This window comes from Helicobacter pametensis ATCC 51478, assembly GCF_000518225.1.
GTDB classification, from domain to species: domain Bacteria; phylum Campylobacterota; class Campylobacteria; order Campylobacterales; family Helicobacteraceae; genus Helicobacter_G; species Helicobacter_G pametensis.
Genome location: NZ_JADE01000011.1, coordinates 1 through 57671, shown reverse-complemented (window position 1 = coordinate 57671; position 57671 = coordinate 1). Strand labels below are relative to the sequence as shown.

Below are 57671 nucleotides of genomic sequence, written 5' to 3'. Positions count from 1 at the left end.
GATGAATCACCACTAGCAGTGATAGAGCTATCTTTAAGCACGATTCCATCCATCAGCTGAGAGTTGGCATCATAGAAGCTGATCCCTCCATGATCTAGGGTGAAGTCATTTTGCAAAGTCTGCCCCTCTTTAGTCTGGAGGTTGAATCTCAACTCTCCTCCTTTGCTTGAGATCATATAGTTTTTCACTTCAGCATCATTTGGCTTTTGAGTGGAGATGATTTGATTGACTTTAATTGATGAGTCTCCTTCACTTGTGAGATTGCCTTGGAGTTTGAGATCGTGATAGGTTTTGGACTCAGTTTTTTGTGCTGGTTGAGCACCTGTTTTTTCAAAGACAAAATCGCCCTTATTTAGCGTGATGTCTCCGATCTGATTTTGAGTGTTCTCTTCTTTGAGGGTAAATGTGCCTTGCTTGACTTCTAGTGAGAAGCGATCTGTAGAATTTTCACCCACATAGAGTGATTTGACTTTAAGACTTGAATCACCCGTAGCTTTGATAAAAGAACCAGCATTGAGCTTGATGCTGGCAGTTGAGGCATCATTGCTATTGCTTGTGGGTGTTTTTTGTGTGCCTGTCTTTCTTTTGAACTCCAAATCTGCATGATCGAGTGTGATAGAGGCGATGGTCCCTTCCATTTGGTTTTTGACTTCACGGGTTTGAGGAGCCTGTGGTGTAGAGGGATCTAGATCAATGAGAGCGATTGTGTTGTCTGTCAATGTAAGTGATCTAGCCTCAGTCCCAGTTCCTTTGGCTGTGATATTGGAATCCACAAATGCTAAACCAGCATTTGTGATGCTTCCCTTACCTTCTGATTGGATGTCATGGAGTTTGAGTTTGACTGGTGATGTGCTCGAAGTAGATGAGGTGCCTATAGAGCTTCCAGATTGTGCCCCATTTGTTTTGACCACTTCGATTTTGGCTTCAGCTGTATTGGTCCCTTTGAGGACCGTTGTCCCCTTGATCTCAAGCTCGCTATCCTCTTTTGTATTGAGTTTAAGAGTGCCGTTGATAGAGGCGAGGTTGGAGGTCGCACCAAACTTGAAACTCTTGGCTTTGATTTCTGTAGTTGTAGTAGTTGTTCCACCTGTTTTGGATTTACCACCATCATGTCCAATGGCTGTGATCCCCCCATCGATCACTAATTTCAGTGTTTGATCACTGAGTTTATTCACTCCTGATGTGGTATTTGCTTCAGCGCTATATCCACCACCGCCCCCTCCGCCACCACTACTAGAGGCTTGACCAAGCTCGACATCAAAGGAACTTTGAGAATTTTGTCTGACTAGATCACTTGTTTGTGTTGCTTGCGAGTTATCGATGACTAGATTCCCACCGATGACAAATTCATCTGACTTTTGATCACTTTTGATCGTGAGATTTCCGATTTTGGAGCTATTGCCCACATGAAGATCCATCCCGATCCCCTGCACTCTTGCGCTCACCTCTTTGCCTTTCTCATCCTTTTGAGCGCGTGTGGTATAGACACCATCTGCCTCGATCGTCACTTTTCCTAGAGCTGTGAGCTTCCCACTGCTCGCAGAGAGATCTAAGGAGTTTTTTTGATTTTCTGTCCGAGATGCTCCATTAGTAGGTTTTGGAATCTTTAATGCTTGGAGAGTGATATTGTCCAAAGTCAGATCATTGGCAAGCAAGACTACTCCACCCTCTATATTTTGCTCTCCGACCTTTCCACCTGAGCCACCATAGAGCTTGAGTGTGGCTTGTGTCGTGCCGCCGCTTGTGCTACTCTCGGTAGTAGAATTGACCGAACTTGGAGCAAAGGTAGTATTGACAAAGGCGAAAGTCCCTGCTCCCTTGACTTCACCGTTAGGATCAATCTCACCAGTTCCATAGGCATAGAGACTAAGAGTTGGACTTGAGCCTGCACCCGATGACTCTGCATGAACTCCATTTTTGTTAAGCTCCACTTTTTGATTTTGCATGGTGATGCTAGAGGCCTTAAGTGTTGTATCTCCAAAAAATTTAAGTGTGGATTGTTGATTGTTTTTTTCTCTTTGATCTTGGGCAAATTGCGTGCTGAAGGTCAGCTCTTTGTAGATCGTTTTCCCATTGTGCTCACGCCCTGTGGTGATCGTCGTGCCATTTTTAAAGCTAATCTCTCCCCCCTGTGTCCCATAGAAAGTCGCTCCACTATCATTGCCTGCAACGATCTGTAGTTTGTTGAGTTCAACCTTATTACCAAAATTGATATGCGAAGTTTTGAAGTCGATGACATTTTTCGAGACTTCATTTTTGCCCTCGATCTTGAATGGAGAATCACCACTACTTTCAAGCGTCACACTTCCCTCCATTGCCTCCAAGGTTAGCGTGGTTTTATCGTTTGTCACTCCTGCTGTCATCACCCCTGCTAGACCTGTTGTTCCATTTTCTAGTGAGATATTTTGATCTGTGATAGAGATATTTTTACCTCGTAAGGTGACATTGCCCCCCTTGGTAATCTTGATCGTCCCAGTTGCACCATTTGCTCCTGCTGCTTCGCTTACTCCACTTGTGCCATTTTTGGTGATTTTTAGATCGATGAGCTGATCATCACGATTGACTGCTTCAAGGATGGATTGACCGCTTAGCTCTAAGGTTTTGTTTTGAAGAGTGGATTCCTTCTCTCCAAGAAATTGGAGGTGAAGATCTGAGACTTTGAGATTTTGACTGATGATCGCACTACTTGCTCCAAGTGCTAGGATCGAGTTATCCTTGCCTTCAAGAGTCAAAACTCCATTGCTTGCTGCGCCACCTGCTGTGATCGTGATGTCATTTACTCCAGTATTATCACTTCCCAGTGTGATGCTCTTTGCCAAGATATCCAGTGATCCACCACCTTGGAAAGAATGGGTGCCCTGAATCTTGAGATCTTGATCTCCAGCTGAGATGAGATTATTGCGTCCTTTGAGCTCAAACACTGAAAGGCTTGAACCAGATCGTGAGCCATCACTAGATATGATCTTCACTCCTGTGTCATTTTGGGGAGTAGTTTCACTTTTTTTGTCAAGCAAGATATAGGTATTGCTCAAAGATAGATGTGAGTTTTTGATCTCCTTGATGGAATCACTTCTAAAGATCACACCACTCAGAGAGAGATTTTTACTCTCAAGGGTGCTAAATCCTTCGATCTTGACTTCATTTCCAGATCCTACGAAAGAAGTTTGAGCTTTATCACTATCTCCAAGGCTTAGAGTTGTGGGACCATTGCGAACCTCAGATTGTCCATTTGTGCTCGTGGTGTTGGTGATGGTGAGTGTCTTGCCACTCCAGAGATAGAAATTTTGCCCCTTGATTGTGCTTGAAGCTGTAGCTGCTTGGTTTGCAGCTAGTGAGCCTCCATTGGCTGCAAACTCGATGCGTGCATTGCCTTGGATATCAAACTTGGAATGCCCTGCATTACCATTACTCTCGATACTTTTTACTTGGATGTAGCTTCCATCACTCATCACAAGTGTGCCTTGATTATCTAGCTCTCCAGCTTGAAGGCTTGCTTGTCTCTCCAAGACCAAGCCTCCTGAGTTAATCATCTTTCCTGAGCCATTATTACTAGACTTCACGGAGAGATTTGAGTTTTCACCGATCCAGAGATTCCCCTGCACTTTGACTTCTTTGAAACCATCAAGTGTGACATTGAGATTTTTGCCGATCGCCACTCTTTTGTCATATCCTCCATTCTCTCCAAAGATAAGAGATAGATTTTCATTTTTGCCAGTTGCAGGCTCATTTTTGATGGTGATATTGGCTTTGTTTTGAGTATTAAGATTATTGCTAAAGATAAAGCCATCTTTGAAGAGAAGAGAAGTTGCCGAGCTATTTTTAAAGGTGAAAGTGAGACCATCTGTCTTCACATAGAGTCCAGAACTTGAACCTGTCCAGTCTGTCCCATAGCTTGCACTCCCACTACCATTCTTTGTAGCCGAATCGTATGTCCCCCCTTCTGTTTTTCCAGAGCTCGGTTTCTCTCCAAAGTTGGCAATGATCTGATTATTGGAAGAAGTCTCTGCGCACACTCCCATCAACACCCCACTCAAAACCAATGAAATACAACTTTTCCTCATCTCTCTTCCCTTAGAATTTATATCTTAGGCCGACATTCCAGCTTGTGATCACATCTGTGTTTTTCACACCCATCTTGACCCCCATACTTCCTGAGACAGCGAGATTTTCTGCCACACTCCCCTGACCTCCGGCATACAATCCGACATTGATATCTTTTTGGGTGTCAAACTCATAGGGCAAGGCAGTAGAGCCTACAAATCCTGCGTGGATGGTGTTGCCTAGATTGAGCATCCCAGCTTGCACCATAGGAAGTACAAAGACATAGCTCTGAGGGTTGAAATACTTCCTAAACTCCAATCCTGCCATCAAATCAAATCTAAGATTCTCTCCCTTTGAGACTTGCATCGCACCGATTGCATTGGTCTGTGCTTGATCTCTGAGAAGCAAGGTCGTATCGATCCCAAACAAAGGCTTGAGATAATAAGGACTCTCCTCATCCCCCAAAGCAAAGGCATATCCATAGCGTGCTTGGAAATTGGTTGCATAGACATTGAATCCAAACTCACCATTGAGCATATGAGGAATCATCCCATATCCCATCATCAGCGTCGCAGTATTCATCCCTATCATCTGAGAGAGACTGAAATCAATCTCATTTCCCCCATAATAAAGTCTTGAATACAGTCCTAAATGGATATTGTGTGAGGAGTTTTGGACATGCTCTCCATTATAAGATCCATATAGATAGCTGATGAACCCTCCAAGCAATGCCTGATCAGCGATCACCCCATCATATCCAGCACTCAATCCATTGACACTTGAGCTGACATTTTTACCACTTCGCATCGCACCATCATAAGATGCCCAAATCCCCCCCTTAGGAGCATCACTCACTGCATCCAAAAGTATCCCATCATCTTGGGCAGCATAGCGATACTGGGAAGCTGATCTAATCAAAGAAGCGATACTTGCTTGAGCTGCGTGTGGATTATTAACTCTAGCCATACGGTTTTGCAGTGATCCAAAGGAGAGCGATGCGACCTGATCATAGACCTTGTAGCTTGTATGGACTAGATCTGCTAATGCGCTCAGTCCATCATCCATATAATAAAGTGCCTCTGAGATAAGCTTGGTATTGCCTTGAGCGATGTTTTCAGAAATCCCGATCTTGAAAGGATTGTCAGAACTATGGAGGATAGAATCTGCGATCTCTTCAAGTCTTCCTTGACCCAAGACTGCTTCCATCTCTTTGCGTTTATCGGGATCTTGGATACTTTCGATGAGTTCAGAGATACTATTTTGCTGGACTTGGACACCCAAGACTAGGGATAAAACCTTGTCTTTCTTCTCATCTTCGATAAGTTTTGGTGTGAGTTTAAGGGACTTGTAACCTCCATAATCGATTGAGATATCTGAGAGAGTGATCTTGGATCCAGAGCCATTTTCTTCTTTTGCATATGGACCTGCCTTTTTGATGATCCCTTCACTTGTGCGGATCAAAGACTGATCTCCCTCTCTGAGAGAGAAAAGCTCCTCTCCACTTGCTAGCTTTTCAGGCTTGATCTCAAGCTGGATGAGTTTCTGAGATGTTGTGCTATCGTCCTCAAAGATCAGACTTTTGGCTTGGATCTCTCCAAATCCTCCTCCACCCAATGGATTATTGGGAGCGACAAATGGTGAGCTTGAGATCATTCTGACCCTCTTATTTTCTCCAAGCCTAATGATCGCTTGCTCTTCTTCTTTTGTGCCTCCTTTGAGTGCGCTTAGCCCTCCATTGTGCAAGACTAGATCTCCAAAGATTGATCCATCCTTTAGTCCAATCAATCGGAGTGTCCCTCCTGTGGAATACACATCAACTCCTCGGATGGTGAGACCACCCTCACTTGCTTTGATCGATGAGTTACCGCTTGATCTCACGATGGGTGAGTGAAATCCTCTAGGATCGATCCTGGGACCAAGGAAAAGTTTGCCAAGCTCTAACTCTCCGCTCTTTTCTGCTGATGTCACTGCTTTGGTTTGATAATAGCCAAGGATTCCATTCTTTAGGACAATCTCCCCTGTGTGAATCATCAAACCATCAGTGTTTCTCGTGACAGAATCTTTGGCGATAAGTTTAAGTTCTCCACCGATGCTAGAGATCAATGGTGCATCTTGAGCAACGCTCTCTGAGACTTTGAAAGAGCTAGCCGTGAGAGTTGACTCTCCATAAGAAGTCAGAGGTCCTTGGAGAGTGAGGGAGTTGTATTGTGGCTGAATATTTTGCTGGTGGGTTTGCTGACCACTTTGGTTAGTAGCCTCACTTTTTAGCAAGACGAGATTCCCTCCAGTGCGTGTGATCTTGCCAGCACTATCTTTGCTCTCATGGCCTAGATTGATCGCACCAAAGGATCCATTTCCTCCACTTCCTCCATTTCTACTTTTTTCAAGAAGGGTAAGGGTGCCATCAAGGACATTGAGCGTGAGGAGTGAGTTGGTTTTGCCTTGAGAATCGACTGAGATCTTGGAGGCTTGGATCTTAGAATCTCCACTTGAAGTGATGCTTCCTCCTCCATTGAGTTTGAGTTCTGCACCATTACTTGAATTTTTAACATCCATCACAGCACTTTTAAGTGTGATTGAATCAATATTATTCACTGCACCATTAGTAGATTGAATAGTAAAAGTTCTATTGGTGCCATCACTTTGGACTGAAATATTGGACTTCTCAAACTTATAACCACTCTTAAGCTCCGCACTTCCCCTCACCTCAACATCATGAAGTGTGAGCATGGGAGATGTAGATTGATTTTGAATTGTGTTATTTTGTTTATTGGCTTCAATGCTTGCTTTGGCTACCTCTGTCCCCTCAAGGATAGTGAGACCTTTGGCATCAATCACTCCATCACTTGAAGTGAGAATAAGCTTCCCATTTTTACTATGGAGTTTAGAGCTCGCATCAAAGATAAAGTTCTTGGCTTTGATCTCTGTGCTTTGATCCGCTATGTTGTCATGCAAGACACTGATCCCCCCACTCACATTCAGCGTGATTTTAAACTCACTGAGTTTATCGCTCCCCATTTGGATATCAAATGTGCTGCGTCCATCTGCTCTTTTATTGGTGGTATTGATTGAGGAGTTATCTAGGGTCAGCACCCCTCCTAGCACAAATGCTTGATCTCCTGTTTGCTTGCCCGCACCATTGCCCTGTGTGCTTTGAAGCACAAGATGTCCAGCACTGCTTTTGTCTCCCACAAAGAGATCCATCCCCACTCCTTGGGCACTCTTCCCATCTTGCTGATATTTGAAATCATGAGCCTTGATCTGCACATCTCCTAGTACTGTCAGATTACTTGCGGTGTCTGAAAGGTCTAGGGAGGCTTGCGCATCTCCATTAGTCAATGTAGATTGGTCATTGATTTTGAGGCTTTCTAGATTGACATCTTTGAGCACCAAGCCACTGGATAAGACTTTGGCTCCATTTTCTCCAGAGTAGAGTTTGAGCGTCGTGGCACCCTGAGACTTCTCCCTAGCTCCACTTGAATTTGCCCCGCTTTCAAAACGCGTATCATAGAAAGCAAAGGTGCCAGTTTTTTCAGGCTTCCCTTGTGTTTTGGAATCTTTTGGGAGATTCGTCACACCATAAGAATAGAGATTCAAGCTTTTGCCTTGATCGATGGAGACATTTTGATCTTTGAAGATAAATTGGGAAGCTTTGAGGCTAATGTCATTTTTAGTTTCAATCTTAGAGCGCTTGCCTGCTTCTTCTGAAGCGAAAATCAAGCCTTGATATTTCCCCTCTCCTTTATCATTGAGCATCCCAGCCCTTAGATCGATGCCCTCAAGACTTAGAGTGCTTGTCTCACCCTTACCCATAAAGACTAGGCTGTCATTTTTGCTTCTTGTTTGGATGGAGAGATTTTTGAGCGTGACGCTTCCATCGAAATTGATCTTATTGGCAGCAAGCTGGAGGGATTGCTTGGAGCCATTACCATTTTTCCCCTCAATTAGCACATCACCATCTTTATTGGGCTGTTTTTCTTGCTTAGAATCAGTGTTTGGCTTCCCTAGTGTGATCTCCCCTGCATTTTCATCAGTCTTGAGTTCAAGGATATAGGCTGTTTTATTTGTCTTATTGACTTGCGCCTGGTTTTCACCAATACTGATCTCTTGTCCATAGATCTTGATCCCTGCTCCACTAAAAGTCGTTTTGCTTGCAGCTGGAGCACTTTCACCATATTCTTGCTTATGGGTGATAGTGATTTTTCCTTGCGTGCTTTTACTTGAATTGGCATTTTCGATCACAAGCACTTGGCTTGCTCCACTACTATCTCTTCCCTCCAAGATCGCATCTTTGAATGTCGTCTGGATATTTCCAAGGACTGCTCCATCTCCATCTTTGATGATCTGAAGTGTGATATCACTTGCCTCGACATTATGAAAAGTCACGCCGATATCTTTTTGACTTCCATAGAATCCAACTGAGGTTTTTTTGTCTTTTTCTTTTGAATTAGAACCAGTGAAGGTCACTTTCGCACCTTGAGACACGGGTTGCGATACGGCTTGCAATGCATCTGCACCCACAGTGATACTATTACTACCACTAAAAATCAGTTTCCCTCCACCTTTGAAGTCATAAGTCCCCTCTTGGATCTTTATATCTGTGCCACTGATATAATTCTGACCTGCTAGTGTGAAAGACGCAAGCTTTGTCAATCCTGTCCCTAAAGACTGAGAGCCAGATAGGATCGATGTTTGGCTTTGTGCGCTTAGGGTGAGAGCTGAGGTTGTATTGAGAGTGAAATTGGAGAGATTTAGATTTGTCACAGAGATTGATTTAAGTTTGCTACTTGTAATTTCAATATTTTTCAAACTCGCATCCACCACATTGAGCGCATCTGCATCCAACGCTAAGACTGCGTGAGACTTACTTGAAATGGTGGTTTGTTGATTTTGAGCTCCAAGTGTCAAAGATTTTGTTTGAATCTCAAACTTCACACCATTGGCAAGTTCGATATCCTGATTTGTAATCGATAGATTACCTTTGGAAGCATCAATAGATGCATCAGAACCCCAAACCTTGATCTTTCCTCTTGCAGAGTTGCCAGTAATCTGATAACCAATCTCACTATTTAAAGAAGTTTGGTTCTTGAAAATTAAACTAGATGAGTTTTCAAAGATCAATGTCCCTTCATTTGTAAGGCTATTTGAAGTTACATTTAATGAACCATATGAGCTAATCGTGCAAGTCTCACCTTTGGCTATCTCAGATTTATCTTTTTTGGTAGAGCACTCATTGGCCAAAGCCTGAACACAAAGCACAGATAAAGCTAGGGAAATATATCGTTTCATCATCACTCGCTCCAAAATTTTACAAACCTAGATTCTATCTCAAAGTAAATTAACCTCTTGTAACCCCCTCACAGAATTCAGGCAAAAAACCCTCTCTGCCCTCTTCAGATCTTCAACCCTCAAAACTCTCTCTTGGACTATCCCTCTTCTGAGCATCTCTTCCCTACAAGTTCCCCTCAAAAAATTATGCTCAAACTCAGGAGTCACCAGCACTCCATCTAGCTCCAACACAAGATTGCTGCGACTTCCCTCAAGCAAGATTCCATCATGATGATAAATCACATCAAACAAATTTTGCTCTCGCACTTCAATAGGGATGCGATGAAGCGAGGTTTTGAAAAGATCCAGATCACAAAGCTTAGGCTTTTCTTGCAAACGCACATCACAAGAGGTGATCTCTTGAAAAGGTAGGATTTCTATAGAGGTTTGACCATCGCGTGCAAGCAGCAATCGTATGATCTTTTTCTCTTGAAATCTTAGATCTTGCAACTCTTCTATCAAAGTATCCAAAAAGCAAAATCCTAAAGATTTAGCCGAATCTCTTAGGCGCTTTAGATGCAAAGGAAGCCAAACAAGTCCTTTGGGCAAGGTCAAAAACTCTTGAGTGATCTCCTCTGGAGTATAAAGCATCGTCTCTAGAAGTGCAAATTCAGCTCCAGCATACAAAAAACTCATCTTCGTCTGTAGCTCTCTATACTCATCCCTAGGCACACTATCCCAGACAATCCCACTTCCCACCCCATAAAAGCAGTGTCGATCTTGTTTGTAAATCGTGCGGATAGGGATGGAGAAAGTCATCTGATCTTGAGAGAGCATCCCAATCGCACCACAATACACGCCCCGCTCACTCTCTTCAAGGGATTGGAGAATCTCTGTGGTGATCTTCTTAGGTGCTCCTGTAATCGAACCACAAGGAAAGAGAGCTTTGAATATCTCAAAAAGACTGCAATGTGGCTTGAGATCTCCACTGATTGTCGAGGTCATTTGAAACAATGTCGGATAAGTCTCCACCTCAAACAAGCGCTCAACTTTTAGGCTTCCATTTCGCACAATCTTGCTTAGATCATTCCTCAATAAATCCACGATCATCACATTTTCACTGCGATTTTTGATGTCACTGGCTAAGAAATTTTTATTTGCCTCATCTTCTTGAACATTCTTACCTCTTGGCATCGTGCCTTTCATGGGCTTGGTTGTGATCTGATTGTGTTTGATATCAAAAAATAGCTCTGGTGAAAAACTCAAAATATCTCCATAGGGTGTGGGCAAAAAAGCCTTATAGTCTGTGTTTTGCTGATGGAGGAGTTGGCAGAAAAGCTCAAATGATGGCACAATCGTCTCAAACTCCAAAAATGTCGTGAAATTACCCTGATAAGTGTTGCCAAGGGCGATATGAGATTTGAGAGCTTCAATCTTGTGGATATAGGATGCTTCATCGATAAATTTCAAATCAAATGGGCAGAATCCTTGCCTATATACAGGAGGCTCAAACCGCTCTCTTTCTTCAAAAAGAGCAAAATAAAGCAAGGGTTTAGAAGAGCGGTAGGCAGGATCTTCAAAGGCTTTGTAAGCCTCATAGCTCACATAGCCAATGCAATAAAAGTCATCTTTGTAAGACTCAAGCTGATCAAATGCCTCTTGGAGCTCACTAGCAGCAAAGGCGATCAACTCTCTATGGGCATTTTTGTAAAGAAAATCACCAAAGAGACTAAACTTCATATTTCTCCAAAAGATGGATGGGCTGATAGCTCAACTTGGCTTTGCGTAATCCCTCAATCCCCAGATCTTCCTCGCGATTGGCCCACAAAAAATCACCCCAAAGATTTGCTAGACATTGCTGGTTAATTGCCTGAAATGCGCCTGCATAAGCGATATTGGCTTTTTCAATATGCACGACGATGCTTTGAGAAGAAATCGCCTCAGAAAATGAAAATGCCACGATCTCCCCATCTATGCGCAAAAGCCCGCCTCTTAGTCCAAACAACCCCCTATCTGTCGCCCTAGAAAGAGAGACAAAATCCTCCAAAATCGATTCGATCCCCCTTTTTTCAGCATCCAATGCCTCATCTTTGGCTAGATTGGCTTCATACCATCGCTGATATACTTCTCTCACCTCTTCTAAATGACTTGACTCAATCTCTTCAAAGATGAAATGAGGATAGGAGTTGAAGAATTTGTTGAGATGATTCTTTTTCTTGTGATATTTGCGGCCATTGAGAGCGATTAGCTCGGGGATACTATAGACATAATCAAAGCGATCACGATTGGGCAGGGGAGTGAGAGTGGTGTGATCTTGGATGAATTGTGCTTGAGATGGGCTAAGAGAGCGGAATCTAGCCAAAGGATTGGCTGCCAAAAAGGCTAGAAATGCTTCAGAAGCATTGGATCCCATAGGAAAGAAATAGTAGGGCTCTTGATTAGGATAAGTGGTGCGAATCATCAAGCATCCCTCAATCTCAGCGATCGCAATCTCTCTGGCAAATCTCCAAATCCACAAATTAGTGAAATTAAAATCAGATAGAGGTATTTTGGAGCGATCTTGAACACTTAAAATATATTCTCTATCACTAAGCCTAATTGGACGAAACTGCATCATCCCTCCTCCTGAATCTCTTTGGTAAGCAAAAAAATCTGTCGATAAAGCATCTCAATCTGATCTCTACGCAAAATCCCTTTTTGGCTTAAGCGCTCAAGGATTTCTTCCTCTCTAGCATCATCAAGAATCTGGCGCTGAATCTGGGCTTTGATCACGCCGATTTTGGATGCAAGCTCTAAGCGATGTGCCAAAAGCTCAACAATCTCATCATCAATGGCATCAATTTGCGATCTAAGATCTGAGATCAAAGAAGACACTTCAATTCCTTCTCAATCAGCTCTTCAAATTCTTCTCGCTCACGAATGAGCTTATGCTCTCCTGCACTGATTGCGACCTCAGCGACCCTTGGACGCGAATTATACTGACTTGACATACTAAATCCATAAGCACCTGCATTGGCAAAGGTGATCAAATCCCCTTGAGCACATGGAGGGAGTAAGACATTTTTGGCAAGATAATCTCCACTCTCACAAATTGGCCCCACGATGTCACACACACTCTCTTCTCCCCTCTTCTCTCCCCAAAAAGTTGCCTGATGGATAGCTTGATAGAGTGAGGGACGCATCAGATCATTCATTGCCCCATCAACAATCACAAAACGCTTCTGACCATTGCTCTTCTCACCAATCACACGCACAAGAAAGACTCCACACTCGCCCACAATCCTTCTCCCAGCCTCACAAATGATCGTAGGCTCATATCCTCCAAGACTAGCTAGAATCCCTTGTGCATAATCATAAAGTGGGATTGTGGATTGACCCTCATAAGAGATTCCAAGACCACCACCCACATCAAAAAACTTAATCTCTAATCCAAGGGCTAGTAGAGAAGAGTAGAGTTTGGCAATCTTCTGGGAAGCTTGCAAAATAGGATCAAGCTCACAAAGCTGAGAGCCAATATGAAAGTGAATCCCTACAGCCTCCAAATGTGGAGAGCTTTTGATGTAGAGATACATTGCTTTGGCTTCTTCAATCTCAACTCCAAATTTATTTTCATGTAAACCAGTGGAAATATAGGGATGTGTTTTGGCATCGATATTGGGATTCACTCGCACAGAAACTCTTGCCTTGATTTGAAGAGATTGTGCGATCTTTTCTACACGATGCATTTCTTGAGATGATTCTAGATTGATAAACAAAATACCCTTCTGCAAAGCTTCCAAAATCTCCTCATCTCTTTTACCAACACCACTAAAGATGATTTTATAAGGAGCAATACCAGCCAAAAGTGCGCGTCGCACCTCACCAATACTCACACAATCTGCTCCAGCTCCAAGGGATGCTAAAAACTTCAAAAGCGAGAGGTTGGAGTTTGCCTTGAGGGCATAGCAGATCAATGCCTTGCGTCCAGCAAATGCATTCTTAAAAGCCAAAAAATTCTCCCTCAACACATCAAAATCATAAATATAAAGAGGTGTTCCATAAATCTTGGAGAGGGCTGTGAAGTCCATTTGCATCCTTATAGTATGTGGTTTTTGATCAAAGCTTCAATCTGCATCTCAAAATCATAATCTTGCATAAAAGGCAAACTGATCTTTCTAAAGATGTCATCTTGTCTTACATTGACAAAAAAGATAGAGTGCAATTTTAGAGAATCTAAAATAAACTTAGCACTCAAAAAACGATTGATCATCCCTAGATGGTCATCACAAACAAGCAAAGTCCTAGCATCAAAATACTCTTGAAGTTTGGAAGCAAAAGAATACATAAAGAAATCTTTCTTGATTGGCACAAACAAACCTCCAGCCCCCTCCACAAAGAGCACATCAACCATTCCTCTCAAATCAGCAATCTTACGGATAATCAGGTCGATATCGATTTGATTTTTGCAATCTGCGACATAAGGGGCACAAGGTGGGGCAAAAGAAAAGAAATTCACACAAGAGAGATCAAAATCAGCAAAAAGATTGCGTGCATCTTCTAGATGTATCCTGCTATCTGCTCCCCCATTTTCTTCCACTCCAGTCTCAATGGGTTTAAGCGCAATTGAACGCACACCCTTGGCTTGAAGTGCTTGAACTAAGCGATGTGTGACAAAAGTCTTCCCCACATTCGTATCAACCCCACTCACAAAAAAAACTTGCATCTCTAATCTTGCAAAAATTTTTGAGCCACTCTAATCTGCTGCATTGCAATACGCACTTTTTCTTTTTCTTGTTTGAGCAAAGCAGTGGTTTGAGAGATCAACTCTCGTGCTTGAAGCATCTCTTCAAGATCTCCAAAGCCTTCTTCTGGTAGATTTGTACTGATCTCAAATGCTCTCTGAGCATCTTCTTGGAGTAATGCGATCTTTAAACTATCAAGCCAATTCATGCTGATTGATTTCTCTCCAAGCCTCAAGTAATCCTCGTGCGACATGCATCACTGTATCAATCTTTTCTCCATCATTGCGGATATTGGCTTGAGCTAGAAGCTTGATTTGATAAGTATAGAGCCCAGATAAATAGTAAGCAACCTCTCCTCCGCGATCATAATCCAAAATATTCAAAAGCTCGCTAAAGATATCTGTGGTTTTGTTGATATAGTAGATTTTCTTCTCAATATCTTCTTGCTCGATATAGCGCTTGGCTTGAGCTGAGAATCTCAAAATCCCCTCATAAAGCATCTCAATGAGTTTGGCTGGAGATTCGATAGATACCGCATTTTGCTGATATAAGTGATAGGCATTTCCTCTCATTTTTACTTCCTTGCTTGGTCGATCATCATCTGCACACTATTAAAAGACCCATTGGTTTTGGCAATCTGACTATCATAGGCAGCAAAGCGCTCCGCCATCGAGTTATATCTCGCATCCAATCTCTCTAGAGTTTTTTTGCGATCCTCTTTGTAGCGCTTATCATCTCGTGTCAAGCTTTGCTCATAGAGTTTGAGCGAGGAGTTTGATCCCTCAATCATTGAATCAATCCTCTCACTCAATTCCCTAAAGACACCGCCAACGCGCACATCTTTGCCTAAAGTCACCTTATCAATCCCAACAAAAAAGTCTCTCACTCCATCAGGATCAGAGCTTAGTGCTGCTCTAAGTTTTGATTCATCAAAACTGATTTTGTTACTATCGTCCAAACTCAATCCATATTTAACCAAACTCTTCAATTCACTTCCAGTTCCTGAAATGGATGAAAAAATTTGATTGATCGATGATCGAATCATGCGGATAAAACTCACCCCATTGAAAATCCCAGCAACTCCAGTATCTGGATCATATCGTGTCACTTCAGCAAGTTTTGGCAGTAGTTCATTGTATTTTTCTGTAAAAGTCTTAATATTTTCGACAATATTTTCATTATCTGCTGTGATGCTCACAACAGCTGGTTTTCCTTCTGGAGTAGGACTTACAAGTTCAAGCTTCACACCCCCCACCACATCATCAATCGTATTTTTAGGACGCACAACACTCACTCCATTGTATATAAGCTCCGCATCCTGTCCAGCTTGAATATTTTTGAGTTTGAAGATCCCCTCTTGAGTTTTACTATATTCGGCAAAAGTCCCCTCTTTTAGACCAAGTTGGGCTAAGGCCTTTTTACCTGCTTCATCTTCGGCCCTGATCACCACATCACCCTGATTGGCATTGACCACAAGTCGCCCTCGATCATCCACATGGATAAAAAGCCCTCCGATATTGTTGAAAGCATCAGCAATCGCTTGAGCATTTTGAGCTCCTGTATTCCCCCTGCTTGTCAATTCAGAGAGATCAAGTGGGACTGAGCCGATATTGATCTTTCCTGTGAGTTTTCCACCTTCTACAGGCTTATCCCCCAAGACCAAAGGATCAAGATCTGTTTCTGTTTTTTTAAATCCAATTGCATTGGCTTGACTCCCAAGGACTTGGACTTGATAACCCCGTCTATCATTGATCACAAGAGAATCTCCACCCACACCCACACCAATATTGATATCTGATCCAAGCAAAGTGCTCAAATCAGGGTTTTGCTCAATCGCCTCTTTGATTGCTTTTTTGAGTTCTTGAGCATTGTCACTTGCTTTGCTTAGCTCAGGCGTTGTGGGAAGTGAAATCATTAGAGAATGATCCAATCCTTGGCTATCTTTAAGAATGATTTCCAAATCTCCTTCTCCCAATGTCAATGGTCCGCTTTTGATTTTTTCAGATATCAAAGTCGAACCAAAGTAGATCCGATTTTCTTCTCCAGTTTCTTTGGAATTGATCATCAGCTGATAGGGATTGGCTCCTCCAGTTTTCATCACAACCCCTATGGCATTGCCCCCTGATTTATCTGTCACAAGCTGTGCAACATCTTGGAGTGTCGCTCCAGCAGGAATCTTGATCTTGTAGTGATGACCTCTTGCTGTAAAAGTAAGAACAGTATCATCCTTTGTAAATACTGATTCTCTAGTTTCAAACTTAGTCCCCACTTCATTGATATCATTTTTGGCAACTTGTTTGATCTCAACACTAATATCTTGGATGGGAACACCCGGGCTTGCACTCGCTCTCAACCCCTCACCGATCACTTCTGTTTTGCGCTTGATAAAAGAAGAATAATCTGATAAAACCTTGGCTTCCCCATTGATACCCTCAAGCATCGACATGATAGAAACAAGCTCGGCCTGCTTCTCGATATTTTCTTTCATTTTCTTATCGATTGGCTCAACCATTGCCTTTTCATCAGCTTTTCTAAGCTTTTCAATCACATCATAATTCAAAACATTGCTCCCCACCCCAAGAGAGCTAAGTTTCCCCATCGCCATAAATAATCCTTCTAAAGAGCTTGAGTTATTTAACCGCGCTTATCAAAAATCGCACCGACTAAATCATGCATCTTTTTCATAAGTTCGATGGCTTCTTTGGATGGGATCTCACGAATCACGCGTTCATTTTGTGCATCTTTGACGACGACTAAGAGTCCCTCGATAGTATCATCATAATTAAAACTCACATTTGTCCCAAGTCGCCTCATCTCTGCATTGAATTGCTCAGAAAGATGCCTGAGCTCCTCTCTTAATTTCTGCTCTTCTTGGGCATCTTTGCTCTTCTCGATCAAATGTTTTGGGGCGATTTTCTCCTCTCCATATTGTTTGGCCAAATCCAAAATTTTCTCTTGTGCCAAAGACATATTGTGCTTCATTTCAACCATCGCTGACCTCCTTAAATTATCATATGTGGAACTCTGAAGTCCAAGATCGTCAGTTTTTAAATTTTTTAAACTTTATTTTAATCTATCGCTGGATAAGCTCCAAGGGATCGATATGCTTATCTTTTTGAGTCACCTCAAATCCTAAGCGCTCACTGACTTTCCCAATGATATAGCCTCGCTTAATCCTCAAACCCGGTCTAATTGTAGGAGCAATTTTGTCCAAATATGCATAAATTGTATGCATTTGATTGGCATGCTCAATGATGACAACTTTTTTGAGCACAGGCGTTTCCTTAGCAAACACAACTTTTCCATCTAGCACATTTCTGACATTTGAGTTTGCACGCTTTGGAGTGAGTATCACAGATTCGTTGAATACTTTGATTTTATACACAGGATCAAAATAAGTTCCAAATTTTTGATCTAAAGTATATGCATCCAAAGGAGCAATTGTCTTTTTACCTCGATAACGAGTGGTTGAAACTTGACGATAAGAACTCCCCATCCTCCTCACATCCATGGGTGCTTCTCGATCTTTTCTAGCAATTTGTGTTTTGGATTTTTGCTGCTTTGTTGCTACTTTCTTTTGCTCTTTTTGTTTGCGAATATTGAGCTTTTCAAGAATCTCATCAAGGTTTCGCCTCTCCTGAGCAATCTTGCTCATCCTTGTATCATAGAGTTTGAGATCTTTTTCAAGTTTTGCAATAAGCACATTTTGTTTTTGTACCTTATCTTGTAGCTTGATACGCCTTTGATTCTGAGTTTTAATCGCAAGCTGAAGAGATTGCAGCTTTTTAGTAATTCCCTTAAGCTCTTCACCCACTTCTTTCTTCTGATCACTAAGTAAAGCAAGACTTGTTTTGACATTGTGACTGAGGGTTTTAAATAATTCATCAAGCACAATATCTTCTGATGAAGCTGGTTGCTTATTACTGACAATAACCCTAAAGGCAAGCTCTTGAGCAATAAGCTTTGTGATCTGAGATTGAATGCTTAGATTACGCTCTTGAAGCTCGTCACTTTTGGCTTTTACAACCTTATATTCTTGTTCCTTTTCTAAAAATCGCCCTTGATTATCTTCGATCTCTTTCTCCAAGATAAGCACTTCATCGACCAATTGTTTGAGTTCATTATTTTGAAGTGCGATCTGCTTGCCTAGCTCTTTGATTTTGGCTCCAAGGATACCCTGCTCTTGAATCTTTTCTTGTCTCTTGGCTTGATTCTTTTTGATCGCTGTATCAATATTTTGAGACAAAAGACAAGATGCACAAAACAATATCCAACACAAAAAACGCACGATTTAATAATCCTTTTGTCTAAGAATCACAGCTGCTGCTGAAAGTGTTGAAATACACACAGAAATCAAAAGCAAAGTCAAAAAATCACCCAAGGGTGCAAATACCACATTGCTAATCTCTAGTGAGGCAAGGAGTGCTTGAAATTCCTCGCCATTGAGCACATAAAACACACCAGCAATCACAAGCACAGAAGAAATCACAGAATCAATCAATGCAAGTTTAAATAAAACCTTATTTTTCATCCAACTAGGCGCACCAAGATAACTCATAATCTCCATTCTCTTGGAATGCTGAAGTAACCAAACTTCAACCTGTTTGACCATAAGCAAAATACTCAAGATGCCAAGAAGAGATCCAAAGAAAACAATACTTTTTTTCAAAAGCAACAAGAGACGATAGACCTTAGAATGCGTTTTGGCAAAAAGCTCAACTTTTTGAACTCCATTGATAGAGAGCAAGATCGAGCTAATCTGTTTGAGCTGAGATTGATTGGGGAAAATATCAAGAGTGATCGAATAAAAAAGAGGAAGTTCTGATTTGAGAAAAGCCAGATTCTCTGGAGAAATCGTGTGCTCTAAGCTTTTGAGAATAATTTGAGGATCGATAGGTTGAATTGATTGAAGATGCTTGATCCTGCGTTGCAAAGCCTCTTGGACTAGCTCTTCTTTGGATGCAATCACGATAGAGTAATCTTGAGAGAGTTTTTTTTCATGTTCTTCTACAGCTCTTTGGATCAACAGCACGCTTTCAACACTAAAGAGCAACATCAGCAAGGGGTAAATCAATGAGAGATGTCTTTTAATGAAATTCATAAACCATTCCATCCTCTATATGAAGTTTTTTACTTGCGATATCAAGCATTGTAGGGATTTGATGTGTTACGACCACAACCGTGATACCAAGCTGCTCATTGGCTCCTTTAAGAAGATTCCATACCAAACTTGAAGAATACTCATCTAGATTCCCAGTAGGTTCATCTGCCAAGATCAAAAAAGGATTGTGAGCCAAGGCTCTTGCCATTGCAACTCTCTGCTGCTCTCCGCCACTTAGTTCAAGAGGGTATTTAGATGCCTTATGACTCATTTTTGTATGAGCTAGAAGTTTTTGAGTTTTTTGCACACAGAGCTCTTTGGAATACCCATTGATTTGCATTGGGAGCATGACATTTTTTTCGATACTCCACTCCTCAATCAATTTATAATCCTGAAAGACGATACCAATATTTTTGCGCAACTTCAAAATATCTGCCTTAGATGGACGCTTCATATCAATCCCCCCCACACTCAAACTACCCCCACGGATCCCTAAGGCTCCATAAAGTGACTTAAGCAAAGTGCTTTTTCCACTCCCACTTTCTCCCACGACAAATACAAAATCTCTCTTATAGATTCTGAAATCTGCCTCTTTGATCACAGGTTCATTTTTTTTGTAAAACAATTCAAGCTTCTTGGCTTCGATCACAACGCTCAATGCTCTCCTCCTTGTGCAATAATCTTTAGCAATTCTTGATGAGCAAAATAGGCTGCTTGTGTTGGAAGAGGATCACCTCCCAAATATCGAGCTTTCCCATCACCAGAAATCAACAAAAACTTACTTTGAGGCTGACCAAAATCTCCAAAACTCAACATCAACACAGACAAATCATCAGAAGTATAAAAACTATCGATATGCAAGAACCAACTAGGGCCGACGATTTTTCGCTGGATTGTATCAAAAGTTGAAAGCGAAAGCTTACTTGGGAATCCAAAATCATATCTCTCTTTAGGTCTTTGATCCTCATTGAGTGCATAAACTTGTAGATCATAGATATCTTTTTGCTGTTTTAGCCAACGATCCTCATATTTGCTCACAATCTCCTTTTGGAGATTTTTGTTGATTTTGCAACTAAGATGCTGAGCTTGCAATGCTGTATTAAGTGCATAGAGAAAATAATCCTCATCATCACTCCTTAACTCAAGCATCCCTCCGCGCCTAAGAATACGCATAGATTCATCTATAAATCTTTTGCTCCATACGCGCCTATGCGGTTTTTTACCCCAAGGAACAGGGAAATGAAGATAGATAGCCTCACAAAGTGAAGAAGGAAGGAGCTCCATAAACACACGCGCATCAAAATTGATAATCCAAAGATTTTCCAATCCCCTAAGTTCGATCTGACGCAAAACCTGCTCGATTGATGGGGTGTGAATCTCAATCCCAACAAATTGCATCTCTGGATATTTTTGTGCGCGATTGAGCAAGTGGCGACCTGAGCCAAATCCAATCTCAAGCTCAAAGGGTCTAGCAAAATCTACAAAATCCTGAATCTGCTTCAAAAAAGGAGAGAGAAGATTTTGTTTTGGAGAATCATTAAGAAGATTGTGTGTGATGAGATGACTACTATTGAGATTTGCAATGATTCTCAATGCACCCTTGATCACCCCTGTAGGGATATTTCTAGAGATTTTTTCACATTTCACAATAAAATCACCACGATCTTTGCGGAATCTTTTGCGCAAGAAAAATTCACAATCTCCAAAATGCACCAAAATCAGACTTTGAGAAAGATTGCCATATTGATGTGCTTCAAATAAAAATCGATATCCATTTTCTTCAAATGGAAAACTAGGAAATTCAATCACTTTGGCTAAACAATGAGGCATTAGTTTTTCTTTAGCTTAAATTCTTGGCTAGGTGTGCTTGGGATTTGATTGACATCCACAAATTCTACCCAATACACATACTCCACCCCATTTTCCATTTCTTTATCTACAAATTTGCGTGCTTTAGCATCTAGTTTAAACTTCAATGGAGTTCCAAATGTCCCCTGTTTTCGATAGACATTGATCTCCATCACACGCTCACTTGGTTTCTCCCAGCCAATCACAGCCTCACCCTTCTGCACGCTTGCTCCTTGGATTACTGGAGGTTTTGGAGGGATCAGAGATATGCCTCGCACAGGGATTTGTTGCAAAGATCCCTGAATCCCATCTCTATCAATGGCAACGACTTTGAAAAACCATTGCATTCCATTCTCTTCTGTGCGAAATTCATAATAAGGCTTAAAACTTTCAGCAACTTTTTTGAAATCACCTTTTTCTTTCTGTGAGGCATAAATGATATAGCCTGCTAGATCTTTGATCTCTGAATCCTTCCATTTCAAAACAATGAGTTTTGGAACATCTTGAGAGGCTGTGATATTTTTGAGTGGAGGGGGTGGAAACTTGGTCGTGGCTTTGGCGATAGGAGAATATCGTGATTTGTCTCCTTGGAAGCTCACCCCAGCGACTCGATACTCATAAGTTGTCCCATCCAAAAGATTGCGATCAAAATACTCCACACCCAAACGATGATCCACTTCCCCAATCTCTACCCATTGATTTTTGATCTTTTTTTCGATGATATATTCTTTAATACTTGGATTTGGATGAGGATTCCACAATAGCTTGACAAGTCTTGGTTCATCACTACTTGCATAAAGTGTCTCAAGAGGATCGATGAAGGAAGTTTTGACCTTGAGTATCTTGCTTCTTTGCGAGATTCTGTTATTTTTCCCCAAAACAGCAAACTGATATGCATAAACACTCTCAGGTTTCAAACCCTCATCATAAAAATGTGTAGCCAAAGGATTGCGGATGATGGCAATACGCTCAAATTCACCTCCCTTGCTTTTGCGATACACCACAAATCCCTCAATACTCGCATCATTCACACGCTTCCATTCAAAGGCTACAGAACTCACATCAGGCAGAACTTGCACAGAATCCAAAGTCGAGAGAGAAAGATCAAGATTGGGATTGAAAAATAAATTAGCACAACCGCTAAAAATGATCCCCAAAAGACTGCAATATAGTCCCCTCATCCAAGACTTCATCCACTGCCTCCATGCTAAATTTTTCTTCTAAGAATCCTAACATATCTTTAAAAAGTGGAGCACAAACAAGATGCGTTTTTTGCGTGCGAGGATGGATAAAATACAGCAAATAGGCATGAAGCATCAAGCGCTGATTGAGCGAATCTTTTTTGCCATAGAGTTCATCTCCTATGATATGCCTTGAGAGTGTTTCAAGATGAAGTCTGATCTGATGCGTTCTACCTGTATGAAGCTTGGCGCCTACTAGAGCAAAATCTTGGCCACTCAATAGGGGCACAAAAGAAGTCTTAGAATACCTTCCTTCTTTGAGCTTTGCCATCTTAAGACGATTACTAGGGTGTCGCCCCATCAAGCACTCGACATCGATGCGATCTTTGAGTGCCAAATCAAGCACAGCCAAGTAATACCTCCCCATTTCCCGAGTTTTGAGCTGATTGGAGAGTGCGATATGTGCTTCATTAGTTTTAGCAATCGCAATCGCTCCACTTGTTGGCTTATCTAGTCTATGCACGATCCCATAGCGCTCTTCTCCACTTAAGTTTGACAAAGCATAATTATGACTTTTGAGATAATCCACCAAAGTAGCATCTTTAACACTTGGAGCATCATGGACTACAAGATGAGGAGGCTTATTGAGCACAAGCACATCTTCATCCTCAAACAATACTTCAATCTCTCCTTGAAAGATTGGTTTGGATAGATGGGGTGGATTCTCTAATTTTAGAGCTTGGAAAACAACCTGATCTCCTATCTTTAGCATCTCTCCCCCCTTGGTGCAAATTTTGTCATTGCAAGAGATAAGACCTTTTTTGATTGCTTGGGTGACTTGACTTTTGCTCACTTGTAATTTTTGAGTCAAGACTGTATCAATCCTCTTGCCCAAACTAAGATCAGAATCAGTTATGATAAACTTCACTTTTGCATCCATATCTATTGAATTATCTATAATTGCGAGGTTTGTATTGATTTTTGATCGTAGGATTTTAGCACACTTTGATTTTTTAATCCCCTTGCTGATCCTACCCATCGTAGGACTCTCGCTCTTTTTGATCCACGAACTTGGAAGTAAGCTCATCTACAAACAACTCATCTACATCAGTGCATCACTTGCAATCGCATATATTGTATTTTTCATCCCTTTTCGCAAACTCTTTAAAACCATTTATTTTTTCTATTGGACATCGATCATTATGCTTCTTTTGGTGGAGTGGATTGGCACCAAAAAACTAGGAGCGCAACGCTGGATTGAGATCCCTTTCACTCCTTTTTCAATCCAACCTAGTGAAATCCTCAAAATCTCTCTTATGCTGATGCTAGCACTTGTCATCAGACAAAATCCTCCCCCCAAAGATGGCTATGATTGGCAGGAATTTGGGAGGATTAGCCTACTGATTCTAGGGCCATTTTTTATTATTTTGCAACAACCTGATCTTGGAACTGCTCTTACAGTGCTTTTTATGGGATATGGGATGCTCTTCCTAATCGGTGTCAATAAAAAAATCTGGATTACCCTATTTTGTGTTTTCACAATCTCCTCTCCTTTGATCTATGAGTATGGAATCCGCGATTACCAAAAAAAGCGCATCCATGATTTTCTCTCTGAAAAACCCTCACATCAAGTCACTCAATCCATCATCGCAATCGGAGCTGGAGGACTGAGAGGAAAGCAAAAAGATGAAGCTACGCAATCCCAACTCAAGTTTCTACCCATTGCAACAAGTGATTTTATCTTTGCTTACTATATGGAAAGATTTGGCTTTGTGGGAGGACTTTTGTTGATTGTGCTCTATATGTTTCTTATCTTTCACATCTTGTCATATTCACTCAAAACCAAAGATTATTTTTTGCGTGTGATTGCCTCATGTGTTGCGATTTTGTTTTTTGTCTATATGAGTGTTAATATCGCGATGACCATTGGGTTTGCCCCTGTTGTTGGGCTTCCTTTACCTCTTTTTAGCTATGGTGGAACAAGTTTTTTGACCTTTATGATTATGCTAGCAATTTTGGAGAACCTTCTTGCTTTTAGATTCGATCTTAAGTATAATCTCCCCTCTTCAAAGGGACCTTTAGCTCAGCTGGTCAGAGCACTCGGCTCATAACCGATTGGTCGTAGGTTCGAACCCTACAAGGTCCACCACTAAATTCTTCTATAGCCAATCGCTTCGATCAAATGAGATTTACAAATCCTCTCACTCTCTTCCAAATCAGCAATCGTTCTAGCAACGCGTCTGAGACGATGAATGGCACGATGCGACATCCCAAGCCTCTCCATCGCACGGCGTACAAGGTCTTCGCACTCTGCATCCAAAGCACAAAATTTTTCAATACCCTTTTCATCTAGCTTCCCATTTGGCACTTCTTGACCACGCTCTTTTTGTTTTTCAAAAGCTAAAAATACACGCTCTCTCATTTCTTTGGAAGAGATTTGATTCTTTGAGAGGCGATGATCTGACATTTGCACAAACAAATCAATACGATCCAAAAAGGGATCTGAGAGTTTATTTTTGTATCGTGTGATTTCTTTTTCTTGACATCTGCATTCTTTAGAAGTACTCAAAAGATTCCCACAAGGACAGGGATTCTGTGCCCCTACAAACAAAAATGAAGTCTCATACTCAATCTTGCTATGCACGCGTGAAATTGTCAATGAATTATTCTCCAATGGCTCCCTTAACGCCTCCAATACTTCACGCTTAAAATAAGGCAACTCATCCATAAATAAAACCCCCAAATGAGCCAATGCCACCTCTCCAACTCTAGCCTCTATTGCTGTTGCTGATCCCAATACGCTTGCCTTGCTTGCACTCTGATGAGGATTGCGAAAAGGACGCAGGGGTTGATAGAGAATCTTGCTTTGAGCTAGTGCCTGTAGTTTGATACACTCAATCATCTCAACAAGACTCATCGGTGGCAATATGTAGCGCAATCTCTTAGCAATCATACTTTTTCCACAACCTGGACTTCCCTCAAAAATCACATTGTGAAATCCACTCGCACAAATCAATGCTGCTCTCTTAGCTACATCTTGACCCTTCACATCCCAAAAATCAAGGTCAAACTCTTCCAAATAGAAATACTTCTCACCCCCAATCTCGATTGAAGAAAATATTGGTGATTGTGTCGGATAAGCAGGAGGCAATTCTTCAAGCAAAATCAAATCTAAGGCTTCTTTGAGTGAAGCAACAAAATAAAGCTGAAGTGAGGGAATCAAAGAAAAGATTTCCTCTCCCCCTTTGGGTAGCAAAACCTTTGAGTTTGGCTTATGGAGAGCAATATGCAAAAGAAGAGGGAAAATACTCTCTTGGTATTTCAACGCTCCATCTAAGCCCAGCTCACCAAAAGCAAACCATTCTTCTTGCAAATCACTTTTTTGCAAAGCTCCAAGCAAAGCGATAGGCAGATCAAAATGACTTCCACTCTTAGGTAAATCTGCTGGAGAGAGATTGAGGACAAACTTCATAGGTGGGAGGGTGATCTGACAAGCTTGTAGGGCTGATTGGACGCGATGCTTAGCTTCTTGTATCGCATGATTTGCAAGACCCGTGATATGAAAAGCTGGCAATCCGCGTGCAAACACTCCCTCAACAGCGACGATCTTCGCACCACTTCCAAATTTGGTGGCACAAAAAATCGTCTTACTCATCGCTTATTTTTCTGCAATCGCTTAAATTCTTTTTCAAACTTCTTGCGTTTAATGATCGAGAGGCGATCCACAAAAAGCACACCATCTAGATGATCCATCTCATGCTGAATCGCAACAGCCAAATACCCCTCAGCCTGAAGCCTACACATCTGACCAAAACGATCTTGATACTCTATATCAATCACATCAAAGCGCAAAACATCCTCATAGAAATTAGGGACTGATAAGCACCCCTCACTGAAAAAAATCTCACCTTCTTTGTGCATAATTTTTGGATTAACAATCTCAAGAAGATCTTCTTTGTATTGAGTTTTATCTTCTCTTGGAAGATTAATAATAAGCGCGCGCAGATCACGCCCGACCTGAATCGCAGCCAATCCTACACCATCTTTGGCGATCATTGTCTCATACATATCATCAAGCAAAGTGTGTAGCTCATGATCAAACCGAATCACTTCTTTGGATCGTTTCTTAAGAGTTGGGTTTGGATAATGCAAAACCTCTAAGAGCACAAATCTTCCTTTTCAAATCTTTTTGCGACTAAGCCAATTTGTTCTTCTCAAGCACCTGATCAATCAGACCATAATCTTTGGCTTCCAATGCACTCATAAAATAATCCCGCTCTGTGTCTTCTTCAATCTTTTTGAGCTCTTGACCTGTGTTTTGCACCAAAATTTCATTCAGCATTGATTTAAGACGCAAAATTTCTTGAGCTTGGATCTGGATATCTGTCGCCTGACCTCTAGCCCCACCCAAGGGCTGATGAATCATAATGCGACTATGAGGCAAAGAATAGCGCTTCCCCTTGGTTCCACAGCTAAGCAAAAAAGCGCCCATCGATGCTGCCTGACCGATACAGATCGTGCAAATATCAGGACGGACATAGTTCATCGTGTCATAAATACTTAATCCACTTGTGATCACCCCACCAGGAGAATTGATGTAGAGATAGATATCTTTCTTAGGGTCTTCAGCCTCCAAGAAGAGAAGCTGAGCGACAACAGATGAAGCCAATTCATCACAAATCTCCCCACTCAAAAGAATGATGCGATCTTTTAGAAGCCTAGAGTAAATATCATAGCTTCTCTCTCCTCTCCCTGTTTTCTCGATCACATAGGGAATATAATTCATTCTTTTTCCTTGCTCGCTTTGGGTTTTTTCTCTGTATCTGTTTTCTTGGTCGTTTTTGCTGTCTTTGGCTTATCTTCTGTTTTTGATTTTGCTTTGGATGCTTCCTCTTTTTTGCCCTCAGCATTCTCAGCACTTGAGGCATCAAGCTTTTCATCCAAAAGCATTGTCAAGATTCTATCTTCTAGCATAGCCATTTTGACAGCGGGCAAAAGATTGTTTTTTTGATAGAACTCAAGCATCGCTTTAGGATCTTGTCCAGCCATCATCGACTCATAATAAAGTGTCTGAATCACTTCATTATCTTGGATTTGGATCTTGTATTCCTTGGCGGCAGCATCGATGATAAATGTGATTCTCACACTCTTTTGAGCTTCTTCTTTGAACTCATCACGCTTCTCTTCAATCTTCTTGCTATCTTTTTGGAATGCTTCAAACTCCTCAGCACTCAAAGTACGCGCATAATTATTGAGTAAGATATTCATCTCTTGCTCTACGATCAAATCAGGTAGATCAAATTGAATAGTTTCTAGGATGTTATCGATGAATTGGGGCTTTGATTCTTCATTGTAGAGCTTATTTCGAGCCTCATGTTTTAATTGTAATTTGACTTGCTCTTTGAGTGTTTGCATGGTCGCATCTGCCTGATTGAGCACCTTTTGTGCTAGCTCATCATCTACTTTTGGTGTAGATTTGATCTTGATAGCATGAAGCTTGACTTTAAAGATTGCATCTTTGCCTGCCAATTCTTTAGCTTGGTAATCTTTGGGGAAAGTCACCTTAATATCTCTCTCCTCATTCTTCTCCATCCCAACAAGCTGATCTTCAAATCCAGGGATAAACTGCCCGCTCCCAATCAATAGATCAAATTTCTCAGCCTTACCTCCATCAAATGCTTTGTCATCGATAAAACCTTCAAAGTCGATATTTGCTGTATCACCTTTGGCAAGTTTTGCTCCATCTTTGGCTTCCACCAAAGGTGCTTGAGCCTTGGCGATCTCATCAATTCTCTCATCAATCTCTTTGAGACTTGCTTCTTGGATCTTGACCTCTGGAACACAAGATTTGAGCTTAGAAATATCAACATCTGGCGCAATACTGATCTTGAACTCCATCTCAATCTCGCTTCCCTTTCTCTCAAACTTCGTAATCGCAGGATTTCCCAATACTTGGCCCTGATCGATCTTGAGCTCCTTCAATGCTTCTTGAAAGCTTTCTCTAACAGCCTCTTGCTCTACTTCTTGCTGAATTTGCTTTGCATAGCGTTGCTTGACGATAGATAAAGGTGCTTTACCCTTTCTAAAACCATGGATATTGACATTTTTAGCAAACTGCCCTGCGATGCTTTGAGATTTTTTATCGACGATCTCTGCTGAAATGACACCGCTTGCAATCGCATTGGCTTGATTGATTCTTTGTGCTTTTACGCTCATATTCTTCCTTGTTTAGATGATTTACTTTGAAGTATAATTCGCTAATTCTATCAAAAATAAATTTTAAAAACTAATCGAATACGACACAAACCCCTACACCAAAGGACAAAAATGCCCCTCAACTCTATCAAGCAAAAGCTCACTTCTCCCCTATCGCTTTCTCCTACCTTTGGCATCCTCTCCTCCGTCTCTCCCACCAACCTCACCGCCAAAGGTCTAAATCCTAATGTAGGAGATATCGTTGAGATTCATGGGAATCAAACCACACTAGGGATTGTCAGCTCCTCACAAGAATCTTCTTTTCATATCACTCCATTTTCATTTGTCGATGGACACAAAAGTGGAGACAAAGTCTATCTTCTCAAATCTGGCCTCACCATTCCTATGGGAGATTTTTTACTTGGACGCGTGATCAATCCCTTAGGAGAACCCCTAGATCAAAAAGGTGATTTTCCCCATGGATCACTCTTCCCCATCATCAATCCCCCCATCAGCGCCCTAGATCGCGGAGTGATCGATGAGATCTTCACCACAGGGATCAAAAGCATTGATGGACTTCTTACAAGTGGCAAGGGTCAAAAAATGGGGATCTTTGCAGGAAGTGGTGTGGGAAAATCTACACTTATGGGAATGATCGTCAGAGGATCCAACACTCCCATCAAAGTCATTGCTCTCATTGGAGAGAGAGGCAGAGAAGTTCCAGAGTTTATCTACAATAATCTTAGAGGAGATCTGAGTAATACCGTGCTAGTCGTTGCTACAAGTGATGATTCTCCACTTATGAGAAAATATGGAGCCTTTAGCGCAATGGCAATCGCAGAATATTTTCAGAATCAAGGACATGATGTGTTATTTATCATGGATTCTGTGACTCGCTTTGCAATGGCTCAAAGAGAGATTGGTCTAGCTCTTGGAGAACCCCCTACAAGCAAAGGATATCCACCCTCCTCACTCACCCTTTTGCCCCAACTCATGGAAAGAGCTGGCAAGATTCGGGACAAAGGTAGTATCACGGCATTTTTCACAGTGCTTGTCGAAGGAGATGATCTCAGTGATCCAATCGCTGATCAAAGTCGTAGTATCTTAGATGGACATATCGTGCTTAGTCGCGAAATGACAGATTTTGGAATCTATCCTCCAATCAACATCATTCATTCAGCCTCGCGTCTTAGTAATCAACTTATTCAAGATGAGCACAAAAAAGGAACACAGAAATTCCGCAAACTCTATGCACTTCTCAAAGAAAATGAAGTTTTGATTAGAATCGGAGCTTATCAGCAAGGAACAGATCCTGATCTTGATGAAGCCATTAGCAAAAAAGAATGGCTTGAAGATTTTCTCAAGCAAGAAGAGGGAGAGCGATTTGACTTTGATGAGATTCAAAAAAAACTACAAGAAATCCTCCTAAAGTAAATCGTTTATTATTTTTTTGTGATATAACGCCCAAAATTTTTTAACCTTAAAGGAATATTATGCGTGTTTATCTTGACAATAATGCAACAACGATGCTTGATCCAAAAGCTCTAGAACTTATGCAGCCATTTTTTAGCGAACAATATGGCAACCCAAATTCCCTCCACAAATTTGGCACCGAAACACACAAAGCAATCTCTGATGCAATCGATAAGCTTTATGCAGGGATAGGGGCAAAAGATGAAGATGATGTCATCATCACTTCATGCTCTACAGAATCAAACAATTGGGTTTTGAAAGGTATTTATTTTGATGAGATTCTTGGCAAAAACAAAAATCACATCATCACAACAGAAGTCGAACATCCAGCCATTAGAAGTACTTGTGCTTTTTTGGAGAGTTTGGGTGTCGAGGTGACTTACTTACCCATCGATGAAGATGCAAGAGTGACAGCCAATCAGGTGCGCGAAGCGATCACAGACAAAACAGCACTTGTAAGCATCATGTGGGCAAATAATGAAACAGGGATCATCTTCCCCATCGAAGAAATTGGTCAGATTTGCAAAGAAAGGGGTGTGCTTTTTCACACCGATGCGGTTCAAGCGATCGGAAAGATTCCCGTCGATGTCGTGAAAGCCAATGTCGACCTTCTCTCTTTCTCAGCACACAAATTCCATGGCCCCAAAGGAATCGGTGGACTCTATATCCGCAAAGGCATCAATCTCACTCCACTTTTTCATGGGGGAGAGCATATGGGGGGCAAAAGGAGTGGAACACTCAATGTCCCATATATCATTGGAATGGGTGAGGCTATGAGATTGGCCGTTGATGGATTGAAGTATGAAGACACAGAGGTGAGACGCTTAAGAGATCAGCTAGAAAATGCAATTTTGCAAAATGATGAAGTGATCGTTGTGGGCAAAAAAGAACTCAAAGTTCCAAATACTATTCTCACAAGTATCCGAGGGATTGAGGGAGAAGCGATGCTTTGGGATCTCAATAAAGCTGGTATTGCAGCCTCTACTGGAAGCGCTTGTGCAAGCGAAGATTTGGAAGCCAATCCAGTCATGAGTGCAATCGGAGCAGATCCCGAGCTTGCTCATACAGCGATTCGTTTTTCTCTTTCTCGATTCAACACACAAGAAGAAATTGAGTATGTGATTGAGGTTTTCAACAAATCAATCCAAAGACTAAGACAAATTTCTTCAACTTATCAATTTTAATTTCAAACAAAAGGATAAAAAATGGCAAAAAATGATTTACTTGGTGGAGCGTTGTGGGATGCATACTCTAATAATGTCGCAAGAAGGATGGATAACCCTACACATCTAGGAGTGCTTACAGAAGAAGATGCCAAGGCTAAAAATGCCAAATTAATCGTCGCAGACTATGGCGCAGAATCTTGTGGAGATGCTGTGAGATTGTATTGGCTCGTCAATGAAGAGGATGTGATCATTGATGCAAGATTCAAAAGCTTTGGATGTGGGACAGCGATTGCAAGTAGCGATATGATGGTAGAGCTTTGCTTGGGCAAAAAAGTCCAAGATGCGGTCAAAATCACCAATCTTGATGTAGAAAAAGCACTCAGAGATGATCCCGATACTCCAGCAGTCCCTGGGCAAAAAATGCACTGCTCTGTCATGGCTTATGATGTGATCAAAAAAGCAGCCTCTATTTATTTGGGCAAAGATATGGCGGATTTTGAAGATGAAATCATCGTGTGTGAATGCGCAAGAGTTAGCCTTAGCACGATCAAAGAGGTGATTCGCATCAATGATCTCAAAACCGTTGAAGAAATCACAAACTACACCAAAGCAGGAGCATTTTGTAAAAGCTGCATCAAACCTGGAGGACATGAAAAAAGAGATTATTATCTTGTGGATATTTTGCGCGATACACGCCTTGAAATGGAAGCTGAGGCTCTCAAAGCAAAGGCTGATAAAGTCCAAATTGGAGAAATAGCTTTTGTAGATATGACCTTGATTCAGAAAAATAAAGCAATTGATAAAGCAATTGATACATATATCCGTCCAATGCTTATGATGGATGGAGGAGATATGGAAATCATTGATATTCAAAGCACAGATGATGGACACACTGATGTTTTCATCCGTTATCTTGGTGCGTGCAATGGCTGTGCTTCAGCAAGTGCTGGGACACTTTATGCCATTGAAAATGTCTTACAAGAGCATCTTGACCCAAATATCAGAGTTTTGCCAGTTTAATTTATCTCAATCAGAAAGGAAAATATGAAACTCAAGTCTTTCGCACTTCTTGCCCTACTCTCCTCTTGGCTTTGGGGAGATATCCTTGTGTATGGACCAGGTGGTCCAGCACCAGTCCTCAAAAAGCTTGCCCTACTTTACAATCAAACAAGTCAAGAGAAAGTCATCATCCATGCTGGTCCCACTTCATCATGGATCAACAAAGCCAAAAAAAATGCTGACATTATCTATAGTGGCAACTCTTCGATGATGGATTCTTTTCTTGATCTTATGGGAAACAAACTCAACCCATCTGATATTCAAGTCCTCAATATCCGCGAAGCTGGTGTCATCGTGCGACCAACAAATCCTAAGAAAATCACACGCTTCTCTGACCTCCTCAAAGATGGAGTCAAAATTATGATCGTTAATGGTGCAGGACAAGTTGGCCTCTATGAAGATATGGCACTCAAATATGGCAAACGCAGTAACTTGGTGGATTTGCGCAAAAACATCCAAGTCATTGCCAAAAATTCAAAACAAGCCATAGAGCTTTGGGAAAAAGATCCAAGCATTGATGCACTCATTATCTGGAGACATTGGGCCACTGTATTAGGGAAAGACAAAGCGCGCTTCATCCGTATCGACAAAAACAACAATATCTATCGAGCCAGCGAGATCGCCATCACAACACATTCTCGCAAAAAAGAAGAAGCACAAAAATTCATCGACTTCCTTCAAACCAAAGAAGCACAAAATATATGGAGAGAGGAGGGTTGGATCTCCAACTACTGATCCCTCTCTCTCTTTCTCCCTCCTAGTCTTTTAGCAAAAGCTCGATAGGACAGTGATCACTCCCCATAATCTCTGGATAAATCTTGGCTCCAAGAAGTGAATCTTGAAGAGATTGTGAAGCCAAAAAATAATCAATCCGCCAACCCGTATTGTTTGCTCTTGCCTTACCCATATAGCTCCACCAAGTATAAGCTCCCTCCAAATCAGGATAAAAGAAGCGAAAAGTATCGATAAAGCCGCTGTTTAGAAGCTCACTCATCTTCCCTCTCTCCTCATCAGTAAAGCCAGCATTTCTGCGATTAGTTTTGGGATTTTTCAGATCGATCTCTTGATGTGCGACATTGAGATCCCCACAAACCACAACAGGCTTTTTCTTCTCAAGATCTTTGAGATAAGAGCGGAAATCATCCTCCCATTGCATACGATAATCTAGGCGTGCTAGCTCTCTTTGAGAGTTTGGAGTATAGACATTGACCAAACAAAACTTCTCAAACTCCACACAGATGATCCTCCCCTCTTTGTCATGATGTTCAATCCCCATATCATAAGTGACACTCAATGGCTCTTGTTTGGCAAACACCACTACCCCAGAATACCCCTTCTTCTCTGCAGAATTCCAATACTCACAATAACCACCAAAGTCAAAATCCCCCTGCTCTTTGTGCATTTTAGATTCTTGGATACAAAACACATCAGCATCCACCTCTCTAAAAAAATCCATAAACCCCTTATTCATACAAGCTCTAAGTCCATTCACATTCCATGAAATCAATTTCATCTTCATTCCTTATCTTTTAAGATCAATCCAGCCTCATACAAAAAAATTGAGGGCTCATAACTTATCTTTTTGAGCTCATCCTTCCTAGCATAACTCAAAAACAATTTCTCCTTGGCTCTTGTCACAGCGACATAAAAAAGTCGTCTTTCCTCTTCCAAGCTCCCCCCCTTACTCATCAATTTGCGATTTGGGAATCTTCCATCCATCAAATCCACCACATACACCTCCTTAAACTCAAGCCCCTTGCTCGCATGAATACTGAGCAAATTGACCCCGCTCCCATCGCTTGCTTCACTCCCTCCAAGGATCATTGCATTCAAAAATGCTCCAAGATTTGCATAAGGCTTACTCAAACTCTCAAGCAAAGCCACCTTTCTCTCAATCCTCTCCATTGCCTCAGTCTCACGCACAGCATCAAGACTTCCATCTTTGTTTTTGGCTCGCTCCTTGGCAAATGTGGCAATAATCTCCCTAAAAAATAAAGAAGACCGAATCTCCTTAATCAAATGCATTGGATGAGACAAAAATCGTGCCTGCTTGATGAGTAAGAAGAAAAGATTGAGAAATTTTGCACCCTCACTCACAAGCTTTGGATGCTCAAACATCGGATGTGATCTCAAAGATGGATCCAAAAATGCATCAAACCTAGAAGCATTTTCCAATGCGAAGAAATCCTCAAACAAGCCCATTTGCGATGATTTCGCCCTCAAAGCATAAGGTTTGATCCCCTCTCTAGGCTTAAGCAACCCCCCAATCACATCTCCCTCACCCAAAGCATTAAGTGCTTCATAGAGATCTTTGGCAATTGAGCTGCCAATTCCTTTGCCATAGCTTAAGACATGAATATAGGCCATCATATCTTTGGGATTATAAAAACATGAACACAAATCAAGTAAAAGTGCGATCTCTTTGGTTTCAAAAAAACTACTCCCCCCCTTGCGTTTTGATGAGATTCCAAGCTCCCTCAAACTCGCCTCAATCCCATCAGCACTAGAATTATTCCTAAAAATGATCGCGATCTCTTGATGGATACTCCCACTTGAAGCAATCCTTTTGGCAATCCCCTGATATTGCAAAAATAACTCATCATACACCAAAAGCTTTGGAGCATCAAACTCCCCTTCTTTCATCACTTCAAGACTTTTGGGATAGATTCGCTCATTGCGAGAGATGACTTGATTGGCTAGATCCAAGATCATCCCACTTGAGCGATAGTTCTTGGTCAATGTAAATACATTGGCTTGTGGATATTGCACACCAAAATTTCCGATGATTGAAATATCCGCACCATTAAAAGCATAAATACTCTGATCATAATCCCCCACACAAAAAAGACTAGAGGGATTGAGGGCTTGCAAAATAGATTCTTGCAAAGGATTGGTATCTTGATACTCATCACACAAAATCTCTTTGTATGGACAATCTCCCTTCTCCCTTAGCTTCTGCATCTCAGCACGATAGAGCAAAAGCAAATCATTATAATCCACATACCCATAATCACGCTTTAGCATATCAAACTCATCAAAGATCCCCTCATAAATCTCCAAAAATTTCAGCTGTGCAGGTGCTTTTTCTTCAAGATACTCGCCAAACTCTCTCTCTCGACTTGAATTAAGATAGAGGGCATAGAAATCATAGAGATATTGAGAAGTATAGGGCTTAGAATCAAAAGTATCCACAAAGGTGCGCCTCTCATAAATACTTCTAAAAAGCACTTTAAGCTCTCTTGGTTGCTTGAGTGCAACTTTTTGATGTTCTTTGAGATGCTTGTAGGCGATTGCATGAAAAGTTCCAGCCTGAATCTTTTTTGCAAGCTCATATCCAAAAAACCTCCCCACTCGCTCAATCATCTCATGGCTTGCCTTATTGGTAAAAGTCAGGAGCAAAATCTCCTCAGCCCCAATCCCATTTTGAAGCAAAAAGGCGATGCGCCCAACGATTGTGGAAGTTTTACCCGTCCCAGCAGATGCGATGATCAGATTATGCCCCATAGGAGCTTTTGCAGCCTCAAGCTGCTCAGGATTAAGTTTAGATAAAGGCATCAATCCACCCTAGATTCCAAAGGATTGAAAAGATCCTTTTTAGGAATCAAAACCAATGCCCCCAAAGCGACAAAAGAAGCAATCAGAGGATTAAACTCCACCCCAAGATGTGCCAATGTCAATCCCCCAGCCAGTGTCGCAATCGCGATCCCAAGATTGAAGCTTGCTTCATTCAAAGAAATCGAGCTCTCCACATTATCTGGCGTGTAGCGCTTAGCACTCCAAAGAGCCAAAATCTTCACTGATGCCACACAAGAAAATCCCCAAAAGCTCACCATACAAAAATTAGCCACTGCCACAAGGGGATAATGGATACTAAACATCAAGCCAAAGAGCGATAAAGCTAGGAGCGAAAGAGTTAGTCTCAAACACACAATCGCCCCAAGTCTATCAGCAAGTTTTCCTCCGATAAGATTCCCCAAGATCCCAAAAGCACCATAAATCAAAAGCACCAAGCTTAGCTCCTGATGAGCAAACCCTCCCAAATCCATAAAAAATGGCTCAACATAAGTATAAAAAGTAAAGATACTCCCACAAAAACCAGCTGTGATCAAAAAAGATCTCCACATCTGCAAGCTCTTAAGCCCATCCATCAAGCCAGAGATTCGTGTTTTTTGCCCTTGGATATTTTTGGGCATCACACAAATCACACTCAAAAGCACACATAAGGTCAAAATCGTGATACAAAGAAACAAAAATTGATATCCATAAGTATTGCCAATCATCGCACCCAAAGGCACGCCACTCACCATCGAAATAGTCAGACCAGAGACCATCAATGCCAAGGCTTGAGATTCTTTGCCTTTTTGAGCCACCTGTGTGCAAGTCAATGTCGCGATCACAAAAAAGACTCCATGCATACACCCACACACAAACCGAGCAAAAGCCGTAAGATAAAAATCAGAACTTAGAAAAATGATCAAATTTCCCAAAGCAAAGATTCCAAGATTGACACTTAGTTGAGCTTTGCGATGAAGTGAGCTTAGAGGGATGCTTAGCAAGGGTGCTCCGATGATCACACCTAGAGCATAAAAAGTCGTCAAATATCCCGCTTGAGATGGTGAGATATTGAAACTATCTGCAAGATTATTCAAAATCCCTGCCATAGAAAGCTCAGCCACCCCCATACAAAAGGCACTCAAAGCCAAAGGGATGATCGAAAAATAAGATTGGTGAAGTTTCATTGATATGACCCCATATAGCAAACTAAACCGCTGATTCTAATCTAAATCTTTCCAACCTGAATCCTCAAAACTTATTCATATCTCAAAGCATCAATTGGATTTAGTCTAGAAGCTCTTCTTGCAGGCAAAAACCCAAACACAATCCCAATCACCACACAAAATACCAAAGCCCAAAATGCAACAGAAATATCAAAAACAAAGGGCATCCCAAAATGATCACTCAAAGCATAGCTCGCCCCCACCGAGACACATACCCCAATCCCTCCCCCAAATACACTCAAAACAATCGCTTCAATCAAAAATTGCAAAAGCACCTCTCCCCCAGTCGCACCCACAGCGATCCTGATCCCAATCTCTCTAGTCCTCTCACTCACAGAGACAAGCATCATATTCATAATCCCAATGCCCCCCACAAGAAGACTGATCCCAGCAATAGCAGTGATAAAAATCGTCATCGTCTTTGTTGTAGATCCAATCATTTGCAAAATCTCTTTGGTATCCATCACCTCAAAGGGACTTTTTTGATTGGGCGCAACTCCACGAATCTCTCGCAAAATTTTTAGCACCTCTTTGCTCATCTCTTCAGAATCCATCCCATCTTGAAGTGCAATATAGATGCGCCCAATATTGTGCAATGAAGCATCAGACTTCACAAGTGAAGAATAAGTTTTGAATGGCACAAGCACAATATCATCTTGATCCTGTCCCATAGCCCCCTGTCCTTTTTCCTTGAGCACACCCACCACCTCACACACAAATGATCCGATTTTGAAATAGGATCCAAGAGGATTTTGATCTGCATACAAGCCTTTTTTGACACTATTTCCTATGATGCACACTTTTGAGATTTGATGAAATTCCTTGGGATCAAATCCCCTTCCATATAAGATCTGTGAATTAGTCGTCCTAAGATATTCTTCTCCCACTCCAGCAATTGAGCTCATGATATTTTTGCCCTCATAGCGGATCAAAGCACTTGTATTTGAAAAAGTAGCAAGAGAATAGATCTTGCCCTCCAATCTTTGGCGCAATAGATTGACTTCATTTTCTGAAAATTTAAGTCTCCCTACACTAATCCCCCTAGAATCCAAAGCCCTTGAGGGAAATACAATCAAAAGATTACTTCCAAGACTTGCAATCCCTTGGGTGATTCTTTGGGTTGTGGCCTGTCCAAAATTCACCATCGCCACCACAGAAGCCACCCCGATAATCACACCCAATGTGGTCAGAAAAGATCTCAAAAAATTTCTAAAAATCTGCCTAAAGGCGATCACAATTGCATTCCAAATCATCTCCTCACATCTCCCTCAATACACCCATCACGGAAATAAATCTCCCTAGAGGCAAAAGAAGCCATTTCACTCTCATGTGTGACCATCAAGATCGTGATTTTCTCCTCCTGATTGATCTCTTGCAAAAACTCCATAATCTCTAAGCTACGCTGAGAATCAAGATTGCCCGTTGGTTCATCTGCGATCAAAAATTTAGGTGTGATTGCCAAGGCTCTAGCGATTGCCACCCTCTGCTGCTGTCCGCCACTAAGTGCTGCACTTGTATGATGATATCTATCAGCAAGTCCCACTCTCTCAAGTGCCATCATTGCGATCTCTTTGCGCTCTTTTGAAGGATATCCCTTATACATCAAAGGAAGCTCTACATTTTCTAAGGCTGTTGTCTTAGGCAAGAGATTAAATCCCTGAAACACAAATCCAAAATAATTCCTTCGTAATCGTGCGCGCTCATTCAAATCCAGCTCACACACATTCACCCCACAAAAGTCATACACTCCCCCATCTGCCACATCCAAACAACCCAAAATATTAGAAAGAGTAGATTTTCCACTCCCACTTGGTCCCATCAGTGCGATGAATTCTCCCTGATTGATCTCAAGATTGACGCTTTTTAAAACTTGAAGGCGATTTTCTTTGGTTCCATAACTTTTCTGCAAATCTCTGAGCTCAATTAGTCTCACTGATATTTTTCCTCCACGATCACAGAAGCATTTTCATCAATCCCCTCAATTTGGACATATTTCCCATCAGAGATTCCGATCTGTATCTCTTTTTTCTGAGGTTTTTGATGATTTAAGACCCACACACTTTTTTGTCTCTCTCTGGGAACTTCTTCTGATCTCTTGCGTCTAGGTGGAGTAAAAAATGTCGATGCTCTCTTTGAAGATTTTAGAGAATCTTTGGGTTTTGGCACATAATACAGTGCTGCAACTGGGACAAGAAGCGCATCTTTGACTTCCTCGACCTTGATATTTGCAGTCGCACTCATTCCTGGACGCAGAAGCAAATCTTTGTTTTGGACTTGGATTGTGACCTCATAGCTCACGATATTATCCACAACACTTGAGCCATAATTGATCTTATCCACATGAGCAAAAAAAGTGCGATTAGGATAAGCATCGACACTGAAGCTGACCTCTTGCCCGACTTTGATTTTTCCGATATCAGATTCAGCGATCTTGACGATAAGCTTCATCTCTTCAAGATTCTGAGCCACTTTGAAAAGTTCGGGAGCCGAAAAGCTTGCAGCAACCGTCTGCCCCACATCAACACTCCTCACAAGCACAACTCCATCAATTGGTGAGGTGATGATTGTATTATCATAATCAATTTGTGTGCTTTGCATATTGGCTTTGATCTCTTCGATATTGGCCTCTTTGCTTAAAATATCAGCCTTGATCACTTCATAGGCAACTTGCGCATTTTGCACATCAGCAAAAGAAGGATATTTACCCTTACTTTGCTTGTAAAGCTTCTCAAGACGATCAAATTGCCATTTTTTATCTTTGAGCGAGCTTTGGAGCGAAAGGAGCTGAGCTTGCATCCCCTTAAGCTGAGCTTGATTGCGTTTGAGTTCTTGTAAGATCTTTTGATCATCGATCTTGGCCAAAACCTGTCCCTTATGCACGATGTCATTGGTATCGACATACAATTTAGCAATGATGCCAGACACTTGAGATCCGATCTGCACCTCATTGAGAGGATTGAGCGTCCCTGTGGCACTGATAGAGTTTGTGATATCTCCTCTGATAGGGCGCTCAACCACATATTCAACCAAAGCCTCTTTGGGCTTCATATATGTATAGATTCCATATCCTCCGCCACCAAACAATAAGACTAGGGGGATCATCCATTTCCATTTTTTCGTGCTTGGACGCACCACTTTCAATACTTGATCTGACATCAAATCTCCAAGATGAACTAAAATCAAAAATTACAAAGTTAGTATAGGAATCAAAAATAAAATCAAAATAAAGTCAAGGATAAAAAGATCAAAAATTCAAACCCCCATTTGTTTGAGCTGCTCCTCCCACATCTGGATCTTCTCCATCATCTCATCCAAAGTCTCACACTCATCAAAGCTACTCCAAAATCTTGTTTTAAGATTCTCCAAAGCCTCAAACACTTCAATCACTTGCTCACCATGAGGTGTGAGCTTGCTACCTCCCCCTCCCCTACCCCCATTATTGCTGATCACTAGCTCCTCTCCATTGATCTCTTTGATCTGATGCAAGCTATCCCATGCCGCCTTATAGCTCATATACATTTTTTTGGATGCTTTGAGAAGGGAGCCTTCCTCTTTGATATGTTTAAGCAATTGGATTCGACCATTACCCAGATAGTTCTTCCCCTCCTTTTTGATCCAAATCCGAGAATGAATCTTGAGCCTAGCCATTGAGCCACACTGCTCCAATCACACCAGCAATAATCAGCGGAATGTTATAGACCAAAAAAGTCGGCACACATGTATCCCAAATATGATTATGTCCCCCATCAGCATTCAAGCCAGAAGTTGGTCCAAGCGTGCTATCACTTGCAGGAGATCCCGCATCACCCAATGCTCCAGCGATCCCTACAAGCAAAATGATCGCTGATGGATGAAACCCAAGTGCCACACCAAGCGGACAATAGATTGCTGCGATAATCGGAATCGTCCCAAAGGATGTGCCAATCCCCATAGTGATTAGCAAACCAACAAGAAGCATCAACAATGCTGAGATGACTTGACTTTGCATCAAGAAAGTTACCTCACTCACAAGAGCATCGATCGCTCCAGTTTCCTTGAGCACACCCCCAAATCCAGAAGCCACAAGCATCACAAAAGCAATGAAAGCCATCATACTCATCCCCCCCTCCATCACAGAATCCATACTTTTATAAGGGATTCCCTTAGTCACGATCATCACAAGCAAGCCACAAAGCGCACCCAAAGGCAGAGAAGAACTCACAAGCTGGATAGCAAAGGTCACAATAACCCCAGCCAACACTCCATAATCTTCTCTACTCATCACAATATTCTCAAGATCCATCTGCTCAATCCTGGCTTGGACATATTCCCTTGGACGCACATACAAAACAAAAACAGCGATCAATAACCCAGCAAGCATCGCCACACCCCCAATCCACATCACAGAGGTCACATCAAAGAGACTTACATTGACACCATTTTGGACCAAATTATCTTTGATCACACTCTGAAAGATCAGTCCAAACCCCACAGGCAAAGTGATATAAGGGGCTTGTAATCCAAACGAGAGAGCACAAGCCACAGCACGCCTATCAAGTTTCATTTTGTTCATAAGAGCAAGAAATGGAGGGATAAGGATCGGGATGAAAGCAATATGAACAGGAATAAGATTCTGTGAAAAGCAAGTAATCAATGCGACAAACAAAACAAACAAAATTTTATGATTCCCGATCAATGCACTCACCCATTTCACAAGAAACTTTGTTAGATTACTTTTTCCAATCGCAAAGGCAATCGCACCCAAGAGGATATAACTCAAAGCAGTTTCAAGATTGCCACTCATACCTGAGATAAATACACTCATCGTCTTATCAATACTCAATCCCCCAAGCACCCCAGCAACAAGAGCTGAAAACACGATCGAGAGCATGACATTAAATCTCAGAAGACACAAAAACGACATCAAAACAATCGATATTACAACAGGGTTTCCTAAAATCATTCTTTTACCTTAAAATCTTTGATTAGCCCCCTTTCATTCTATCAAACAAAGCTTTTATCAACAAACAAAAGATCATCTTAATCCCATAGTTTGGATAATTACTGATAGAATTTATGATTTTTAATCCCATTCAAGCAGGCAATCATGAAAAATTTAGTTATCGTCGAATCTCCAGCCAAAGCCAAAACGATCAAAAACTTTTTGGGCATAGATTATGAAGTCATCGCCTCCAAGGGACACATCCGCGATCTCCCACAGAAAAAGTTTGGAATCAAAATCCAAGATCAACAATTCATCCCAGAATATGTGATTTCTAGTGACCACAAAGAAATTGTCTCCAAGATCAAAGAACTAGCCAAAAAGGCAGAGCGTATCTATATCGCCACCGATGAGGATCGCGAGGGAGAAGCGATCGGATATCACATCACACAAGCCATCGGCAAAGATGCATCCAACTTCCCCAGAATCGTCTTCCATGAGATCACACACTCAGCGATCACCCACGCAATCTCTTCTCCAAGACAAATTGATATGGACAAAGTCGATGCCCAACAAGCACGACGCCTATTAGATAGGATCGTTGGATTTCAGCTCAGTGGCCTTATCGCCAACAAAATCCAAAAAGGATTGAGTGCTGGACGGGTGCAAAGTAGCACGCTCAAACTCATCGTCGATCGCGAGAAAGAGATTTTGGCTTTTAAGCCCGTGCGCTACTTTAGCATCCAAGGAGAATTCTCCCCCAATCTCTCAACAGAACTGATCACTTTTGAGGGTGAGAAACTTGAAAAACTCAGCCTCCAAGATGAGCAAAAAGTCCAAGAGATCGTGCAAATCTTGCAACGCGATTCTTTTAAGGTGCAAGAGATCATCACAAAAAGCAAAAAAACTCCGACCCCTCCCCCATTTATGACCTCTACCCTCCAGCAAAGTGCTTCCACCTTACTTGGATTTTCTCCGACCAAAACCATGAGCATCGCTCAAAAACTCTATGAAGGAGTCAAAACCCATGAGGGAGTGATGGGGGTCATCACCTATATGAGAACAGATAGTCTAAATATCGCCAAAGAAGCTCAAGAGAAAGCCAGAGAAGTCCTACTTCAGACCTATGGAGAAGTCTATCTCCCATCTAAGCCCAAAAACTATGTCAGCAAAAACAAAAGCGCACAAGAAGCACACGAAGCGATCCGCCCCACCAATCTTGGATTTACACCCAAGATCGCACAAGAGTTTCTCACTCCAGATGAGCTCAAACTCTACACACTTATCTATCATCGCTTCCTTGCCTCCCAAAGTGTCGAGGCAGAATTTGAAAGTCAAAGTATTCTAATCGCCTCAGATCACGGAGTTTTCAAAGCTAGCGGCAGTAAGCTTGTCTTTGAAGGATTCTACAAAATCACTGGAAATCAAGACAAAGACAAGCTTCTCCCCTCTCTAAACCAAGGTCAAACACTAGAAGTCAAAGAAATCACAAGCAAAGAGCATTTCACTGAGCCTCCAGCAAGATTCAATGAAGCAAGTCTCATCAAAGTGATGGAAAGTCTAGGCATTGGTCGTCCAAGCACCTATGCCCCCACTATTGCCCTCCTCAACAATCGAGACTACATCAAGATCGAAAAAAAGCAGATCTTTGCCCAAGAAAGCGCATTCAAAGTCACAGAAATGCTTAGCCAGTATTTCAACGAAATCGTCGATAGCCACTTCACAGCCAAACTTGAAGATGAGCTAGATGAGATTGCTGAGAAAAAGCAAGATTGGCAAAGAGTGCTTTGGAGATTTTATGAGCCATTCCACCAAAAGATCACTGATGGCAAGACAAACATCCCATCTCAAAAAGTGATGATTCCCACAGGAGAGAACTGCCCACAATGTGGAAGTGAGCTCATCAAACGCAGTGGAAGATATGGGGAATTTATCGCCTGTAGTGGATATCCAAAGTGCAAATACATCAAACCCAAAGAAGATCAAACACCCACAGAAGAAGTGGGAACATGCGAAAAATGCGGGCTTCCCATGGTCAAAAAAATAGGAAGAAATGGAGAGTTTATGGCTTGTAGTGGATACCCAAAGTGCAAAAATACCAAATCCCTCCAAAGCACCCCACCCAAAACACTTGAAGTCAAATGCCCAGAGTGTGGAGGAGAACTAGCCCAAAAGCGCTCAAGGATGGGGACATTCTTTGGATGCAGTGGATATCCAAAGTGTAATTTCCTCTCCAAATTTGAGCCCATCCCCTCACCCAAATGTCCAGAATGTGGCTATATGGTGGCGACAAGGACTTATAGAGGCAAGGAGCTGTGTGAGTGCATCAAATGCAAGCATCGATTTGCTTTAGAAGATCAAAACTAAGGCAAGACACAGAACCCAAACATACAAAACCCCCAAAAAGTGGGGGGGCTACCAGCTAGAAGAGCGAGAGCTTGGAGCGATCTTTGAGATATTGACCTCATGATCCCACACAACAAGCCCACTTTTGAGATCCACCAAACTCAACAAAAAATAATAATCAACCCTCTGTTTTCCCTCAACACTGCTATTGCGCTGCACAACCTTCCCAGACAGAGAATAAGATGGGGCGATCAGATTCCCTTGAGCAATCGTCGTGCTTTGCCTATAGTCTTGATTTCCCCTTGCTTGATGCGATCTTTGGATCATCACATCCTCTCTTTCACCACTCCCACTCATCGCAACACTTAGAGCAAACTTCCCACTCTCACGCAAGCTCCTTGCCACACGCCTTGCGATTTGATTCATATCGATCTTCTGCATCGTATCATTGATAAAATCTGAGATCACAAGCACCTGCACTTCATCCCCCAAACGCTTCACAAAAGCACTTTGAAGCAAAGAATCGACACTCAAACTAGAAGCACGAGCCAAATCATTGAAATCAAGTCCGGCACTCACATAGCCTTGCGCACTCGGATCGATGTATTTCACTCCTCCACAACCATAAAATCCAAGCCCGATACAACACGCCATCACCCATCTCTTCATCTCATCCTCCTTTAGCGTTTCATCACAATATGACCAAACACATGCCTACCGGCATTACGAAAGTAGATTATATTGTTTTTATCAAGGCATAGCTTGCTTTCATCAACACACTCTTTACTCATCTCCCAAGAAGCATACACACCTCTCTCTCCCCTAAGACTTAAGATTCCTTGAGTGTTTTTCACCCTAGCGATCCAAAAACGATAAGGTAAGATTTGATTACTCCTCAAATCAGCCTTTGTGCTCAAAAGTCCATAAGCCATCCCCCCAAACATAGCCAAGATACGCGCGCCTCCTTGCATCGATGCTTGAGCATAATGCTGAGCCATTGCCTTAGAGATAGAAGAGGTCACAGAGGAAATCACGATAAAAGGTAGATGCTTAGAAAACTCTCCTAAGATCAAAGGATCAAAGCTAGCGATCTCCCACGCCCTCTCTTTTTGATGCCCTAGCATTATCTCATAATGAGATTCAAACCCCATCCCTCTTCTCATATCAGGCAATGCCACTGACACACTCACAACACTACTTGGCGTCACAAAAGGCAAAGCAAATCCCCTCTCTACCTTCCAAGCACTGCGTCCATCTTCGATGATGATCCAAGTAAATTTCTCCTCGCGCCCCTCACCCAAAGCCATCAAAATATCTTTATAAATCTTTGGATTTTGAGTGATAGCATAAGCCTCCTTGAGTAGATCTATCCCCTTAGAATCCCCCTCAAGCACAAAAAACAAACCAGAAAGATAGCTCACAGCAGGATTGATAAACCCCTCTAATGATGCAAATTGCTCCAAATTGCTATAGCTTTTTAAGATCTCATGATGGAAATTATGTGGATTTTTGAGAGCTTCTTGCTTTTGATTGGCTCGCTCAATCTCTCTTCTATAATACTCCTTGATTCTCCTTTGGCGATCATTGGCACGATTAAACTCCACCCTTGCATCCTCAAAATCCCCTCTTTGCATAAACACAAGTGCTTTATAATAATTCACCATCACAGCTTCCAAAAGATAGCCCTCATAAGGCAAGAGAGTATCATTCACAACCACTGCCCCAAGCCCATCAAACACACTTGATAAAATGCCCTTCTTTTCATTTTGATTGATGAGCTCCTCAGCACTCTCTAGCAAGCCAAGTGCTTGAGGTTTGGATAGATCAAATCCAATTATCCCTCCAATCATTTGATAAAGCAGGGCATCTTTGCCATCCTTACTTCCCCTAAGTGCCATAGCAAAGGCCTGATTTGGATCCCCCTCATAATACTCATATGCAACCTTTTGCAAAGAAACACTAGAGCATCCAGCGATCCAAAAAACACCAATAAAAAGCAAGAAAAAATTTTTCAATCCTTCGCCTCATTTAAGAATTTAATTTAAATCTTGAGATATGTATAATTCCGCTCTATAAATTTTACAAAACTTATTCAATCGGAGGAGATAATGGCGGTTTTACAAATTGGTGCGGGGGGAGTTGGAGGAGTTGTTGCCCACAAGCTTGCAATGAATGCCAAGACTTTTGGAGAAATCACTCTTGCCTCACGCACAAAAAGCAAATGTGAAGAAATCGCAAAAAGTGTTTTACAAAAAACTGGGATTGAGATTCGCTGTGAGAGTGTTGATGCTGATGATGTCGATGCCCTTGTCGCATTGATTGAGAGAATCAAACCCAAGGTTGTCATCAATGTCGCCCTCCCCTACCAAGATCTAAGTATTATGGAAGCATGTCTAAGAACCAAAACCCACTATCTAGACACAGCAAACTATGAGCATCCTGACACTGCAAAATTTGAATACAAAGAGCAATGGGCATTTCATGAGAGATACAAAGAAGTAGGAATCTTTGCTCTTTTGGGAAGTGGATTTGATCCAGGGGTGACCAATGTCTTCTGTGCTTATGCCCAAAAGCATTATTTTGATGAGATTCATAGCATTGATATTTTGGATTGCAATGCTGGAGACCATGGCTATCCCTTTGCCACAAACTTCAACCCAGAGATCAATCTCAGAGAAGTGAGCTCAAGAGGAAGATATTGGGAAAATGGAAAGTGGATTGAAACCGCACCGATGGAGATTATGCAAGTTTGGGATTATCCTGAGATTGGAGAGAAAGATTCTTATCTGCTCTATCATGAAGAACTAGAATCACTAGTCAAAAACATCAAAGGCTTGAAGCGTATCCGCTTTTTTATGACTTTTTCTCAAAATTACCTCAACCATATGCGATGCTTGGAAAATGTCGGAATGCTAAGAATTGATGAAGTAGAACATAATGGAGAAAAAATCATCCCCATCCAATTCCTAAAAACTCTCCTCCCCGATCCTGCAAGCCTAGCTGGACGAACAGTAGGAAAAACAAATATCGGATGCTATATCCAAGGCATCAAAGATGGCAAAGCAAAAACCATCTATATCTACAATGTCTGCGATCATCAAGAATGCTTCAAAGAAGTATCTTCTCAAGCCATTAGCTACACCACAGGAGTGCCTGCAATGATTGGAGCCAAACTCATTGTGGAAGGAAAATGGAGCGGAAATGGAGTATTCAATATGGAAGAGCTTGATCCCGATCCATTTATGGAAGAGCTTAATATTCAAGGATTACCTTGGAAAGTGCTAGAACTCTGATGCATACAGATCTCCTCAAGCTAAACTATCTCTACCATCTAGAGATGTTTGGAGAGGAGTTTTTTGAAGGCTTTCCCCAAAGCAATCCCTCAACACAGCAAGGATTCTTGGGGTTTTCTCCCCAACAAGCCAAGATTGGATTTATCACCCAAACCCCATTGATTGACAAAGACTGGCAGTTCCTCCCCACCAAAAGTGCTCAAATGCTAGAAGATATCATCACCAAAGTCTTTGCTCTCAAACCCCAAGAATGCTGCATATTTTCACTATTCAAAACCCAGCAGATCTCCTATGAGCAAGACATCAAACAGCACGCAGAGATTTTGCTCTCTCAGATCACCCAAAGCTCAGCACAAGTATTTGTGATTTTTGGATTATCTGAGATTGCAAACCATCTCTTACCTTCCAAAGTAGATCTAGGAAGCCTCACCAAATTCAAAAACAAAAGCTGGATCACCACTCATTCGCTCCTCGCACTCATCAAACTCCCAGCACTCAAAAAACAAACCTTTCATCATCTCAAAATCGCAAAGGCATCACTATGAAAACTTTCTTCATACTTCTTTTTGGCACCTTACTTTTGGCAAATCCCCTTATATTTCACCCTCCCAAACTCTCTAGCCCACAAGAAGAAATCATCGCGCAATTTTCAGAAGAGATCAAACACTCCTCGCTCAAAATCGCCCTTGTGATGCCCAAAAAAATCATTGGACGCTATTCTGTTGCAAGCATTGACACGATCATGGCTTATCTTTCTGCAAGAGGGGCAGAATTTGAGTTTGAAGTATTTGATAGCGGAGATGAAGAAGAAGAATCAATTCAGAAAGTATATCAAGAGATCACCCAGCACAATTTTCAGTTTATCATCGCGATTTTTACTTCCAAAGGAGCCTATCAAGCTAGCAAACTCCCTCTCAAAATCCCTCTCTACATCCCCACTGTCAATGCCACACAAATCGGCTTTGATCCCTCAACCAATCCGATGCTTTTCTTTGGAGGGATCAGCTACAAAGATCAGATTCGAGAACTCCTTAGACTCCACACACCTGATCAAAACATCATCGCCTATAATGATGATAGCCCTGTAGGAGATCGTTTATCTAATACCCTTCTTGATCTCATCCCCAATATCCATAGTCAAACCATCACCAACCAAGATGCCGCGACTTTCAGCAAACAGGCCAGAACTCAAGAAAAGCTGATCAATCAAGCAGATGTATTTCTCAACACCCCAGTGGTCAAAAGCGGGCTTTTGCTCTCACAGATCGGATACTTTAGAAAAAAAGCATCCAAATTTCTCTCCACTCAAATCAACTACAACCCCTCCATTATTGTTTTGACACAAAAACGCGATCGCAAAAACCTCTTTATCGCAAGCTCCATTGCTCAAACCAATCAAAAGCTCATCGAGTATGGCTCACTACTCAATAGTGATCTCAAATTTGACTGGGTCAATTACTCCACAGCTTTAGGTATGGAGATGTTTTATAGGATTATGTTCTCAGATAGTCTCCCCTACTTCAAAGAAACGATCAAAAACAACCAAATCCAATACACAACCCAAATCTACTTCATCGATACGAAAGGATTTTTCACCCCCATTGATCCCTCTCTCCTAAAAACTCCACCAATAGAGCCACAAGAAGTCATTCCACCCATTCTAGAGCCAAGTGGTGAAGGAGAGATTCCACAAGAAGAGGCAGAGATCCCACAAGAGCAATCTCAAGAGGATAAATTGTCATCAGATTTGATTCTTGAGGGGTGAGTGTAGATATTCATATTTTTCCCACGCGCAAAACCACATAGCGTGATTCCATGAGTTTGAGCAGTTTTGACTCCCAAAAATGTAGGGGCTGTTCGTGAGACAACGATAGGGATATGATGCATCACAGCCTTGCTCACCATCTCTGAACTCAACCTCCCACTCACGACCAAAATCCCCTCACTAGGATTTTTGTGATTGAGCCACGCCCGCCCACAGACTTTATCGATCGCATTATGACGCCCGATATCTTCACTAAAGAGAGTTTCATCATCACTAAACAAAAGCATCGCTTTATGCACGCATCCTGTTTGCAAATAAAGCTCGCTTTCTTGATAAAACTTACGCACATGTTCCAAAACCCATCGTCCAGATACACATAGAGCACTTGTATTAAACTCTACCTGCATCTCATTTCCAGCCTGCCCTGTGATCCCCCCACCACAGCCTGAAACAAGTGTTTTTTCTTTGTAAAGATTTTTGAGATTTTGCTCTTGGATTTTGGCTTGCATTCTCACTTCCAAGCCCCGATTGAGCACCTCAAGATGCTCAATATCACCCACCCCCTCAATCACCCCCTCACTCAACAAAAATCCGATCATATGTGCATCTCCATCTTGAGGAATACACATCGTTGAGATGATTTTCTCCCCATTGAGATAAAAGCTTACACGACTTTCTAAGATCACGATATCTTCTTTGGGATATTTGACTCCATCTTCTAAGCGTGTGATATTGATCTGTTTTAAAACATCCATGATGAAACCTTTATGAGTTTAGTAGTGAACGAAGAAAAATGAAGGGGCATCCTTCCCAAATTAGGGAAGAGATGATTATTTTTGATTCAAAAGACCCAAAACAGCGACAGCATGAGGAGTCATTGCACCACATTTATTGCACACTGTATAAATTGATGGAATCATTGGACCATTGCTTACAATACTTCCATCAATCTTCTCTTGCAACATCACATTACTAAAACCTGGCGCAATCCCCATATCACTCCCACCACATACTGGACACTTGAGTTTTCCTGCTTTTTCTTTGATCTTATCCAAAATCGCTTGTTCTGTGATTGAAATATCTTGTGCCATTTCACTCTCCTTGAAAGATTATTTTCTAAGACAATGAGAAACATCTCGCCTTAAAAGGAGGCTATTGTATCAAATGATTCTCAAATCCACTCTTTCAACACAATCTCACAAAAATCAAAAAAATCTTTTTTGACTAAAATCATCATTTATATCTCCATAATGAGATAGAAAAAAGTTAAAATGTTGTTTTCTTTGAGTCCTATGAGTTTTAGCCCTACCAAACCCAAAGATCAATTTTATGCAAGGAATCCAAAGTGTTTGAACTAATCTCCTCTCATCATTTTTCCCAAGATTTGCAAGATCAATACCCCCTCATTTCATTTGATAGCTCCTCACAATCCTCAGAGCTCATCATCTCAAATCGCCAAGAAAACTCCCAGATCTCCGCACCAGAGCTTGATTGGTATCTCCAAAATACTCAAGCTGATGAAGCGACCAAACTTGCCAATCTCCACCGCCTCTTTCAAAACAAACTCGCTATTTTTGATCACGCTCCATTCAAAGAATACTCCCTTGAAGTAGGCAATGATCTTTTGCTCATCGGCTCAGATTCTCCCACAGCTCAAGATTTCATCCAAAAAGCTCAAAACGAGGGATTTAACCCCTCCCTTCTTGATGCCCAAAAGATTCAGCACATCAGTGGCAAAATCGGCTCTTTCATCGCACTTTTACATGATGGGGAAGAGATCAGCTTCTCCCAAGCTGTGCTATTTATCCATGATGAGAATCTCCCCAAATTTTTGGGGATTTTAAGTATTCAAGACTTCCACTCCCCAGAGGAAGTACTAGCATTACTCAAAACTCGCTTAGGAAACTACACCTACAAGACAACCACACTCTATACCCCCTCACTTTGCCAATATCACCAGAGAAGACCCGATAAAAATGGTGAGGGTTTCTGTCACAAATGCGTCAATGTCTGCCCCTCCTTTGGCGTGACCAAAGATGATTCAATCATGGAGCTTATCTTTTCGCAAGTGGATTGTATGGGATGTGGAGGATGTGTGGCGACATGCCCTACAGGAGCTCTTGATTTTGCACCCTATACGATGGATTGTCTGATCCAATCACTACGCTTTTATAAAGACACACAAATCCTACTTATTCCAGAAAATTTCCTCTCACTGCTTGATGAGATCAATATCCCCAAACACATCTCCCCACTCATCATCCCCAGAGAGAAGTTCCCCTCAGAAGCCCATCTTCTTGCCATCGCTCAAGAAAGTGGAAATTCTTTCATCTTCTTCTCACCCATCATCTCTCGCCCAAGCCAAGAAGCGATCAAACTCGTCAATGACATCTATCAAACTCTCTTTCAAACTGATGCACTCTATGTTGCAAACGATATAGAGACACTCCAAACCCTATGGGATAAGCCCAAATCCATCATTCAATACTCCTACACCCCAAGCCCACAAGAATCAAAGCGCAAGCATTTTGCAGAGCGACTGATATTTATGATCAAAGATGGTGATTTTGGTCAAGTGGAGAGTGGAGAGAGCGGAGAAATGATCCGCTATGGAGAGATCAAAATCGATGAAGACAAATGCACACTTTGCAATAGCTGTGTGGGCGCGTGCAATGTCAATAGCCTGATTGCCAACTCCAAAAAACTCACTTTAGAATACAACCCTAGTCTTTGCACGACCTGTGGCTATTGTGTCCCAAGCTGTCCAGAAGATGCGATCTCACTTCATCTCAATGGGATCCGTCTCGCTCCCCAATACTTCACTTACAAAACAATGGCAAAAGATTCGCTATTTTCTTGCATCGAATGCGGCAAACCTTTTGCTACAAGCAAATCGATTGAAAAAATCAAATCCATGATGGGAGGACATTTTGCCGATGATCCCATCAAGCTCAGAACCCTTGAATGCTGTGCTGATTGCAAAGTAAAACTTATGCTTGAAGGAATCAAATGACACAAGAAGAACTCCAAATCACCAAAGCCCGATCACTCTATTACTCCCTCCTTGGAGTTTTCTTCAGTTATCAAGGCGCACAAAAGCACACACAACTCATCATCTCCATCCTTGATCAAATTTTTGCCAACCCCATCAATGATCAAACCCAAAAAGATGCACAAATTCTCCTACAAGAGCTAGAGACCAATGGCGTGACCCACATCCAAAGAGAGTTTGACATCCTCTTCATCGATAATTTCTCTCACAAAGCCATCAATCTCACAGCAAGCTATTATGATGAGGGATGGGAGTTTGGTGAGAAATGTCTCAAAATCCGCGATCTAATCTTAGAGAGTGAATTTAGAAAAGATGAAGAATACATCGAACCCGAAGATCACTTGGGATTCTTGCTTCTCTTCAATGCCTCACTTTTACAGAAATCCAACCCCTGTTCACTTGCAATGTGTCAAAAAGTCTTTGAAGAAGTGCTCAATGATTATGTGAATTTCGTTGTGCTTGAGATTCTCAAAAACAAAAACGCCAAATTTTACAAATCTATTGCCAAGATCCTAGGAAGCTTTGCTGAGTTTGAGCGCCTCTATCTTGAGATCACTCCACCACCCTTTGAAGAATTTATCGATCTTGAAGAACTCAAAAGAGAAGAGAAAAGAAGCAAATGGAAGAAACGCGTCAAAACCGACTTTGACGAAGAAGAAATCAAAAGCAAATAACATCACCATACCCTACGCTAGAGGTTAGAGCTAATCCCTAGCGTAGGGTATCCTCCCTACCATCCTATATAAAAGGAGCAGATATGGAACACAATAGATCCAATGAAAAATCTCGTAGAGATTTTCTCAAAAGCGCTAGTAAGACTTCAGTCGCTGTTGCTATTGGTGGGATTGCGCTCGCAGGTTGCGGTGACAATCAGCCAAGAGAAAAAAATGGAGTGAAAACTAGCTCCGGTAAGAAAAAAGAAATTTTATATAGAAGCACCAAGCACTGGAATGCTTACTATGCATCTGCAAAATAAGGAGGTTGGTTATGAGTGAATATGTCGCACAAACTTTCTCACCCCTCAAAGCATCTCGTCGAAGTTTTTTGAAAATGAGTGCTTTGGGGATTGGTGCTGGGATCAGTAGCCTAAGTGCAAATCAAGGGATCGTCAGAGAAGCTACACAAGAGGAGCTCAAAGAGGCTTATCCCGACAGTCAGAAGATCAAAACCGTTTGTAGCATTTGTTCTGTCGGATGCGGAATTGTGGCAGAGGTCAAAAATGGTGTGTGGGTGCGCCAAGAAGTCGCACAAGATCACCCTGTAAGCCGTGGAGGACATTGCTCCAAAGGTGCGGATATGATTGATCTAGTGCGAAGTGCCAAAAGAGTGAAATATCCGATGAAAAAAGAAAACGGGGAATGGAAGCGAATCTCATGGGAGCAAGCCCTAGATGAGATTGGAGAAAAACTTGGACAACTCAAAAAGGACTATAGTCCAGACAGCGTCCAATTCTTCGGAAGTGCCAAAGTAGGCAATGAGCAATGTTATTACATCCGCAAATTTGCCACAATGTTTGGAACCAACAATATCGATCACCAAGCTCGTCTCTGACACAGCTCTACAGTCGCCGGTGTGGCGAATACATTTGGTTATGGAGCTATGACAAACCATCTTGGAGATATCCAACATTCAAAAGCGATCATTATCTTTGGAGCCAATCCCGCGGTCAATCATCCCGTCGGATTCCAGCACTTCCTCAATGCCAAAGAAAAAAATGGAGCAAAAATAATCGTCGTGGATCCGCGATTCACACGAACTGCGGCAAAAGCAGATATGTTTATCCAAATCCGTGGAGGGACAGACATCGCCTTCATCTATGGAATGCTTCATTTGATCTTCAAAAATGGCTGGGAAGATAAAGAATTTATTGCTGATCGAACTTTTGGGATCGAAGCCATCAGAAAAGAGGCTCAAAACTATCCCCCTAATGTCGTGGCTGATATTTGCGGAGTCAAAGAAGAGCAACTTCTTGAAGTCACAAAGCTTTATGCACAAACCAAGCCAGGGACATTGATCTGGGCGATGGGACTCACACAGCATAGCATCGGCACAGGCAACACAAGAATCGCGCCCATCCTCCAGCTTGTGCTTGGAAATATGGGAATCAATGGTGGAGGGACCAATATCCTCAGAGGACATGACAATGTCCAAGGTGCGACAGATTTAGGTTGTGCCTCTGACACTCTTCCAGGATATTATGGATTGAGTGAGGGAGCTTTCAAGCACTGGGCAAAGGTATGGAAAGTGGATTATGAGTGGCTCAAAGCCCAATACGATCCAGAAACCATGAACAAATCAGGCTTCACCCTAGCAAGATGGTGGCAAGGAGTCTTGGAAGAAGAAAAGATTCACAACGGCAAAGCAGGGAAGATTAGAGCCATGGTCTGTATGGGAAATGGAATCATCTCAATCGCTCAGACCAACAAAGTCACCCAAGCACTCAATCAGCTAGAGTTGTTAGTCGTCATCGATCCATTCCCTCATGATGCGATTGCCTACACTGAGAAAAAAGATGGAGTCTATCTTCTACCCGCAGCCTCCCAAATGGAGACAAGTGGATCAGTCACTGCCACCAACCGCTCTGCCCAATGGAGATTCCAAGTCGTCAAGCCTCTCTATGAAAGCAAGCCTGACCAAGAGATCCTCTTTGGGCTAGCCAAACGCTTAGGATTCTATGAGCAGCTGACAAAAGCCCTAGGAGATGGCAAAGGCAACTTCACTTGGCCCGAAGACGCCACAAGGGAGATCAATCTTGGGATGAAAACCATCGGACTTAGTGGTTGGACTCCTGAAAGACTTAAGGATCACACCACCAACTGGCATCTATTTGATCCAATCAGTCTCAAAGGCAAGGGTCCCCTTAGAGATTCCTACTATGGACTTCCATGGCCATGCTGGAGTGAAAAGCATCCAGGGACTCCAAATCTCTATGATATCTCCATCCCTGTGATGCAAGGAGGTATGGGCTTTAGAAACAACTTTGGATTAGAGCAAGAACTTATGGGCAAAAAATACAGCATGCTCTCTAGCAAAGGAAGCACCCCTCCAAGCTCAAGTCAAAAAGGAGGATATCCTGAGATCACAGCAGACAATATCGAAGAACTCACAGGCAAAAAACTCACAGCCAAAGAAAAAGAGCTAGTCAAAGGCACAAACTGGAAAACTGACCTTAGTATGACACTTGTGCACAAAGCGCTTGAGGCAGGACTCTGTCCTTATGGAAATGCAAGAGCTAGAATGGTTGTAAATACTTGGGTGGATCAAATCCCACTTCACCGCGAACCTATCCACACACCTCGCCCTGATTTGATTAGCAAATATCCAACCTATGAAGATCAGCCCAATCACTGGAGAGTGGAGACCAAATTCAAGTCATTGCAAAAAGACTGGACGCAAGATTTCCCACTCCAGCTCAACACAGCAAGGATCGTCACTCACAGTGGTCAAGGAATCGAAGCTCGCGTGAGTTTAGCTCTCAGTGAGATCAACCCTGAGATGTATTGCCAAATCCACCCCGACACCGCTGCAAACTATGGAGTAGGAGAAGGAGATTTTGTATGGATTCACTCTCCTGAGGGCTTCAAAGCCAAAGTCAAAGCAAAACTAAGCTACAGCGTCAAAGAAAATGTGATCTTTGCACCATTCCATTGGGCAGGTGTCGCTCAAGGAAAAAGTCTAGAGGCAAATTACCCACAAGGATATGTGCCCTATAGCATAGGTGAATCTATCAATGGTGTGACCAATTATGGCTATGACATCGTCACACAGATTCCCGAAACCAAATGCGGTCTATGCCGTATAGAAAAAGCATAAGGAGGAGTAAATGAGTGCATTAACTTCTGGAGGTTCAACCCTCCAAAGTCATTCAAGGATCAAATTCTATTGTGATGAGGATCGATGCATTGATTGTCATGGATGTGATGTGGCTTGTAAAGAAGCTCATCATCTTCCTGTAGGAATCAATCGCAGAAGAGTTGTCACACTCAATGATGGGATTGAGGGCAAAGAGAAAAGTATCTCTATTGCCTGTATGCATTGCTCTGATGCTCCTTGTGCCAAAGTCTGTCCAGTGGATTGCTTCTACATTAGAGAAGATGGGATTGTCTTGCATGACAAAAAGACTTGCATTGGATGTGGTTATTGTCTCTATGCCTGTCCTTTTGGAGCACCACAATTCCCTAAATCTGATGTCTTTGGTTCTCGTGGAACGATGGATAAATGTACATTCTGTGCAGGAGGTCCTGAAGAGACACATTCTGAAGAAGAATACAAACTCTATGGACAAAACAGAATCGCTGAAGGAAAAGTTCCGATGTGTGCTGCAATGTGTTCAACAAAAGCACTTTTGGCTGGAAGCAGTGAAGAGGTGAGTGAAATCATCCGTCATCGTGCTATTGCTAGAGGAAGTGGAACTCCAAAGATTCCTTATACTTGGTCCAAGGCTTATGGCGATTAAGGAGAAGAGATGAGAGTATTGTTGTGTGTATGCTTCTTGCTCTTTGCCTTTGGTGTGAGTAAAGAAGTCAAAGAACCCATTGATTTCTCTCCCAACACTCATATCTATGGAGTGAAACAAATTGAGCAAATCAAAAATTGGGGAGTTGATTCCCCAACAGCTGGAGTAGTCAGTGGAAGTGTGAGAGAGATGCAAGGATTGACTATAGGGGTTTTGGGAAATGGAGAACCCATCAAAGGGATTGAGGGTGTCACTGGATTAGGTGAGCTCTTCACCCTTTTACAAAACAAATTCTTTGCTCCCATTTTCTTGGCAATCATTATTCTTGTGCCCTTAGCTTTTGCAACACATCTAATGATTTTCAAATCCAAGAGCTTCTCTCATGGAGTGAAATACAAAATCTTCTCCAATTACAACATCGCAATCCATTGGCTTGCTGCTGTGCCTTTTATTGTGATTTGTATCACTGGACTGATTATGGTGTTTGGAGCAAAGCTTGGTGGAGGGACATTTGTCAGACTGGCTAGAGATTTACATGGGATTGCAACCATTGGATTTACCATCTTTGGTCCTTTGATGTTTTTGATGTGGGTGAAGGCAAGCTTGCCTAAAGCTTATGATCTCAAATGGCTTTTGATGCTAGGAGGCTATCTCACAAAAGGCAAAAGCATCTCCACTCCCATTCCTTCTGGACAATTTAATGCTGGGATGAAGATGTGGTTTTGGACTTGCACTGTGGGAGGATTTATCATGATTGCTACAGGTGCACTTCTTTACTTTCAGCTTGCTCCCATCAATGCTCTAAGACTTAGTGCCATTATTCACAATGTCTTAGGATTTGCCATCATTGCTTTACTCATCACTCATATCTATATGTCTGTGTTTGCAATTGAGGGAGCATTGGGAGCGATGATTGATGGAAATATGGGGGAGGAAGAGCTAGCGATCTTGCATTCTTACTATTACAAAGAATTACAAGAGAAGGGGAAATTGGAGGGGATGAGGGT

48 protein-coding genes and 1 tRNA gene (1 of these 49 running past the window's edge) are annotated in these 57671 nt (G+C 41.9%); 16 read left to right on the top strand and 33 right to left on the bottom strand.

Features of this window, described 5'->3' with window-relative positions; translation table 11 throughout:
- The 17 genes from T391_RS0104090 to T391_RS0104010 form a co-directional block, all read right to left on the bottom strand.
- Nucleotides 1-4061 carry the 5' portion of an autotransporter outer membrane beta-barrel domain-containing protein gene (locus tag T391_RS0104090; protein ID WP_027327264.1) on the bottom strand. The gene continues 1825 nt to the left of window position 1, outside the view, so 4061 of the gene's 5886 nt are visible here — the first part of the coding sequence; it begins with the start codon at nucleotides 4059-4061; the stop codon falls past the left edge of the window.
- A 10-nt stretch (nucleotides 4062-4071) separates the two neighbouring features.
- Entirely contained in the window at nucleotides 4072-9330 is a 5259-nt protein-coding gene (locus tag T391_RS0104085; protein ID WP_156923060.1) for an autotransporter outer membrane beta-barrel domain-containing protein, read from the bottom strand.
- A 39-nt stretch (nucleotides 9331-9369) separates the two neighbouring features.
- Entirely contained in the window at nucleotides 9370-11049 is a 1680-nt protein-coding gene (gene pabB, locus T391_RS0104080) for an aminodeoxychorismate synthase component I (protein WP_034583802.1), read from the bottom strand.
- Entirely contained in the window at nucleotides 11039-11923 is an 885-nt protein-coding gene (locus T391_RS0104075; RefSeq protein ID WP_084340114.1) for a DUF2156 domain-containing protein, read from the bottom strand. The genes pabB and T391_RS0104075 overlap by 11 nt, the downstream gene beginning before the upstream one ends.
- Nucleotides 11923-12183: a chorismate mutase gene (locus T391_RS0104070; protein WP_051420594.1), complete on the bottom strand. Its 261-nt coding sequence runs from the start codon at nucleotides 12181-12183 to the stop codon at nucleotides 11923-11925. Before T391_RS0104070 ends, T391_RS0104075 begins: the two co-directional genes overlap by 1 nt.
- Nucleotides 12171-13376, bottom strand: a complete 1206-nt coding sequence (gene lysA, locus T391_RS0104065) for a diaminopimelate decarboxylase (RefSeq protein ID WP_027327259.1) — start codon at nucleotides 13374-13376, stop codon at nucleotides 12171-12173. The genes T391_RS0104070 and lysA overlap by 13 nt, the downstream gene beginning before the upstream one ends.
- An 8-nt stretch (nucleotides 13377-13384) precedes the next feature.
- A complete protein-coding gene (bioD, locus tag T391_RS0104060) occupies nucleotides 13385-14011 on the bottom strand; it encodes a dethiobiotin synthase (RefSeq protein ID WP_027327258.1) in 627 nt (208 codons plus the stop codon).
- Nucleotides 14012-14013: 2 nt separating this feature from the next.
- On the bottom strand, nucleotides 14014-14238 hold the full coding sequence (locus tag T391_RS0104055; protein ID WP_027327257.1) for a hypothetical protein: 225 nt from the start codon (nucleotides 14236-14238) through the stop codon (nucleotides 14014-14016).
- The gene (gene fliS, locus T391_RS0104050; RefSeq protein WP_027327256.1) at nucleotides 14225-14602 is read right to left on the bottom strand and encodes a flagellar export chaperone FliS; all 378 of its coding nucleotides are present in this window, start codon (nucleotides 14600-14602) and stop codon (nucleotides 14225-14227) included. Before fliS ends, T391_RS0104055 begins: the two co-directional genes overlap by 14 nt.
- A gap of 2 nt (nucleotides 14603-14604) precedes the next feature.
- Complete coding sequence (gene fliD / locus T391_RS0104045; protein ID WP_027327255.1) at nucleotides 14605-16635, bottom strand: flagellar filament capping protein FliD; 2031 nt, start codon at nucleotides 16633-16635, stop codon at nucleotides 14605-14607.
- Between the two features lie 29 nt (nucleotides 16636-16664).
- A complete protein-coding gene (locus T391_RS07915) occupies nucleotides 16665-17021 on the bottom strand; it encodes a flagellar protein FlaG (RefSeq protein WP_051420593.1) in 357 nt (118 codons plus the stop codon).
- An 82-nt stretch (nucleotides 17022-17103) separates the two neighbouring features.
- Nucleotides 17104-18318 (bottom strand): murein hydrolase activator EnvC family protein, encoded by a 1215-nt coding sequence (locus T391_RS0104035; protein WP_051420592.1) that lies wholly within the window; start codon nucleotides 18316-18318, stop codon nucleotides 17104-17106.
- A gap of 3 nt (nucleotides 18319-18321) precedes the next feature.
- Complete coding sequence (locus tag T391_RS0104030) at nucleotides 18322-19131, bottom strand: cell division FtsX domain-containing protein (RefSeq protein WP_027327253.1); 810 nt, start codon at nucleotides 19129-19131, stop codon at nucleotides 18322-18324.
- Entirely contained in the window at nucleotides 19118-19789 is a 672-nt protein-coding gene (locus T391_RS0104025; RefSeq protein ID WP_027327252.1) for a cell division ATP-binding protein FtsE, read from the bottom strand. Before T391_RS0104025 ends, T391_RS0104030 begins: the two co-directional genes overlap by 14 nt.
- Nucleotides 19786-20961, bottom strand: coding sequence for a tRNA (guanosine(46)-N7)-methyltransferase TrmB (gene trmB / locus T391_RS0104020; RefSeq protein ID WP_027327251.1), 1176 nt, complete (start codon nucleotides 20959-20961; stop codon nucleotides 19786-19788). The genes T391_RS0104025 and trmB overlap by 4 nt, the downstream gene beginning before the upstream one ends.
- Nucleotides 20961-22172, bottom strand: a complete 1212-nt coding sequence (locus tag T391_RS0104015) for a fibronectin type III domain-containing protein (protein ID WP_027327250.1) — start codon at nucleotides 22170-22172, stop codon at nucleotides 20961-20963. The genes trmB and T391_RS0104015 overlap by 1 nt, the downstream gene beginning before the upstream one ends.
- Nucleotides 22120-23079 carry an RluA family pseudouridine synthase gene (locus T391_RS0104010; protein ID WP_027327249.1) on the bottom strand — a complete coding sequence of 320 codons (960 nt, stop codon included), beginning with the start codon at nucleotides 23077-23079 and terminating at the stop codon, nucleotides 22120-22122. The genes T391_RS0104015 and T391_RS0104010 overlap by 53 nt, the downstream gene beginning before the upstream one ends.
- A 55-nt stretch (nucleotides 23080-23134) precedes the next feature.
- Between T391_RS0104010 and T391_RS08515 the strand changes: the two genes are divergently transcribed.
- Complete coding sequence (locus T391_RS08515) at nucleotides 23135-24271, top strand: FtsW/RodA/SpoVE family cell cycle protein (RefSeq protein WP_199769600.1); 1137 nt, start codon at nucleotides 23135-23137, stop codon at nucleotides 24269-24271.
- A tRNA-Ile gene (locus tag T391_RS0104000) sits at nucleotides 24233-24309 on the top strand. Before T391_RS08515 ends, T391_RS0104000 begins: the two co-directional genes overlap by 39 nt.
- Here the strand turns inward: T391_RS0104000 and T391_RS0103995 are convergent.
- Genes T391_RS0103995 through tig form a run of 4 tightly spaced genes read right to left on the bottom strand, consistent with a single transcriptional unit; the run spans nucleotide 24310 to nucleotide 28376 of the window.
- A complete protein-coding gene (locus T391_RS0103995) occupies nucleotides 24310-25815 on the bottom strand; it encodes a YifB family Mg chelatase-like AAA ATPase (RefSeq protein WP_027327248.1) in 1506 nt (501 codons plus the stop codon).
- Complete coding sequence (gene def, locus T391_RS0103990) at nucleotides 25812-26327, bottom strand: peptide deformylase (RefSeq protein WP_027327247.1); 516 nt, start codon at nucleotides 26325-26327, stop codon at nucleotides 25812-25814. The genes T391_RS0103995 and def overlap by 4 nt, the downstream gene beginning before the upstream one ends.
- 28 nt (nucleotides 26328-26355) lie before the next feature.
- Nucleotides 26356-26946 carry an ATP-dependent Clp endopeptidase proteolytic subunit ClpP gene (gene clpP, locus T391_RS0103985; RefSeq protein ID WP_027327246.1) on the bottom strand — a complete coding sequence of 197 codons (591 nt, stop codon included), beginning with the start codon at nucleotides 26944-26946 and terminating at the stop codon, nucleotides 26356-26358.
- A complete protein-coding gene (tig, locus tag T391_RS0103980) occupies nucleotides 26943-28376 on the bottom strand; it encodes a trigger factor (RefSeq protein WP_027327245.1) in 1434 nt (477 codons plus the stop codon). Before tig ends, clpP begins: the two co-directional genes overlap by 4 nt.
- Nucleotides 28377-28487: 111 nt before the next feature.
- On the opposite strand from tig, the gene fliI reads away from it, so the two are divergent.
- From fliI to T391_RS0103960, 4 genes are read left to right on the top strand one after another with little or no spacing between them, the layout of a single operon-like run.
- The gene (gene fliI / locus T391_RS0103975) at nucleotides 28488-29789 is read left to right on the top strand and encodes a flagellar protein export ATPase FliI (RefSeq protein ID WP_027327244.1); all 1302 of its coding nucleotides are present in this window, start codon (nucleotides 28488-28490) and stop codon (nucleotides 29787-29789) included.
- 59 nt (nucleotides 29790-29848) lie between these two features.
- The gene (locus T391_RS0103970; RefSeq protein WP_034583796.1) at nucleotides 29849-31012 is read left to right on the top strand and encodes a NifS family cysteine desulfurase; all 1164 of its coding nucleotides are present in this window, start codon (nucleotides 29849-29851) and stop codon (nucleotides 31010-31012) included.
- Between the two features lie 21 nt (nucleotides 31013-31033).
- Nucleotides 31034-32014, top strand: a complete 981-nt coding sequence (locus T391_RS0103965; protein WP_027327242.1) for an iron-sulfur cluster assembly scaffold protein NifU — start codon at nucleotides 31034-31036, stop codon at nucleotides 32012-32014.
- Nucleotides 32015-32038: 24 nt separating this feature from the next.
- Nucleotides 32039-32788: an extracellular solute-binding protein gene (locus T391_RS0103960; protein ID WP_027327241.1), complete on the top strand. Its 750-nt coding sequence runs from the start codon at nucleotides 32039-32041 to the stop codon at nucleotides 32786-32788.
- Between the two features lie 22 nt (nucleotides 32789-32810).
- Here the strand turns inward: T391_RS0103960 and T391_RS0103955 are convergent, their stop codons facing one another.
- The 8 genes from T391_RS0103955 to T391_RS0103920 all read right to left on the bottom strand — a co-directional run bounded on the left by T391_RS0103955 (nucleotide 32811) and on the right by T391_RS0103920 (nucleotide 41773).
- Nucleotides 32811-33566: an exodeoxyribonuclease III gene (locus T391_RS0103955; RefSeq protein ID WP_027327240.1), complete on the bottom strand. Its 756-nt coding sequence runs from the start codon at nucleotides 33564-33566 to the stop codon at nucleotides 32811-32813.
- 2 nt (nucleotides 33567-33568) lie between these two features.
- Entirely contained in the window at nucleotides 33569-35608 is a 2040-nt protein-coding gene (locus tag T391_RS0103950; protein WP_027327239.1) for an ATP-dependent helicase, read from the bottom strand.
- The gene (locus T391_RS0103945) at nucleotides 35608-36792 is read right to left on the bottom strand and encodes an MFS transporter (protein WP_034583793.1); all 1185 of its coding nucleotides are present in this window, start codon (nucleotides 36790-36792) and stop codon (nucleotides 35608-35610) included. Before T391_RS0103945 ends, T391_RS0103950 begins: the two co-directional genes overlap by 1 nt.
- A 71-nt stretch (nucleotides 36793-36863) precedes the next feature.
- The gene (locus tag T391_RS0103940) at nucleotides 36864-38084 is read right to left on the bottom strand and encodes an ABC transporter permease (RefSeq protein WP_027327237.1); all 1221 of its coding nucleotides are present in this window, start codon (nucleotides 38082-38084) and stop codon (nucleotides 36864-36866) included.
- Complete coding sequence (locus tag T391_RS0103935; RefSeq protein ID WP_027327236.1) at nucleotides 38081-38764, bottom strand: ABC transporter ATP-binding protein; 684 nt, start codon at nucleotides 38762-38764, stop codon at nucleotides 38081-38083. Before T391_RS0103935 ends, T391_RS0103940 begins: the two co-directional genes overlap by 4 nt.
- On the bottom strand, nucleotides 38761-39987 hold the full coding sequence (locus T391_RS07910) for an efflux RND transporter periplasmic adaptor subunit (RefSeq protein WP_051420591.1): 1227 nt from the start codon (nucleotides 39985-39987) through the stop codon (nucleotides 38761-38763). The genes T391_RS0103935 and T391_RS07910 overlap by 4 nt, the downstream gene beginning before the upstream one ends.
- Before the next feature lie 96 nt (nucleotides 39988-40083).
- Nucleotides 40084-40479, bottom strand: a complete 396-nt coding sequence (locus T391_RS07905) for a winged helix-turn-helix domain-containing protein (RefSeq protein WP_051420590.1) — start codon at nucleotides 40477-40479, stop codon at nucleotides 40084-40086.
- Nucleotides 40472-41773, bottom strand: a complete 1302-nt coding sequence (locus T391_RS0103920) for a Na+/H+ antiporter family protein (RefSeq protein WP_027327235.1) — start codon at nucleotides 41771-41773, stop codon at nucleotides 40472-40474. Before T391_RS0103920 ends, T391_RS07905 begins: the two co-directional genes overlap by 8 nt.
- Nucleotides 41774-41917: 144 nt before the next feature.
- Between T391_RS0103920 and topA the strand changes: the two genes are divergently transcribed.
- Nucleotides 41918-44119 carry a type I DNA topoisomerase gene (gene topA, locus T391_RS0103915; protein WP_027327234.1) on the top strand — a complete coding sequence of 734 codons (2202 nt, stop codon included), beginning with the start codon at nucleotides 41918-41920 and terminating at the stop codon, nucleotides 44117-44119.
- Nucleotides 44120-44167: 48 nt separating this feature from the next.
- Here topA and lpoB read toward each other — a convergent pair whose 3' ends face one another.
- Both lpoB and T391_RS07900 read right to left on the bottom strand, forming a co-directional pair.
- Nucleotides 44168-44767 carry a penicillin-binding protein activator LpoB gene (lpoB, locus tag T391_RS0103910; protein ID WP_027327233.1) on the bottom strand — a complete coding sequence of 200 codons (600 nt, stop codon included), beginning with the start codon at nucleotides 44765-44767 and terminating at the stop codon, nucleotides 44168-44170.
- Between the two features lie 11 nt (nucleotides 44768-44778).
- A complete protein-coding gene (locus tag T391_RS07900) occupies nucleotides 44779-46113 on the bottom strand; it encodes a COG3014 family protein (RefSeq protein ID WP_051420589.1) in 1335 nt (444 codons plus the stop codon).
- 90 nt (nucleotides 46114-46203) lie between these two features.
- Here T391_RS07900 and T391_RS0103900 point away from each other — a divergent pair, with 90 nt between their 5' ends.
- Genes T391_RS0103900 through T391_RS07895 form a run of 3 tightly spaced genes read left to right on the top strand, consistent with a single transcriptional unit; the run spans nucleotide 46204 to nucleotide 49156 of the window.
- Entirely contained in the window at nucleotides 46204-47391 is a 1188-nt protein-coding gene (locus tag T391_RS0103900) for a saccharopine dehydrogenase family protein (RefSeq protein WP_104692922.1), read from the top strand.
- Nucleotides 47370-47936, top strand: coding sequence for a hypothetical protein (locus tag T391_RS0103895; protein WP_027327231.1), 567 nt, complete (start codon nucleotides 47370-47372; stop codon nucleotides 47934-47936). The genes T391_RS0103900 and T391_RS0103895 overlap by 22 nt, the downstream gene beginning before the upstream one ends.
- Nucleotides 47933-49156 (top strand): type 1 periplasmic-binding domain-containing protein, encoded by a 1224-nt coding sequence (locus T391_RS07895; protein ID WP_051420588.1) that lies wholly within the window; start codon nucleotides 47933-47935, stop codon nucleotides 49154-49156. Before T391_RS0103895 ends, T391_RS07895 begins: the two co-directional genes overlap by 4 nt.
- Here T391_RS07895 and fdhD read toward each other — a convergent pair.
- Nucleotides 49114-49911, bottom strand: a complete 798-nt coding sequence (fdhD, locus tag T391_RS0103885; RefSeq protein WP_034583791.1) for a formate dehydrogenase accessory sulfurtransferase FdhD — start codon at nucleotides 49909-49911, stop codon at nucleotides 49114-49116. The genes T391_RS07895 and fdhD overlap by 43 nt on opposite strands.
- Before the next feature lie 75 nt (nucleotides 49912-49986).
- Nucleotides 49987-50247: a hypothetical protein gene (locus tag T391_RS0103880; protein ID WP_027327229.1), complete on the bottom strand. Its 261-nt coding sequence runs from the start codon at nucleotides 50245-50247 to the stop codon at nucleotides 49987-49989.
- Between the two features lie 254 nt (nucleotides 50248-50501).
- Between T391_RS0103880 and T391_RS07890 the strand changes: the two genes are divergently transcribed.
- From T391_RS07890 to T391_RS0103840, 6 genes are all read left to right on the top strand, one after another.
- On the top strand, nucleotides 50502-52169 hold the full coding sequence (locus T391_RS07890; protein ID WP_051420587.1) for a 4Fe-4S binding protein: 1668 nt from the start codon (nucleotides 50502-50504) through the stop codon (nucleotides 52167-52169).
- Nucleotides 52166-52882, top strand: a complete 717-nt coding sequence (locus T391_RS0103865) for a TorD/DmsD family molecular chaperone (protein ID WP_027327228.1) — start codon at nucleotides 52166-52168, stop codon at nucleotides 52880-52882. The genes T391_RS07890 and T391_RS0103865 overlap by 4 nt, the downstream gene beginning before the upstream one ends.
- Before the next feature lie 83 nt (nucleotides 52883-52965).
- Nucleotides 52966-53184, top strand: coding sequence for a twin-arginine translocation signal domain-containing protein (locus T391_RS0103860; protein WP_027327227.1), 219 nt, complete (start codon nucleotides 52966-52968; stop codon nucleotides 53182-53184).
- A gap of 11 nt (nucleotides 53185-53195) precedes the next feature.
- Nucleotides 53196-56021, top strand: coding sequence for a formate dehydrogenase subunit alpha (locus T391_RS0103850; protein ID WP_084340111.1), 2826 nt, complete (start codon nucleotides 53196-53198; stop codon nucleotides 56019-56021).
- Between the two features lie 10 nt (nucleotides 56022-56031).
- Nucleotides 56032-56664, top strand: a complete 633-nt coding sequence (fdh3B, locus tag T391_RS0103845) for a formate dehydrogenase FDH3 subunit beta (protein ID WP_027326613.1) — start codon at nucleotides 56032-56034, stop codon at nucleotides 56662-56664.
- A gap of 9 nt (nucleotides 56665-56673) precedes the next feature.
- Nucleotides 56674-57671: formate dehydrogenase subunit gamma (locus tag T391_RS0103840; RefSeq protein WP_034583502.1), on the top strand; the 998-nt coding region annotated here is incomplete at its 3' end.

Coding starts and splice junctions, on each gene's coding strand:
- lpoB (WP_027327233.1), bottom strand. CDS start 44,767: ATGAAGAGATGGGTGATGGCGTGTTGTATCGGGCTTGGATTTTATGGT.
- T391_RS07915 (WP_051420593.1), bottom strand. CDS start 17,021: ATGGTTGAAATGAAGCACAATATGTCTTTGGCACAAGAGAAAATTTTG.
- fliI (WP_027327244.1), top strand. CDS start 28,488: ATGCCCCTCAACTCTATCAAGCAAAAGCTCACTTCTCCCCTATCGCTT.
- trmB (WP_027327251.1), bottom strand. CDS start 20,961: ATGCCTCATTGTTTAGCCAAAGTGATTGAATTTCCTAGTTTTCCATTT.
- bioD (WP_027327258.1), bottom strand. CDS start 14,011: ATGCAAGTTTTTTTTGTGAGTGGGGTTGATACGAATGTGGGGAAGACT.
- T391_RS0104015 (WP_027327250.1), bottom strand. CDS start 22,172: ATGAAGTCTTGGATGAGGGGACTATATTGCAGTCTTTTGGGGATCATT.
- clpP (WP_027327246.1), bottom strand. CDS start 26,946: ATGAATTATATTCCCTATGTGATCGAGAAAACAGGGAGAGGAGAGAGA.
- T391_RS0103960 (WP_027327241.1), top strand. CDS start 32,039: ATGAAACTCAAGTCTTTCGCACTTCTTGCCCTACTCTCCTCTTGGCTT.
- fdhD (WP_034583791.1), bottom strand. CDS start 49,911: ATGGATGTTTTAAAACAGATCAATATCACACGCTTAGAAGATGGAGTC.
- lysA (WP_027327259.1), bottom strand. CDS start 13,376: ATGGACTTCACAGCCCTCTCCAAGATTTATGGAACACCTCTTTATATT.
- T391_RS0103950 (WP_027327239.1), bottom strand. CDS start 35,608: ATGCCTTTATCTAAACTTAATCCTGAGCAGCTTGAGGCTGCAAAAGCT.
- T391_RS0103880 (WP_027327229.1), bottom strand. CDS start 50,247: ATGGCACAAGATATTTCAATCACAGAACAAGCGATTTTGGATAAGATC.
- T391_RS0103860 (WP_027327227.1), top strand. CDS start 52,966: ATGGAACACAATAGATCCAATGAAAAATCTCGTAGAGATTTTCTCAAA.
- T391_RS0103945 (WP_034583793.1), bottom strand. CDS start 36,792: ATGAAACTTCACCAATCTTATTTTTCGATCATCCCTTTGGCTTTGAGT.
- pabB (WP_034583802.1), bottom strand. CDS start 11,049: ATGAAGTTTAGTCTCTTTGGTGATTTTCTTTACAAAAATGCCCATAGA.
- T391_RS0104030 (WP_027327253.1), bottom strand. CDS start 19,131: ATGAATTTCATTAAAAGACATCTCTCATTGATTTACCCCTTGCTGATG.
- T391_RS07895 (WP_051420588.1), top strand. CDS start 47,933: ATGAAAACTTTCTTCATACTTCTTTTTGGCACCTTACTTTTGGCAAAT.
- fdh3B (WP_027326613.1), top strand. CDS start 56,032: ATGAGTGCATTAACTTCTGGAGGTTCAACCCTCCAAAGTCATTCAAGG.
- T391_RS0104075 (WP_084340114.1), bottom strand. CDS start 11,923: ATGCAGTTTCGTCCAATTAGGCTTAGTGATAGAGAATATATTTTAAGT.
- T391_RS0104085 (WP_156923060.1), bottom strand. CDS start 9,330: ATGAAACGATATATTTCCCTAGCTTTATCTGTGCTTTGTGTTCAGGCT.
- T391_RS07905 (WP_051420590.1), bottom strand. CDS start 40,479: ATGGCTAGGCTCAAGATTCATTCTCGGATTTGGATCAAAAAGGAGGGG.
- T391_RS0103995 (WP_027327248.1), bottom strand. CDS start 25,815: ATGAGTAAGACGATTTTTTGTGCCACCAAATTTGGAAGTGGTGCGAAG.
- T391_RS0103940 (WP_027327237.1), bottom strand. CDS start 38,084: ATGATTTGGAATGCAATTGTGATCGCCTTTAGGCAGATTTTTAGAAAT.
- T391_RS0103920 (WP_027327235.1), bottom strand. CDS start 41,773: ATGATTTTAGGAAACCCTGTTGTAATATCGATTGTTTTGATGTCGTTT.
- topA (WP_027327234.1), top strand. CDS start 41,918: ATGAAAAATTTAGTTATCGTCGAATCTCCAGCCAAAGCCAAAACGATC.
- T391_RS0103955 (WP_027327240.1), bottom strand. CDS start 33,566: ATGAAATTGATTTCATGGAATGTGAATGGACTTAGAGCTTGTATGAAT.
- T391_RS0103970 (WP_034583796.1), top strand. CDS start 29,849: ATGCGTGTTTATCTTGACAATAATGCAACAACGATGCTTGATCCAAAA.
- T391_RS0103965 (WP_027327242.1), top strand. CDS start 31,034: ATGGCAAAAAATGATTTACTTGGTGGAGCGTTGTGGGATGCATACTCT.
- fliD (WP_027327255.1), bottom strand. CDS start 16,635: ATGGCGATGGGGAAACTTAGCTCTCTTGGGGTGGGGAGCAATGTTTTG.
- fliS (WP_027327256.1), bottom strand. CDS start 14,602: ATGAGAGGAAATGCCTATCACTTATATCAGCAAAATGCGGTATCTATC.
- T391_RS0103865 (WP_027327228.1), top strand. CDS start 52,166: ATGACACAAGAAGAACTCCAAATCACCAAAGCCCGATCACTCTATTAC.
- T391_RS0104055 (WP_027327257.1), bottom strand. CDS start 14,238: ATGAATTGGCTTGATAGTTTAAAGATCGCATTACTCCAAGAAGATGCT.
- T391_RS07910 (WP_051420591.1), bottom strand. CDS start 39,987: ATGTCAGATCAAGTATTGAAAGTGGTGCGTCCAAGCACGAAAAAATGG.
- tig (WP_027327245.1), bottom strand. CDS start 28,376: ATGAGCGTAAAAGCACAAAGAATCAATCAAGCCAATGCGATTGCAAGC.